The organism is Planomicrobium sp. CPCC 101110 (genome assembly GCF_007859395.1).
Lineage (GTDB): Bacteria > Bacillota > Bacilli > Bacillales_A > Planococcaceae > Planococcus.
The window spans coordinates 230687-285447 of sequence record NZ_VOHD01000006.1 but is presented as its reverse complement, the minus strand read 5'-3'; the positions used below and the strand labels follow the sequence as shown (position 1 = coordinate 285447).

At 46.6% G+C, this 54761-nt stretch carries 65 protein-coding genes, 1 pseudogene, 1 riboswitch and 1 other annotated feature (2 of these 68 running past the window's edge); of the genes and pseudogenes, 35 read left to right on the top strand and 31 right to left on the bottom strand.

The window, feature by feature from the left end:
* Positions 1-93, bottom strand: the beginning of a protein-coding gene (locus FQV30_RS09295; protein WP_146499881.1) for a WapI family immunity protein. It extends 336 nt beyond the left edge of the window; 93 of the gene's 429 nt are visible here — the first part of the coding sequence; its start codon is at positions 91-93; its stop codon lies off the left edge, out of view.
* A 231-nt stretch (positions 94-324) separates the two neighbouring features.
* Here FQV30_RS09295 and FQV30_RS09290 point away from each other — a divergent pair.
* The 7 genes and pseudogenes from FQV30_RS09290 to FQV30_RS09260 form a co-directional block, all read left to right on the top strand.
* Positions 325-483 (top strand): annotated as a pseudogene (locus tag FQV30_RS09290) (hypothetical protein); the annotation flags it as partial.
* Positions 484-537: 54 nt separating this feature from the next.
* Positions 538-1455: a 1,4-dihydroxy-2-naphthoate polyprenyltransferase gene (locus FQV30_RS09285; RefSeq protein WP_146499879.1), complete on the top strand. Its 918-nt coding sequence runs from the start codon at positions 538-540 to the stop codon at positions 1453-1455.
* Between the two features lie 198 nt (positions 1456-1653).
* Positions 1654-2115, top strand: coding sequence for a GNAT family N-acetyltransferase (locus tag FQV30_RS09280; protein ID WP_186725609.1), 462 nt, complete (start codon positions 1654-1656; stop codon positions 2113-2115).
* A 66-nt stretch (positions 2116-2181) separates the two neighbouring features.
* Positions 2182-2379 (top strand) — a binding site (T-box leader).
* Between the two features lie 44 nt (positions 2380-2423).
* A complete protein-coding gene (gene proS / locus FQV30_RS09275; RefSeq protein WP_146499877.1) occupies positions 2424-3854 on the top strand; it encodes a proline--tRNA ligase in 1431 nt (476 codons plus the stop codon).
* Positions 3855-3890: 36 nt separating this feature from the next.
* Positions 3891-4565 (top strand): hypothetical protein, encoded by a 675-nt coding sequence (locus FQV30_RS09270; protein ID WP_146499876.1) that lies wholly within the window; start codon positions 3891-3893, stop codon positions 4563-4565.
* Positions 4566-4867: 302 nt separating this feature from the next.
* A complete protein-coding gene (locus FQV30_RS09265; RefSeq protein ID WP_186725608.1) occupies positions 4868-5188 on the top strand; it encodes a hypothetical protein in 321 nt (106 codons plus the stop codon).
* A 19-nt stretch (positions 5189-5207) separates the two neighbouring features.
* Positions 5208-5768, top strand: coding sequence for a GNAT family N-acetyltransferase (locus tag FQV30_RS09260; RefSeq protein ID WP_146499874.1), 561 nt, complete (start codon positions 5208-5210; stop codon positions 5766-5768).
* 75 nt (positions 5769-5843) lie between these two features.
* Here FQV30_RS09260 and FQV30_RS09255 read toward each other — a convergent pair whose 3' ends face one another.
* The gene (locus tag FQV30_RS09255; RefSeq protein ID WP_146499873.1) at positions 5844-6284 is read right to left on the bottom strand and encodes an Rrf2 family transcriptional regulator; all 441 of its coding nucleotides are present in this window, start codon (positions 6282-6284) and stop codon (positions 5844-5846) included.
* Between the two features lie 204 nt (positions 6285-6488).
* On the opposite strand from FQV30_RS09255, the gene FQV30_RS09250 reads away from it, so the two are divergent.
* The 7 genes from FQV30_RS09250 to FQV30_RS09225 all read left to right on the top strand — a co-directional run bounded on the left by FQV30_RS09250 (position 6489) and on the right by FQV30_RS09225 (position 11322).
* Positions 6489-7364 (top strand): SDR family oxidoreductase, encoded by an 876-nt coding sequence (locus tag FQV30_RS09250; RefSeq protein ID WP_146499872.1) that lies wholly within the window; start codon positions 6489-6491, stop codon positions 7362-7364.
* A 722-nt stretch (positions 7365-8086) separates the two neighbouring features.
* The gene (locus FQV30_RS09245) at positions 8087-8497 is read left to right on the top strand and encodes a hypothetical protein (protein WP_146499871.1); all 411 of its coding nucleotides are present in this window, start codon (positions 8087-8089) and stop codon (positions 8495-8497) included.
* 154 nt (positions 8498-8651) lie between these two features.
* Entirely contained in the window at positions 8652-8921 is a 270-nt protein-coding gene (locus tag FQV30_RS09240; RefSeq protein ID WP_146499870.1) for a hypothetical protein, read from the top strand.
* Between the two features lie 52 nt (positions 8922-8973).
* Positions 8974-9144: a hypothetical protein gene (locus tag FQV30_RS17960; RefSeq protein ID WP_186725607.1), complete on the top strand. Its 171-nt coding sequence runs from the start codon at positions 8974-8976 to the stop codon at positions 9142-9144.
* Positions 9145-9317: 173 nt separating this feature from the next.
* Positions 9318-9815, top strand: a complete 498-nt coding sequence (locus FQV30_RS09235) for a cation:proton antiporter regulatory subunit (protein WP_146499869.1) — start codon at positions 9318-9320, stop codon at positions 9813-9815.
* A gap of 5 nt (positions 9816-9820) precedes the next feature.
* Positions 9821-11002, top strand: coding sequence for a cation:proton antiporter (locus FQV30_RS09230; protein WP_146499868.1), 1182 nt, complete (start codon positions 9821-9823; stop codon positions 11000-11002).
* A 104-nt stretch (positions 11003-11106) separates the two neighbouring features.
* Positions 11107-11322, top strand: coding sequence for a hypothetical protein (locus FQV30_RS09225; protein WP_146499867.1), 216 nt, complete (start codon positions 11107-11109; stop codon positions 11320-11322).
* Between the two features lie 79 nt (positions 11323-11401).
* Here FQV30_RS09225 and FQV30_RS09220 read toward each other — a convergent pair whose 3' ends face one another.
* The 3 genes from FQV30_RS09220 to nhaC form a co-directional block, all read right to left on the bottom strand.
* Positions 11402-11560: a hypothetical protein gene (locus FQV30_RS09220; RefSeq protein ID WP_186725605.1), complete on the bottom strand. Its 159-nt coding sequence runs from the start codon at positions 11558-11560 to the stop codon at positions 11402-11404.
* 72 nt (positions 11561-11632) lie between these two features.
* Positions 11633-13129, bottom strand: coding sequence for a UDP-N-acetylmuramoyl-L-alanyl-D-glutamate--2,6-diaminopimelate ligase (locus tag FQV30_RS09215; protein WP_146499865.1), 1497 nt, complete (start codon positions 13127-13129; stop codon positions 11633-11635).
* Between the two features lie 175 nt (positions 13130-13304).
* Complete coding sequence (nhaC, locus tag FQV30_RS09210) at positions 13305-14690, bottom strand: Na+/H+ antiporter NhaC (RefSeq protein ID WP_146499864.1); 1386 nt, start codon at positions 14688-14690, stop codon at positions 13305-13307.
* A 399-nt stretch (positions 14691-15089) separates the two neighbouring features.
* Between nhaC and FQV30_RS09205 the strand changes: the two genes are divergently transcribed.
* From FQV30_RS09205 to FQV30_RS09180, 6 genes are all read left to right on the top strand, one after another.
* Positions 15090-15599: a glycine/sarcosine/betaine reductase selenoprotein B family protein gene (locus FQV30_RS09205; RefSeq protein ID WP_186725603.1), complete on the top strand. Its 510-nt coding sequence runs from the start codon at positions 15090-15092 to the stop codon at positions 15597-15599.
* Positions 15600-15665: 66 nt separating this feature from the next.
* A complete protein-coding gene (locus FQV30_RS09200) occupies positions 15666-15845 on the top strand; it encodes a hypothetical protein (protein ID WP_146499862.1) in 180 nt (59 codons plus the stop codon).
* Positions 15846-16574: 729 nt separating this feature from the next.
* Entirely contained in the window at positions 16575-16778 is a 204-nt protein-coding gene (locus FQV30_RS09195; protein ID WP_222434323.1) for a nucleic acid-binding protein, read from the top strand.
* Between the two features lie 131 nt (positions 16779-16909).
* Entirely contained in the window at positions 16910-17893 is a 984-nt protein-coding gene (locus FQV30_RS09190; RefSeq protein WP_146499861.1) for a ring-cleaving dioxygenase, read from the top strand.
* 153 nt (positions 17894-18046) lie between these two features.
* Positions 18047-19255: a cation:proton antiporter gene (locus tag FQV30_RS09185; RefSeq protein ID WP_146499860.1), complete on the top strand. Its 1209-nt coding sequence runs from the start codon at positions 18047-18049 to the stop codon at positions 19253-19255.
* Between the two features lie 135 nt (positions 19256-19390).
* The gene (locus FQV30_RS09180) at positions 19391-19822 is read left to right on the top strand and encodes a phosphate-starvation-inducible protein PsiE (protein WP_146499859.1); all 432 of its coding nucleotides are present in this window, start codon (positions 19391-19393) and stop codon (positions 19820-19822) included.
* 77 nt (positions 19823-19899) lie between these two features.
* On the opposite strand, the gene FQV30_RS09175 is transcribed toward FQV30_RS09180, so the two are convergent.
* Complete coding sequence (locus tag FQV30_RS09175) at positions 19900-20781, bottom strand: aldo/keto reductase (protein WP_146499858.1); 882 nt, start codon at positions 20779-20781, stop codon at positions 19900-19902.
* Positions 20782-20907: 126 nt separating this feature from the next.
* Here FQV30_RS09175 and FQV30_RS09170 point away from each other — a divergent pair, with 126 nt between their 5' ends.
* Positions 20908-21789, top strand: a complete 882-nt coding sequence (locus tag FQV30_RS09170; protein WP_146499857.1) for a DMT family transporter — start codon at positions 20908-20910, stop codon at positions 21787-21789.
* A gap of 115 nt (positions 21790-21904) precedes the next feature.
* Positions 21905-22282 carry a VOC family protein gene (locus FQV30_RS09165; protein ID WP_146499856.1) on the top strand — a complete coding sequence of 126 codons (378 nt, stop codon included), beginning with the start codon at positions 21905-21907 and terminating at the stop codon, positions 22280-22282.
* 450 nt (positions 22283-22732) lie between these two features.
* Here FQV30_RS09165 and FQV30_RS09160 read toward each other — a convergent pair whose 3' ends face one another.
* Positions 22733-23143 (bottom strand): GNAT family N-acetyltransferase, encoded by a 411-nt coding sequence (locus FQV30_RS09160; protein WP_146499855.1) that lies wholly within the window; start codon positions 23141-23143, stop codon positions 22733-22735.
* Positions 23144-23213: 70 nt separating this feature from the next.
* On the opposite strand from FQV30_RS09160, the gene FQV30_RS09155 reads away from it, so the two are divergent.
* The 3 genes from FQV30_RS09155 to FQV30_RS09145 all read left to right on the top strand — a co-directional run bounded on the left by FQV30_RS09155 (position 23214) and on the right by FQV30_RS09145 (position 24970).
* The gene (locus FQV30_RS09155) at positions 23214-23753 is read left to right on the top strand and encodes a cupin domain-containing protein (protein ID WP_146499854.1); all 540 of its coding nucleotides are present in this window, start codon (positions 23214-23216) and stop codon (positions 23751-23753) included.
* Positions 23754-23852: 99 nt separating this feature from the next.
* Positions 23853-24731 carry a hypothetical protein gene (locus FQV30_RS09150; protein ID WP_146499853.1) on the top strand — a complete coding sequence of 293 codons (879 nt, stop codon included), beginning with the start codon at positions 23853-23855 and terminating at the stop codon, positions 24729-24731.
* A gap of 59 nt (positions 24732-24790) precedes the next feature.
* Entirely contained in the window at positions 24791-24970 is a 180-nt protein-coding gene (locus FQV30_RS09145; protein WP_146499852.1) for a hypothetical protein, read from the top strand.
* Positions 24971-25080: 110 nt separating this feature from the next.
* Here FQV30_RS09145 and FQV30_RS09140 read toward each other — a convergent pair whose 3' ends face one another.
* On the bottom strand, positions 25081-25482 hold the full coding sequence (locus FQV30_RS09140) for a DUF4304 domain-containing protein (RefSeq protein ID WP_146499851.1): 402 nt from the start codon (positions 25480-25482) through the stop codon (positions 25081-25083).
* Between the two features lie 329 nt (positions 25483-25811).
* On the opposite strand from FQV30_RS09140, the gene FQV30_RS09135 reads away from it, so the two are divergent.
* Positions 25812-26372 (top strand): GNAT family N-acetyltransferase, encoded by a 561-nt coding sequence (locus tag FQV30_RS09135; protein ID WP_146499850.1) that lies wholly within the window; start codon positions 25812-25814, stop codon positions 26370-26372.
* 102 nt (positions 26373-26474) lie between these two features.
* Here FQV30_RS09135 and FQV30_RS09130 read toward each other — a convergent pair whose 3' ends face one another.
* The 5 genes from FQV30_RS09130 to FQV30_RS09110 form a co-directional block, all read right to left on the bottom strand.
* A complete protein-coding gene (locus tag FQV30_RS09130; RefSeq protein WP_255473382.1) occupies positions 26475-27149 on the bottom strand; it encodes a 3'-5' exonuclease in 675 nt (224 codons plus the stop codon).
* A 3-nt stretch (positions 27150-27152) separates the two neighbouring features.
* On the bottom strand, positions 27153-29153 hold the full coding sequence (locus tag FQV30_RS09125; RefSeq protein ID WP_146500360.1) for an ABC1 kinase family protein: 2001 nt from the start codon (positions 29151-29153) through the stop codon (positions 27153-27155).
* A 190-nt stretch (positions 29154-29343) separates the two neighbouring features.
* A complete protein-coding gene (locus tag FQV30_RS09120; protein WP_146499849.1) occupies positions 29344-29796 on the bottom strand; it encodes an NUDIX hydrolase in 453 nt (150 codons plus the stop codon).
* 79 nt (positions 29797-29875) lie between these two features.
* Complete coding sequence (locus tag FQV30_RS09115; protein ID WP_146499848.1) at positions 29876-30181, bottom strand: hypothetical protein; 306 nt, start codon at positions 30179-30181, stop codon at positions 29876-29878.
* 275 nt (positions 30182-30456) lie between these two features.
* On the bottom strand, positions 30457-31107 hold the full coding sequence (locus tag FQV30_RS09110) for a Yip1 family protein (protein ID WP_146499847.1): 651 nt from the start codon (positions 31105-31107) through the stop codon (positions 30457-30459).
* 230 nt (positions 31108-31337) lie between these two features.
* On the opposite strand from FQV30_RS09110, the gene FQV30_RS09105 reads away from it, so the two are divergent.
* Positions 31338-31829, top strand: coding sequence for an SRPBCC family protein (locus FQV30_RS09105; RefSeq protein ID WP_146499846.1), 492 nt, complete (start codon positions 31338-31340; stop codon positions 31827-31829).
* A 367-nt stretch (positions 31830-32196) separates the two neighbouring features.
* Here the strand turns inward: FQV30_RS09105 and FQV30_RS09100 are convergent, their stop codons facing one another.
* The 4 genes from FQV30_RS09100 to FQV30_RS09080 all read right to left on the bottom strand — a co-directional run bounded on the left by FQV30_RS09100 (position 32197) and on the right by FQV30_RS09080 (position 34491).
* The gene (locus FQV30_RS09100; RefSeq protein WP_186725598.1) at positions 32197-32355 is read right to left on the bottom strand and encodes a hypothetical protein; all 159 of its coding nucleotides are present in this window, start codon (positions 32353-32355) and stop codon (positions 32197-32199) included.
* A 367-nt stretch (positions 32356-32722) separates the two neighbouring features.
* Positions 32723-32917, bottom strand: coding sequence for a hypothetical protein (locus tag FQV30_RS09090; RefSeq protein WP_146499843.1), 195 nt, complete (start codon positions 32915-32917; stop codon positions 32723-32725).
* Positions 32918-33032: 115 nt separating this feature from the next.
* Positions 33033-33755: a 3-ketoacyl-ACP reductase gene (locus FQV30_RS09085; protein ID WP_255473381.1), complete on the bottom strand. Its 723-nt coding sequence runs from the start codon at positions 33753-33755 to the stop codon at positions 33033-33035.
* 112 nt (positions 33756-33867) lie between these two features.
* The gene (locus tag FQV30_RS09080; protein ID WP_146499841.1) at positions 33868-34491 is read right to left on the bottom strand and encodes a histidine phosphatase family protein; all 624 of its coding nucleotides are present in this window, start codon (positions 34489-34491) and stop codon (positions 33868-33870) included.
* Between the two features lie 336 nt (positions 34492-34827).
* On the opposite strand from FQV30_RS09080, the gene FQV30_RS09075 reads away from it, so the two are divergent.
* Complete coding sequence (locus tag FQV30_RS09075; protein WP_146499840.1) at positions 34828-35010, top strand: hypothetical protein; 183 nt, start codon at positions 34828-34830, stop codon at positions 35008-35010.
* A 63-nt stretch (positions 35011-35073) separates the two neighbouring features.
* Here FQV30_RS09075 and FQV30_RS09070 read toward each other — a convergent pair whose 3' ends face one another.
* Genes FQV30_RS09070 through FQV30_RS09060 form a run of 3 tightly spaced genes read right to left on the bottom strand, consistent with a single transcriptional unit; the run spans position 35074 to position 38674 of the window.
* Positions 35074-36996: a PTS fructose transporter subunit IIABC gene (locus FQV30_RS09070; RefSeq protein ID WP_146499839.1), complete on the bottom strand. Its 1923-nt coding sequence runs from the start codon at positions 36994-36996 to the stop codon at positions 35074-35076.
* Entirely contained in the window at positions 36993-37925 is a 933-nt protein-coding gene (pfkB, locus tag FQV30_RS09065; RefSeq protein WP_146499838.1) for a 1-phosphofructokinase, read from the bottom strand. The genes FQV30_RS09070 and pfkB overlap by 4 nt, the downstream gene beginning before the upstream one ends.
* Entirely contained in the window at positions 37925-38674 is a 750-nt protein-coding gene (locus FQV30_RS09060; RefSeq protein ID WP_146499837.1) for a DeoR/GlpR family DNA-binding transcription regulator, read from the bottom strand. Before FQV30_RS09060 ends, pfkB begins: the two co-directional genes overlap by 1 nt.
* A 180-nt stretch (positions 38675-38854) precedes the next feature.
* Between FQV30_RS09060 and FQV30_RS09055 the strand changes: the two genes are divergently transcribed.
* Positions 38855-39121, top strand: coding sequence for a phosphocarrier protein HPr (locus tag FQV30_RS09055; RefSeq protein ID WP_146499836.1), 267 nt, complete (start codon positions 38855-38857; stop codon positions 39119-39121).
* Positions 39121-40842 (top strand): phosphoenolpyruvate--protein phosphotransferase, encoded by a 1722-nt coding sequence (gene ptsP, locus FQV30_RS09050; protein WP_146499835.1) that lies wholly within the window; start codon positions 39121-39123, stop codon positions 40840-40842. The genes FQV30_RS09055 and ptsP overlap by 1 nt, the downstream gene beginning before the upstream one ends.
* 37 nt (positions 40843-40879) lie before the next feature.
* Here ptsP and FQV30_RS09045 read toward each other — a convergent pair whose 3' ends face one another.
* Positions 40880-41791 (bottom strand): DMT family transporter, encoded by a 912-nt coding sequence (locus FQV30_RS09045; protein WP_146499834.1) that lies wholly within the window; start codon positions 41789-41791, stop codon positions 40880-40882.
* 210 nt (positions 41792-42001) lie between these two features.
* Here FQV30_RS09045 and FQV30_RS09040 point away from each other — a divergent pair, with 210 nt between their 5' ends.
* Complete coding sequence (locus FQV30_RS09040; RefSeq protein ID WP_146499833.1) at positions 42002-42472, top strand: Lrp/AsnC family transcriptional regulator; 471 nt, start codon at positions 42002-42004, stop codon at positions 42470-42472.
* A 51-nt stretch (positions 42473-42523) separates the two neighbouring features.
* Here FQV30_RS09040 and FQV30_RS09035 read toward each other — a convergent pair whose 3' ends face one another.
* The 3 genes from FQV30_RS09035 to FQV30_RS09025 all read right to left on the bottom strand — a co-directional run bounded on the left by FQV30_RS09035 (position 42524) and on the right by FQV30_RS09025 (position 43938).
* Positions 42524-42793, bottom strand: coding sequence for an OsmC family protein (locus FQV30_RS09035; protein ID WP_146499832.1), 270 nt, complete (start codon positions 42791-42793; stop codon positions 42524-42526).
* Complete coding sequence (locus FQV30_RS09030; protein ID WP_146499831.1) at positions 42794-42994, bottom strand: hypothetical protein; 201 nt, start codon at positions 42992-42994, stop codon at positions 42794-42796.
* Positions 42995-43113: 119 nt separating this feature from the next.
* Entirely contained in the window at positions 43114-43938 is an 825-nt protein-coding gene (locus tag FQV30_RS09025; protein ID WP_255473380.1) for an STAS domain-containing protein, read from the bottom strand.
* Positions 43939-44149: 211 nt separating this feature from the next.
* On the opposite strand from FQV30_RS09025, the gene FQV30_RS09020 reads away from it, so the two are divergent.
* Positions 44150-44797, top strand: a complete 648-nt coding sequence (locus FQV30_RS09020) for a metallophosphoesterase family protein (RefSeq protein ID WP_146499829.1) — start codon at positions 44150-44152, stop codon at positions 44795-44797.
* A 38-nt stretch (positions 44798-44835) separates the two neighbouring features.
* Here the strand turns inward: FQV30_RS09020 and FQV30_RS09015 are convergent, their stop codons facing one another.
* On the bottom strand, positions 44836-45453 hold the full coding sequence (locus tag FQV30_RS09015) for an HAD family hydrolase (protein ID WP_146499828.1): 618 nt from the start codon (positions 45451-45453) through the stop codon (positions 44836-44838).
* 66 nt (positions 45454-45519) lie between these two features.
* Positions 45520-46461 (bottom strand): MBL fold metallo-hydrolase, encoded by a 942-nt coding sequence (locus tag FQV30_RS09010; RefSeq protein ID WP_146499827.1) that lies wholly within the window; start codon positions 46459-46461, stop codon positions 45520-45522.
* A gap of 194 nt (positions 46462-46655) precedes the next feature.
* On the opposite strand from FQV30_RS09010, the gene FQV30_RS09005 reads away from it, so the two are divergent.
* Complete coding sequence (locus FQV30_RS09005; RefSeq protein ID WP_146499826.1) at positions 46656-47516, top strand: NAD(P)H-hydrate dehydratase; 861 nt, start codon at positions 46656-46658, stop codon at positions 47514-47516.
* 180 nt (positions 47517-47696) lie between these two features.
* Here the strand turns inward: FQV30_RS09005 and FQV30_RS09000 are convergent, their stop codons facing one another.
* Both FQV30_RS09000 and FQV30_RS08995 read right to left on the bottom strand, forming a co-directional pair.
* On the bottom strand, positions 47697-48179 hold the full coding sequence (locus tag FQV30_RS09000) for a DUF2306 domain-containing protein (RefSeq protein WP_146499825.1): 483 nt from the start codon (positions 48177-48179) through the stop codon (positions 47697-47699).
* A 233-nt stretch (positions 48180-48412) separates the two neighbouring features.
* Positions 48413-49330 (bottom strand): aldo/keto reductase, encoded by a 918-nt coding sequence (locus tag FQV30_RS08995; RefSeq protein ID WP_146499824.1) that lies wholly within the window; start codon positions 49328-49330, stop codon positions 48413-48415.
* Positions 49331-49516: 186 nt separating this feature from the next.
* Positions 49517-49623: riboswitch (SAM riboswitch) on the top strand.
* Positions 49624-49721: 98 nt separating this feature from the next.
* On the opposite strand from FQV30_RS08995, the gene FQV30_RS08990 reads away from it, so the two are divergent.
* On the top strand, positions 49722-50825 hold the full coding sequence (locus FQV30_RS08990; RefSeq protein WP_146499823.1) for a 5-methyltetrahydropteroyltriglutamate--homocysteine S-methyltransferase: 1104 nt from the start codon (positions 49722-49724) through the stop codon (positions 50823-50825).
* A gap of 86 nt (positions 50826-50911) precedes the next feature.
* Here FQV30_RS08990 and FQV30_RS08985 read toward each other — a convergent pair whose 3' ends face one another.
* Positions 50912-51901 carry a bile acid:sodium symporter family protein gene (locus FQV30_RS08985; RefSeq protein WP_146499822.1) on the bottom strand — a complete coding sequence of 330 codons (990 nt, stop codon included), beginning with the start codon at positions 51899-51901 and terminating at the stop codon, positions 50912-50914.
* Positions 51898-53301, bottom strand: a complete 1404-nt coding sequence (locus FQV30_RS08980; RefSeq protein WP_146499821.1) for an FAD-binding oxidoreductase — start codon at positions 53299-53301, stop codon at positions 51898-51900. The genes FQV30_RS08985 and FQV30_RS08980 overlap by 4 nt, the downstream gene beginning before the upstream one ends.
* Before the next feature lie 363 nt (positions 53302-53664).
* Between FQV30_RS08980 and FQV30_RS08975 the strand changes: the two genes are divergently transcribed.
* Positions 53665-53865 carry a hypothetical protein gene (locus FQV30_RS08975; protein WP_146499820.1) on the top strand — a complete coding sequence of 67 codons (201 nt, stop codon included), beginning with the start codon at positions 53665-53667 and terminating at the stop codon, positions 53863-53865.
* 43 nt (positions 53866-53908) lie between these two features.
* On the opposite strand, the gene FQV30_RS08970 is transcribed toward FQV30_RS08975, so the two are convergent.
* A protein-coding gene (locus tag FQV30_RS08970) for a M3 family oligoendopeptidase (protein WP_146499819.1) crosses the window boundary here: on the bottom strand, positions 53909-54761 show its final stretch. The gene runs 941 nt beyond the window's last position; the window shows 853 of its 1794 coding nt (coding positions 942-1794); the start codon falls outside the window, past its right edge; its stop codon occupies positions 53909-53911.

Genomic DNA, 54761 nt, shown 5'->3' with positions numbered 1-54761 from the left:
ATTGCCATCCCAGTAATCACTGCTATCGGGATAGCTTTGTGTAAAAACCGCTATTTCTATTTTTGCATCCTCGCCTATTATGTAAAAGTTCATTGGGCTGACCTCCAACCTTGCTTGCTTTTCATCAATCTTTATTATGCAGAAACAATTCAAGTATTGGAATATGTAATATGAATTATCCTGATTGTAATCGTTTTGCATTTTTGATAAGTTGCACAAATGAGGAAACTGGATCCAAAGGGATGATAATGGAACTTACTCTATGGGAGGGGAAGGATGGGGAAGTTGCCTGGAAATCCGAAAAGAGCTGCTGCAGCACATCCCGGCCGGACAGGGAGCCCGAGGAATGCGGCACGTTTGATCGGCTTTTTAGCAAGTGATAAAGCCCAATGGATTACAGGCCAAATCATCCATTCTGAAGGAAGGTTTTGCAGGTGGTTTTTTAAGCAAAATTCCGCTGTTTTGCCTCCAATACTGGTATGATAGACAATGGGCTCCACGAATATTACATATGAACAGCAGAAAGAAGTGGAAAAAATGATACAAGGAAATTTGGAAACCATGAGTCCGGGGAAATTGATGTGGAAAATGACCAGGCCGCATACTTTGACGGCGACATTCGCACCGGTCATCCTTGGAACGGTCATTGCTGCGTCGACAACCGAAATAGACTGGCTTCTGTTTGCAGCTATGATGATAGCTTGCCTTTGCCTGCAAATTGCGACCAATCTATTCAATGAATATTATGATTTCAAGCGCGGTCTGGATACAGCTGAATCGATCGGCATCGGAGGAGGCATTGTCCGGCACGGATTAAAACCGAAAAATGTCCTGTCTGTAGCATTGGTTTTATATCTAGCCGCAACAATCATCGGAATTTATATTTGCATGAACAGCTCCTGGGGGCTTCTTGCGATTGGCGCCATTGGCATGGCTGTCGGCTACTTTTATACAGGCGGTCCGCTTCCAATCGCGTACACGCCGTTTGGGGAACTGGCTTCCGGTTTGTTGATGGGGACCGGTTTCGTGCTGATTTCGTTCTTTATCCAGACAGATACGGTAACCATGATCAGCCTGTTTGTATCCATCCCGGTAGGCATTCTGGTGGGCGGCATCAACATGGCGAACAATATCCGGGACATCGAGGAAGACACAAGGGGAGGACGCAAGACCTTGCCGATCCTTCTCGGAAGAGACCGGGCGATCAATTGTTTGGCGGTTTTCTTTGTCATCGCTTATGCCTGGATCATTGCGCTGGTCATAACGGGAACAATCAGCCCTTGGGCACTATTGGTGTTGCTGAGCATCCCGAAACCGGTCCAAGCGATCAAAGGCTTCAAACAGGGGAAAAAAGAGCCGAAACAAATGGGCATCGCAATGAAATCGACCGGCATCACCAATACGCTGTTCAGCTTCTTATTGTCCATTGGATTGTTCATATCATATCTATTTTAAAACAAACCCGCGCCGAATTTTATCAGCGCGGGTTTTTCCTGTCGAAATTAATAAATGTATTATTTTACATAAGGATTAATGAAAAAAAAAACCAGCAAACAAGAAAAAAGACAAAAGCAAACTATAGAGGAAAAATACAAGAACCTATACAATCAAGAAAAGAAGAATAGGCCTTTCATACATAAAGGAGGAATGGAATTGATAGTTAGAAAAGCAAAATCGGAAGAATTCAGCAGCATATATAAGCAAGGGTATAAAGAATGGGCAAAAAACCGAACTTTTGACCAATATTTGAAGGACAATCAAAAGGAAGAAAAAGACGGCGTGCGTTATGTTCTTGTGGATGACGGAGAACAAATTACGGCTTCTCTTATCATGCTGGAATTCCGTCCGAATTTGTTTGGAATCGGCTCGATTGTGGTGGATTCAGCTTCTCGGGGCCAAGGGCTCGGCAAAATGCTGATCGAAGAATGCCTCCGGAAACAACCGGGCGCAGCATTCCTCTTATACAGCGAAATTGATCCAAACTATTACAAACAGTTTGGTTTTCGTGTATTGCCGGATGAGCTTCAGCAATCCCCTAAAGGGGTCTGCATGATTTTAGGGGAAGAAAAACTCCTAGGGCAAATTTTACGTGAACCGATTCCGGATTACTTTTGATCTGTGAAAATTAGGGTGTTGACTTCCATTTCCATTTGGATTAGTCTAAATAAAATAAATATACGAACAATGAGTTTTTTAAGGACTAGTAGATAAACCATGTTTTCCAGAGAGGATATTGCAAGCTGTGAGATATCCATTACATGTTTTTCGAACCTGCCTTTCATACCTGTATTGAAAAATACGGCGGTTTATCCCGTTATCCATTTCAAGTGTAAAGCTTTGCTTTAAAAAAGGGTGGTACCACCTCCAAGGGTCCCTTTATTTAAAGCGGGGCTTTTTTATTTTTCATAAAAAGGAGAATGAATATGACAAAAAAGATGGTCGAAAAAATCACCGGCATGGATGAAGATTTTGCGCAATGGTATACGGATGTGGTGACAAAAGCGGAACTGATTGATTACTCCAGTGTCCGTGGCTCGATGATCATCCGCCCGTATGGCTACGCCATTTGGGAAAACATCAAAGATGCATTGGATGCCGAAATCAAGGAAACGGGCCATGAAAACGTCTATATGCCATTGCTGATTCCGGAAAGTCTTCTGCAAAAAGAAAAAGACCATATTGACGGGTTCGCGCCGGAAGTGGCGTGGGTGACACACGGGGGAAATGAGGAACTGGCGGAGCGTTTGTGCATCCGCCCGACTTCCGAAGTGCTGTTTGCCGAACACTATAAAAACATCATCCATTCCTACCGGGATTTGCCGAAGCTGTACAACCAATGGGCGAACGTCATCCGCTGGGAAAAAACGACAAGGCCCTTCCTGCGGACGCTCGAGTTCTTATGGCAAGAAGGCCATACTTGCCATGAAACCGAAGAAGACGCCCATGAAGAGACTGTCAAAATGCTGAATGTCTACGCCGATATTTGCGAGCGTGTCCTGGCGATTCCAGTCGTTAAGGGGCGTAAAACAGAAAAAGAGAAATTTGCGGGAGCGAAATACACATATACGATCGAAAGCCTGATGCATGACGGAAAAGCGCTTCAGTCAGGGACATCCCATAATCTCGGCACCGGATTCGCGGAATCGTTCGGCATCGAGTTTTTGAACCGGGAAGGGAAGCTGCAGCCTGTGCACCAGACGTCCTGGGGCTTCACGACCCGGATTATCGGCGCAATGATCATGGTACACGGCGATGACAAAGGCTTGGTTTTGCCGCCGCAAGTGGCGCCGATCCAAGTGATGATCGTGCCGATTGCCCAGCATAAGGAGGGTGTATTGGAAGCCGCATATGAGCTTCATGGCAGCTTGAAAGCTTCGGTCCGTACTGCAATAGACGCAAGCGACAAAAAACCGGGCTGGAAATTCAACGAAACCGAAATGAAAGGAATTCCAATCCGGCTGGAGATCGGGCCAAAAGATATCCAAGAGAAAAAAGTGGTTCTTGTCAGAAGGGATACTGGCGAAAAAATCCAGGTGGACAATGAGAACATAGAAGCCGAAATCCAACGCCTGCTCACAGGCATACAGAACAATCTATACCAAAAAGCGCTCGATCACCAAGTTGCCAAAACAGCGGCCGCTTTTACCCTTGAGGAATTCCAGGACAAGCTGACGGAACAAGGCGGTTTTATCAAAGCCATGTGGTGCGGCAAGCAGGTATGTGAAGACAAAATCAAGGAACAGACACAAGCGACATCACGCTGCCTTCCTTTTGAACAGGAAAAGATTTCGGAGTCATGTGTATGTTGCGGAGAACAGGGTGAGGAATTGGTCATTTGGGCAAAAGCGTACTAAGGAATAGCTGTTAAATTTCAGATCAAGGGGGATTGTATGACAGAAATTTGGATCAATGAAGAAAAGATAACAGAAGAGTTTTTGAAAGAAAACGGCCGCCATATGAAAATTATCGGTAAAGTAAAAGCGCTCTATTATATCGGGGATTTTGCTGAAGGGAATCATATAGACCTCAATAGAAGCTATTTACTTGAGTTTTTGAGAAAACAAAACATCTTTCCACTTTATTTTACATTTGTTTATTTCTTAGACGACGCTGAAGAAACCATTTCTGGACTTGTTGATAACAACATTCCTTATTCTTTAAGCTATCTTGAGGAAACAAACACTTACTATGATTTAACAGGAAAACACAAATACCATCCGCCTTGCTTTTCCATTGAAGCAACAGATTGTCGCTCAGTGGAACTTGTCTTAAATCTTACTTATTGGCTTGCCGCTCAAAATGAATTTTATTCCATATCAACTGCCCCTAATTTGTCTTTTCAATTGGTTGAAGTCAAGGAATGGGGAAGAATAGGAAAGCACTCGGCTGCTGTTTATGCTGCCGATGCCTGCATAACGTTTATCACTATCGATCAGGATGGCCGTGGATTTTATTTGTATTCCAACGATGATAAGTATAGATCAGTGGAAAATCTGATGGAAAATTTGCCGTCAGGAACGACGATTACGCAAATAAACGATACATTATTGAATAGAATCATTTGATCATATCCCTATAATTTCCAACCAAAATGTCTTGTTTTAGAAAATTTGTTTTTCAGTAGAGTATTGGCTGCAATCTACAAAAAGAAAGCAGGTGGATTATGAAAAAACTTACTTTCTTGATGTATATGCTCTCTTTCTTAATTACCGCTCTATTCTTTGTATTTATGAATGCAACGACACAAGATGTAAGCGAAGCTTGACGCAGCGGAAACGGCAATCCATTCCTTTTCCCCTTGATATTCATTCATCCTTTTATCCTGTTCTTTCTATATGGAACAATCAACTATAGCGGCAAATGGATAATGAAAGGGCAAAAGAAAAGGATAAAGCTAAATGCGTTCCTTGCCATAGTGACAGCCGCTTTTATTTTCATTTCTATACTCGTGAAAATTGAAGAAAAAAGAGAAGAAATTGTCCGCATCAATGACACTTTTACTGATGCCTCTCAAGTCAGTGCGTTGAACATTTATACAAACGACCTTTTCTTCAATGGCTATACGTTCCTAGGAGTGGTGCTGCTGTGTTTTTTCATCAGCAGCATCCACGGACTGTTTCTGAAAAGAAGAATGGAAAAACAGCTATTGGGCGACAAAAGACATGCAAAAAAAGATGGGATGCTATAGAAGTTAGCAGAGGTGGAACATGGATAAAAATTTCGTGTTTGAATCAGAGCGCTTAAGATTCAGAAGATGGAAAGAATCCGACAAGGAGAACTTCGCATTGATGAATAGTGATTCCGAAGTCATGAAATTCTTTCCAAAAAAATTGTCAAAACAAGAATCCGATTCCATGATTGAACGGTTTGAAAAGCATTCGGATGAAAAGGGCTATGGCATCTGGGCGGTTGAACGAAAAGAAGATGATGCTTTCATCGGTTTTATCGGCTTGTTGGAGATCAATTTCGAGGTGGATTTTCAATTCAAAACTGAAATCGGCTGGCGCCTGGACAAAAAATATTGGAAAAAGGGCTACGCGGTTGAAGGAGCAAAAGCTTGTCTAGACTACGCTTTCGCCGAACTGAAACTGAATGAGGTTTATTCCTTTACCGCATCATCGAACTTTCCTTCTGAAACAGTGATGAAGCGAATTGGGATGGCGAAGGTCAAAGAGTTCGACCATCCTAAATTAGCTCCCAATAGTCCGCTTAGAAGGCATGTTTTGTATAAGATCGAAAAACCGCAAGAAGAGGCAGCAAGAATATGAATGATGGAGAAGCTATAGAACTCAAATAGAAGAAAAAAAAAAGACATTCTTGGTTGAATGTCTTTTTTTACGCAGTTATTTGCTGTTAACCTTCTCTTTCTCCAAAACGTCCTTCACGACATCTTCGATTGTTACACTGCCTAAAGCCTTTTCCAAAGCCAGTTGCGCTGCAGAGAACAACGGGATGATTGTATCCTGGATATTCCTGCCGACTGTACAAGCTGGATTGGGGTTTTCATGGATACTGAACAATTCCTGATCATGGACAACATCGACGGCTTTGTAGACATCAAGCAATGTAATATCGGATAAATCTTTCGCCAGTTCCGCTCCGGCAATACCCGGACGCACAGTGACCAAGCCCGCATTTTTCAACATGCCGATGATTCTTCTGATAACTACGGGGTTGGTGTTAACGCTTCCCGCAATATATTCCGATGAACTGCTATTTCCCTTATTGACTTCGATGAGAGTTAATATGTGAATTCCCACAGCAAAACGGCTGCTGATCGGCATCGCTAATCACCTACCTTACTTTTAGAGGCTATATTTGCTGGAACAACTACATGTAATGAACTTGATTACACGTTTAGTATACTTTAACAGATGGAATTGATTAAGAAAACTGCTTAGTAAAGAGTTGACAAACCCAGTACATGTAACTAAACTAATTACATGTAACGGATGAAGTTACAACTAAATGCGTGGGAGGCAAAAAAGATGAAATTATTAGTGACAGGCGCTACAGGGAAACTGGGAACGAAAATTGTGGAAACACTACTGGAAACCGTACCAGCAGAACAATTAGCCGTCAGCGTGCGTACTCCTGAAAAAGCAGAAAATCTTCAAGCTCGAGGAATTGATGTGCGGCATGGCGATTTTGACCAGCCGGAAACTTTGGATTCCGCTTTTGCCGGAATTGACCGATTACTGATCATATCCGCAGACGGGGACAATGAAACGAGAATACGCCAACACACAGCTGCAGTTGAAGCTGCACACCGCGCAGGTGTTGGATTTATCGCTTATACAAGCTTGGGAAATGCAAGTGAGAGCAAAGTTTTCTTGGCTCCGCCACACCGCGCTACAGAAGCGGCAATCTTAAAAACAGGAATCCCATACTCATTTTTGCGCAACAACTGGTATCTGGAAAACGAAATTCCTAGCATCCAAGGTGTTTTGGCGGGTGCACCGTGGGTCACTTCTGCCGGTTCCGGAAAAGTGGGCTGGGCATTGCAGCAAGATTATGCTGAAGCCGCTGCGGCAGTATTGACTGGGGAAGGCCATGAAAATACGGTTTATGAATTGTCAGGCAAACCAATGACCCAAGAAGAACTGGCGGCAGCTGTCGGCAAAGTGATAGAAAAGGAAGTGCCGGTGCTGCAGGTTGATGATTCAACCTATGCTGATATTATGAAGCAAGCCGGCATCCCTGATTTTGTCGTGCCTATACTGGTCGAAATCCAGCAAGGCATCCGAGCAAATGCTTTAGCTATCGAAAGCGATGATTTTGAAAAAGTACTGGGGCGTCCTGCAACGCCGATCGAACAAGGGATTAGTGATATAGTCAGCGGAATTACCCAAACCGAACAGTAATTGGTGGCTTGCTGCGTCATTTTAGCTGAACCTAATGGACGTCAAGTAGAGCTTGGAGAATCTCTCTGAGCTCTTTTTTTTGGCTTTTTTTCGGTAGAAAAGCATAAAAACATCAGTTTTACAGAGAAAAAATAAAATTTTTTTTCACTTTACAACAATAGCAATTTTCTTCTTTCTTCAAATTATTCATGCGAAGGATCGTTATACAAGTTTGTATTTCTAAAATTCATCAGAAGTAATGAGAAACTGGAAATTAAGTGTAAAAATCAGATTTCCCCTCATTTAAAGACCTTTTTATAAACGACAACTGTTACAGAAGGTATGCAAAAAGTTAGTCAAAAACGAAAGGAGGTATACTAAAAAATAAATAGTAAGAATTGTCAGTAAATTTATATTTGCTATTAAAAAATAGCAATTTTATCCACGAAAAATTAATAATAAAAAGATAATAAATTACTGCTATTTACAACATGTAAAAGATATTATAGTCTAAATGTATTAAATAAATTAATTCGCAAAGGGGATATGGAAAAAAACTAAGCAAATAGGCTATTCCGATTTCGACTGCTCAAATTTTTTTCTGGAAGTTGTCTTAGTTTCTAAATATTTATGAATATTTGTTTTAGTGAATATTTATAAATTAGTCTTTGCGGATACTGCATGTCCAAAGCAACCTGGCAAAAATGAATTTTTAAGAAATCGTTGTTTGAAAGAAATAACGGATGAAAGGACTGGATAAGGCGATGCATACGGCATCTTTAAAAACTGCAGCGGAAAAAATCAGTTTCCTCCTTGATGCAGAAATTGAACGGACAGATGGATTATGGCAGATCCGTAAACAAAGGCTCGTGAAAAACTCTGAAAATACCTTTTGCATGATGAACTTTAGCGTAGAAGTGGGGCCGTTTGATGAAAATGGAATCGCTGTAAACAAGGCAAGCGTTTTTCTTCTGCCGGAAGAGTTGCCGCATTTCACCAGTGCCCTATGGCGGCATCCGATTTCTTTTCCGACAAATTTTTCACAAAGCCAGACGGTAGAACAACATCTTTACTGCCTGCATTTGGAATCGAAAGAACCGCCAGAAGATTTTGTCGAACGGCTTGCAGGCGCGCTGCAAATAATTTTGGAATAGCACCAAACAATCGTGGTTTCGTCTTTCGTCTCTTGATAACCTGCAAAGCATCCAGGCACCCCCTCATTTTTGGCTGCCCGCTCGGCAGATGCGTGCGGTACAGCGGTTTTTGGCAAATGCGATTCGAGTATAACTGAACGAAAGAGGCGGTTGGATGCTGAGAAACTTCCTTTCCTTCATGTCTGTTTTCTTTTTTCTCGTAACCATCGTTCCTTTGGGTTTGGCTTCTATTCATTGGGTAAATGCCCCGATGAACTTATTAATGAGTTTTAATGTATATTTCCCTTGCTTGATCGGTGCAGCCGGCATCCTTTTTGCACTCACTGGCCCAAAAGGCGATTTGAAGCTATACCTGATTTTGGCCAACAGTTTAAGCCTCGGTTTGTATCTTATCAAAATATTCATCATTTCGGTCACGGCATAATCAGTCAAACATTTACTCAATAAGCGTCACCACTAAAAGGAGGAAATATCAAATGGCTATTATCACAAACGAAGTAAAAGGAATGGATAAGATTACTGTGAATTACTTGGAAATGTACAAAGACTATATCAAAGGATACAAGCAGTACAAAAAAGAAAAAGCAGCTGTCATGGCCGCAGCCGAGGAAAACAGCGATGCTGAAATGCCAGCTATTCAAGCCTAGTGACTTTCGGTGAACCTGCTGTACCTACATATGCATGCACCCTTCACCTTACAGAAAAACCTATCGGCTGAAAATTCTTTGCATCCAGATGGCAAATCAAAAAAGTCCACCGCTCCGGTGGACTTTTTTAGGCTCAACTTTTAACTGGCCTGTTGGCGAAAGGAGGAACGGAGATGCGCATTCGGGAACAGGATCTGCCCGGTATAGGAAAACGCATTTCTTTTACAAACCGGGACGGCATTTCAACAGTGATCATTCATCATTACAGCGGTAAACGGGAAATCTATTTTATGAACGACGAAGATGATGAGGAGGTTCTGTTTTCAACGGTCTTCACTTCGGACGAAGCAAAAGAATTCGGCGCAAGGCTCCTTGGGATCGGCAATGAAACAGTAGACGAAGAAAGTTTTGAGCGCTTCCGGATCATGCGGCAAAAAATGCTCGTCGATTGGATCAAAGTGAAAAAAGCTTCATCGCTTGCCGATCAAACGGTAAAGGCTGCCCAGCTGCGCGTTCCTGAAGATGTATCAATCGTAGGGGTAGTGCGGGAGAAAGACATTTTGCCGAAGCCGCAGGATGATTTTGTGATATTAGCAGGAGACACCTTGCTGGTCATCGGGAAAAAAGAAGCAGTCAGCCGCTTTGAAGCCGCCTGCAAAGGCAAAGGATAAGTGCCATGGCCGAATTTCCGGAACTGTTGTCTGCAGGCTTATTGCTGCTGCTCCTTTTTGCAGGAGGCTGGTTGGCTTTCAAATTCCGCTTCCCGGATGTGATTGTTTACCTGTTGCTTGGAATCGGGGTTGGCGGCGCGTTAGCGGGGTCTCATTTGCTTCATTTTGCAGGGGAAATGGGGATTGTTCTGTTGTTCTTTATGCTGGGAATCGAATTTCCCATCAAGCAATTGATCGGCCTGGCCAGAAAAGTCTACGTGGCGGGCCTGCTCGATATTCTTCTCAGCTTCGGCGTTACGGTTGGAATCGCTCTCGCTTTTCAGCTCGACTGGTTCACATCGCTCCTGCTGGGAGGCGTCGTTTATGCAACCAGTTCGTCTTTGACGGCCAAGCTGCTGGAAAGCTCCAAGCGGATGGTCCACCCAGAAGCGGAATTTATGCTGGGGCTATTGATTTTTGAAGATCTGTTTTCACCGGTGCTTGTAGCGGTCCTTGCCAGCCTTGCCGTCGGAAACGGCTTGACCTTCGGGATGATTGGCTGGACGCTGTTTCTCGTTTTGTTGCTGATTGCCGGAGCCATATTGATCGGGGTTTTCTTGTTCCGGAAAATCTGGTTTTTTGTGGACCGGTATGTGGGGGAAGATTTTTTCATGTTATTGGTATTGGGCATTTCTTTGACTTACGGCGGCTTGGCCCTTTTGTTGGGGTTGTCGGAAGTTCTTGGTGCATTTCTTGCCGGAATCATGGTCGCGGAGGTAAAGCGCGGGGAGGAACTGCACCGGATTGTCATCCGGTTCCGGAACGTTCTGCTGCCCTTGTTTTTCGTCTACTTTGGCACCACGATCGAATTTGGCGATGGGATCCCGATGATTCCGCTGATGGCCGTCCTTCTGCTTTGGTCCATCCTTGCAAAAGTCCTGACCGGTTTTTGGGGAGGGCAACTTTACGGTTTGTCTGACAAAGTGTCCCTGCGGGCTGGGCTGTCGCTGACGCAGCGCGGGGAATTTTCCATCATCATCGCCGCTCTCGCTGCAGATTCCCTAAAGACGTTCAGCAGTGTTTTTATCTTGCTGTCAGCCATAATTGGCGTGGGCCTGTTTCAATTTGCCCCGCGGATTTCAGCAAAACTTGCGGGAAAGAAAAAAGAAGCGGGCATGTACAGTTACACAAAAGGGGAAAAAGACTAAAAATTCCCCTTTTGTGCATGCGCCCTTAAAGTTCCGAATAATGAAACTTTTCTGCTTTATCCACGTATAACTAAGCAAGAAATATTTTCAAAGGAGGCCAGAAAATGGCTATTTTAACAATCGGCTTTGTTTTCTTATTGGTTTTAACGGTGATTCAAGCGGTATTTACGGACAGCGGCGGAACGAAAAAAGGCAAAAACCAACCGGATGGCGCCGACGGCTTTTTTTACTCGGGCGATCAAGGCAGCGCGAACGGATGGGGCGGGGGCTGTTCCGACAGCGGTTCAAGCGGAGGCGGAGATGGCGGCGGTTGCGGCTGAACTTCAAAAAGGGTGCAGGCTTACATTCGCCTGCATCCTTTTTTGAATGGAGCGAATCGGAAATGCCTCGCCCTAGCAGTCAGAAAAACGTTGCACTTATCCATTCCAAAACCTTTGCCAGAAGCCAAAGCGGCGCCCCGACAAGGATCAGTCCCGCGAGAAAATAACTGGCCGCTTTCACCAATCCATTCAACAAATCCTGTATGGCTCCTGCCAAACCGTCCACCAGTCTCAACATGCCGATTCCGCCTTTCAGTCCTAGCCGTTTCCCCCATCTTAGCATACTGAAAGAGCCATATTCCATATATTTTCAAAAAAGGGATTTTTCAACTTGCCGTCCGAACCCCGGTGAAACTGTCTCTAAATCTGATAATACATAATTCATGGCTTCCTGATCGGATTGCGCCGGAAGCTCGTAGGATTGCTGGTAGGTTTCATGCCCTTTCCCGGTGATGATGATGAAATCGCCCGGTTTGCTGTTCTCCATCGCAAATTTTATCGCCAATGTGCGGTCTGGCATGATTATGCCTTTTTCATTGCCATATTGTTCATTCATACGGACCAAATCGCTTAACATATCGCTGTAAGCGACCGAATTCAAGTCGTCCATCGTCAATATGTATTGGCCGCTCAACTCGGAACAAATGGAAAGCATGTCTTTTCTTTTGCTGATGTCCCGATTGCCTCTGAAACCGAAAATATGGACGATCCTCTTGGCATCGAGCTGTTTGGCTGTTGTCAAGACATGCAGCAAGGCATCCGGTGTATGCGCATAATCGATAATGACGGTCGCCCCAGTGGGCAGTTTGAAAGTTTCGAATCTGCCGGCCACTCCTGTGAATTGGTGGAGCGCGGCCAATATATCTTCCTGCGGCAAACCGGCGGCCCGGGCTGTGCAGTAAGCCATTAACGTATTCAACAGGTTGTGCATGCCGGCCAATGGAGAAGGCACATGGACCTTTTTCCCGTCCTCCACCAGCCGGATCCGTGAATTTTTCACATCGAATGCGAGCTCACCTTTGTTCTCTTCGGTTTCTCCTACCGCAAACGTTTTTAATCCCCTTGTTTGAAGCTGGCCAAGCAGCTTTGTGCCCCATATCGTATCGGTGCCAACAACGGCTGCTCCGCCAGGTTTCAAGAAGTCGAACAGGCGGGATTTTGCCTGGAAGTACTCGCTTAGCGTATCGTGATAATCCAGATGTTCATGATGCAGGTTGGTGAACAGGCAAAAATCGAATTCCAGGCCTTCAATGCGATGCTGTGACAACCCATGGGAAGATACTTCCATGATGACCACGTCGTCTGTGCTTTTTGCGAGAAGCTGGTGTGCCACCAAAGAATTTGGGGTGGTATTGGAGCTTTTCGCCACTTGTCCGTTTATGATGTTTTGAATGGTCCCCATTACCGTGCAGGATCTGCCGGCGCTTTCGAAAATCTGCTTCAACAGATAGCTTGTGGTTGTCTTGCCATTCGTGCCGGTAATCCCGATCATGAGTTTCGCCTTTGACGGATTATGATAGAACGCTTTTGCTAAAATTCCGAGCGCTTTTCGGCTGTCGGCCACCTGAAGATAAGGCACCGGCAGCTGGAGGCCCTCAGCTTCTCCTACGATAAAAGAGGCGCCGTTTTCAATGGCATTTCCGATGAAATGATGGCCATCTTTGCCAAAACCGCTTATCGCGACAAAAAGATAGCCTGGCTGGATTTGCCGGGAGTCTTCGGCTATGCCCCGGACGGTTTGTTCTAACACGTCCTCAGCAATCGTATGGATGGTTTGTAGTTCGCTTATCAGGTTTTTGAGTAACATCAGGTCGACCTCTCTGCGTAAGAAATAAGATTCACCCATTATAGGAAAGAAGTGTGGAGAAATTATGCAGATTCGAAAGAATGTTAGGCAAGAAAATGAAAAACAGAAAAGCCATCCGCAGCCAAATGGGCGGATGGCTTTTCTATTGAAGTTTCCTTCGTCTCATACAGTTTGCCTATTCCGCTTTCTTGTAGGTCAGCGTTTTTCCAGTAAAGCCAAACACCACGGTGAGCACCGGGCAAAGCAGACAGAAGAACGCGAACGGCAAATAAGACAAAGTCGAGACGCCCAGGACCGACGTGATAAAGATGCCGCAGACGCTCCAGGGCACGAGCGGGTTCACGACTGTTCCGGCGTCTTCCATCACGCGGCTCAAATTCTTGCCTGCCAGTCCGAGTTTATCGAACTGGCCGCGGAACGCTTGGCCGGTCAAAAGAATGGACAAATACTGTTCACCGATCAACAAGTTGATGCCAACTGCGGTCATCGCTGCAGCGGCAATCACAGAAGACACTTTGTTCAGCAGGCTCTCGACTTTCCCCAACAAGGCCTGGACGACGCCGAGTGTAAAGAGCAGTCCGCCCATGCTGAGCGACAGCAGGACCAGTCCTATGGTAAAGAACATGCTTTCCATGCCGCCTCGGGTCAAAAGCGCATCAACATCGGCAACTCCCGTTTCTGAAACGAAACCGCCGAACAGGATGCCGAACACTTCAGACATCTGGTAGCTTTGGTGCAGGTACGAAAGGGCAATCGCGAGAATCGAGCTGACGGCGAGATTCATCATCGCCGGCACTTTCTTCAAGGTGAGAACGACCAATGCCACAAGCGGCAAAACTGCATACCAGTGGATGGTTCCGGTAGCTAAAAGTCCGTCTTGGAACTCTTGGATTTTTTCGATGTCGTTCAAGACGACATCCGGCGAAAGAACAGCAAAGATGAGAAGCGATAAGACAAACGCCGGAATGGTGGTCCAGCCCATATTGCGGATATGCGCGAACAGATCGACATCGGCAATGGATGAAGCCAGGTTGGTCGTATCCGATACCGGTGACATTTTATCGCCGAAAAATGCACCGGAAACGATGGCACCCGCTGTAATGGCAAGAGATACATCAAGTACCGTGGCCATTCCGATGAATGCGACGCCAACGGTCGCCACAGTCGTCAGCGAGCTGCCGACCGCCAAACCGACAATCGACGAAACCACAAAGACAATCGCGAAGAAAAACAGCGGCGTGATGAGGTGGAATCCGGCATAGATAAGTGTCGGGATGGTCCCGCTCATCATCCAGGTGCTGATCAGGATGCCGATAAAGAAAAACAGGAAGACGGCGCTCATTCCCGCTCCGGCGCCTTGCACCAGTCCGCTCTCGAGCTGGCGGTACGGGACTTTTTTGAGCAAGCCGTAACAAATCAGCAAAAGGATGGAAAACAGAATGGGAAGGTGCGGAACGGCGCCAAATTTGATCAGGCTGACACTGATGGATGCGACGATCAGCGCCACCAACAACATTGATTCTTTGACCGATGGTGAAAATACTGCTTTGATGTGGAACATAATGATGAAACCCCCTTAATATATGAAAAACAAAAAGAAAACCTACCATCCCTAAGAAAGGGACGAAGGTTTTCTCCGCGTTACCACCCTATTTGACAGCTTGAAAGCCATCCGCTTCGTTAAAAAGTTGAAAACAGCAGATGGTGTACTTCATCCGGATTGCCGCCTGAACTTCCACCATCCATTCAGTCTCTGCCTGCTGCGCGCAATCGAATTACTAGAACATCTTTCAACGTATGTATAGTTGCTTATAGCTTAAAATCTTACCACGGCTTTTTATGAAGTCAAGGAGATTTTTAAAATCCGCATTTGCCGCAAGGATTTCTCCCAAACAAGTCGAATTCTTAGTATGAACAAGAATCAGGGCGGGACTATTTCCTATAGGAAGAAGGAATGCTGATGAAAGCCAAGACCAAACTCAAATCAAAACTGTCTCGAACATTTGCAGACAATTTTCCAGAAGCTTATCAGAAGTTCACGATGCAGCACACAAACAAAAACGAAGGCCTCCCCGGAACGACCGTACAAAAACCCATCAAAGCATGCACGGTGGCTTTGATTTCCACTGCCGGAGTCCATTTAAAAACGGATCCGCCGTTTGATATCGACAATCCAGCCGGAGACCCGACGTTCCGCCTGATTCCCGGGAATACAGAAGAAACGGATTTGACGGTGACCCATATCTATTATGACACCAAATACGCGAAAACCGATCCATCGATTGTCTTTCCGCTCACCCAGCTTAGGGAGCTCGCGGCATCCGGTGAGATCGGGGCTGTGGCCAAGGTCAATATCGGCCTGAACGGCGGCATACTGGATACAGAACTGGTGGAACGCGATGCCATACCGCAAGTTGTGGAGTTTTTCCAAAACGAAAATATTGATGTGGCGTTGCTGGTGCCTGGCTGAGGATCTTGCCATAACGTTCTCGGGCTGTATGCCCGGGCTATAGAGGAAGCCGGCATTGCAACCGCCATGGTCTCGATTTTTCCGGAAGTGACCGAGAAAGTCGGGGCGCCGCGGACGCTGCATGTGCCGTTTAAAATGGGCCGGCCGTGCGGAGAGCCGTTTGATTTTGAAGCGAGGACGAGGGTTTTGGAACAATTGCTTGAACTGGCACAACTGCCCTCTGGCACGCGGTTGACCTATCAATAACCGCCTTAAGCGAAAAAAGCCGCGTGTTTCCCAGAGAGCATGCGGCTTTTTTCGTTTGAGGTTTGATCCTGCGAAGCCTGCCATCCTTCAACGCACCAAAACCATTCATTAATTATTGAAGAGGAGCATAGGAAAAAAACAGGGACTTAATGCCTGAAATAACGATGATAAAAACGGATAGTTATTAAACGGCTCCGGGCGGTGTATCAATAATCTTGTATACGCGGGTTTTTCGCAGTTGTGCATATCAGAAACAAGAGGAGGAGCGGATTTGATAAAAGCTTTCGGGCTTTCCCATTGATTGTAGGTTAGCAAACCAAAGCCCCAGAAGGCAGGCGCATTTTGTTTTGGCGTACGTTTTCTTGGTCCGCTCAGTCATTGAATCGTTCGATCAAATTTACTTTTTTGCTATTGAAATCAACCGTAAAAAGTTTTTGCGTTTCCAATTTCCCATGGATCATTTCATAAGCTCTTATATAATACAGCGTTCCTTCTGTTTTTTGGAAATCGTAAGAATATCCTTTTTTGTTAATCCCGCACCAGAAATCGCACTTTATGGAAACGCACTGATACAATATGTGGCAGGGTCAATCGGGGGGCGTTTGAACGTATGCCGAAGAAGTTCTTGAATATATGTTTTGAACAGACGCAAAAACCTTTCGTTAAAGCAACTTTTCATGTTACTAGCAAGGACGGCCGTTTTAAAAAAAGGGAGAAGGTGAAAACACAATGAAAACCTTATGCCATCAATGCAAAACCGAAATGATCGCTGGCTGCAAAGTAACGGTTGAAGGCGGGATGTACGGCCTGAAAATCAGCCGAAAAGGAGGCGGGCTTTTTAGACGGGCATCCGCCAAACCAAAAGCCGCAGTCTGCCCGAAGTGCGGATACACCGCTTTATATATAGACAATCCCAGCGAGTTTACCCGGTAACGCGCCAGAAGGATTCGTTTTTTAGGGACCGAAACAACATGGTTGACAGCTCAGAATAGAAAAGGTAAAATTATCTCGAATTCAAGATATTTTTTCAGTTCCATTCCACTTTGAAAGGGAGTTTGTCCATTATGAACCACATTAAAGGAATGCACCACGTCACCGCCATCACCAGCAGCGCAGAAAAGAACTATGAATTTTTCACCTATGTATTAGGCATGCGCCTAGTCAAGAAAACAGTCAACCAGGACGACATCCAGACTTACCATCTGTTCTTTGCGGATGATAAAGGGTCTGCGGGAACTGATATGACGTTCTTCGATTTTCCTGGAATCCAAAAAGGCACGCACGGAACCAACGAGATTTATAAAACATCGTTCCGCGTGCCGACAGATGCAGCGCTTGACTATTGGGTAAAGCGTTTCGACAAGTATGAAGTCAAGCATTCAGGCATCAAAGAGCTGTTCGGCAAGCAAACGCTGTCGTTCACGGATTTTGATGATCAGCAGTATATGCTGGTGTCGGATGAGCATAACGAAGGCATCGCATCCGGGACGCCGTGGCAAAAAGGGCCTGTTCCGCTGGAATTCGCGATTACCGGCCTTGGACCGATCCATATCCGGATCGCCCAGTTCGACTATTTGAAAGAAGTGCTGGAAAAAGCCATGCTGTTCCGCGAAATCGCCAAAGAAGGTTCACTCCATCTGTTTGAAGTGGGCGAAGGCGGGAACGGCGCGCAAGTGATCGTCGAGTACAATACGGTCTTGCCGCAAGGGCGCCAAGGGTTCGGGACTGTCCACCATGCCGCGTTCCGAGTTGAAGACCGCTCCGTGCTGGACGAATGGACAGAACGGATGGAAAACTTCGGTTTCGGAACTTCCGGCCATGTTGACCGTTTCTTCTTCGAATCGCTGTACGCACGTGTGGCGCCTGGCATCTTGTTTGAATGGGCAACGGACGGCCCTGGGTTCCTTGGCGATGAGCCGTATGAAACCGTCGGCGAAAAATTGTCTTTGCCGCCGTTCCTTGAAGGCAAACGCGAACAGATTGAAAAAATGGTCCGCCCGATCAATACGGTCCGAAGCACGATCGAATTCGAAAAAGAATACCTGTAATGCGCAACTTTTCCACCAGCAAACGCCGATAGGCTTTGCTGGTGTTTTTTTGTTTCCAACTCTGCTTGCCAAGCGAACTGTGAAAAATTGAGGTTTAAACCAGATTCAGGAAGGAAAACAAAAGTAAAAACATTCGCATTTGAGGAGAATCTTATGACGATTACCCATCAAGTCCTTGTGCTGCTGCTGATCGGCTATGTCGTCTATACGATCGACTTGAAAAAGAACTATTTTCCCGTACCGGTAGTGCTCGTTCTGCTGGGCATCGCCCTTTCATTTCTCCCTTTTTTCTCTTCATTGAAGATATCGAAAGACGTCATTTTTAATGTCTTCCTCCCAGCGCTGCTGTTTACATCCGCCTATCAATTCCCGCAAAGCCAGCTGAAGAAAAACTTCGGCATCATCGCGACACTCAGCACCGCCGGTCTCTTTGCCACGACAGCTTTGCTTGGGATCGGCATATACTTCATCAGCGGCTCGCTTGTCCCGATTTCTTGGACAGCGGCATTCCTGTTGGCGGCCATACTGGTGCCGACAGATCCCGTATCGGTTACCGCTATCATAAAGAACAGTACCGGACAAGAACAAATCGCAGACATTGTGGAAGGAGAATCGATGGTAAACGACGGGACAAGCATTGTGCTGTTCACCATTTTCCTGTCCATGTTCGAGACGGGGAACGGATTTTCCATCGGCAGGCTTATCGGGGATTTTTTCCTGGTTTCCCTGGGAGGCGTCGCGATCGGTTTAATGTCGGGATGGCTTTTAAGCAAAGCCATCCGTTTTACGCACCATAAGCAGTATCAAGTGATGCTGACGATTGTTGTGGCTTATGGCGGCTTCTACATTGCCGAAGCCATCGGGGGTTCGGGGGTTTTGGCTACGGTTGTCGCCGGCATCATGCTTTCTTTTGAAATCGGCCGGTCGATCAAGGAAGACAAGCTGAAAGAGTCATTGGACGGATTTTGGGATATCATCAACCCTACAGTCTTGTCGGTCTTGTTTTTGCTCATCGGGATACAGATGACCGAATACTTGGCCTTTCCGCACTGGGGAGCGGCAATCATGATTTTCTTCCTTTCTGTCATTGCCCGATTCCTCGTGCTGGGGGGCTTCGTATACGGCGTTCCGGCCTGGCGCAATGAGTTTGACAGCGACTTTTCCACAACGGCCTTGATGTCCTGGGCCGGCATAAAAGGGAGCATGTCAGTAGCGTTGCTGCTCTGGCTGGAATCCACTGCTTCTGAAGGCAATCAGCTGCTCGTTTCATTGGCGTTTGCGGCAATTTTGCTGTCGCTTGTGATCCAGAGCATGGGCATCTTTCCGTTAGCGAAACTGCTGCCCCAAAAAAGCGGCGGGTAAATTCGGCATAGCTTAACAAAAACCGCACATGTCCTTGACAGCCGCTCAAAACCGTCCTGTTATTCTATAGCCTGTTCACAAGAGCGATTTCGGTATAGAAGGGCGGAACTTCCAATAAAAAAACGTTTTGGTAGCATGGCAGCAAGGATTCCGGGCATCCTTCAAGTGGTTTTGAACAGTTCGCTGATTGTTCTTGGGGCTTTTCTGGCATATCAGCTGGCAAAAGAACTGATTGTGTTTGGCCAGCTTGTTCTTAAGGGTGGAACAGAAGACTATCAAGCGTTTTTTGCCCGGATCCTCATCTTCTTTCTGTACTTTGAATTCATTTCGATGATTGTCAAGTATTTCAAGGAACACTATCATTTCCCGCTCCGGTATTTCATTTATATCGGAATTGCCGCCATGGTCCGTCTTATTATAGTGGAACATGATGATGCAAAAGCATCCCTATATAATTCTATGGTGATTTTGGTATTGATTGCCGGCTATTTCATCATGAACATCACGCCAGGGGAAAGGCTGGAAAGTCCCTTCTCCTTTAGACGCAGGGGAGCGGAAGATGCGTAAAGCAGGATTCCTAGAAAAAAAGCATTCGGTCTCGAATCCGAATGCTTTTCTGTATTTACGGTGCCGCTGAAAAGCGCTTAAATGATGTCTAGAGGCGTTTTATGGCCAGGGCCAGGGAAAGCTTGGTCCAATTGCTTCAAGTCTTCTGGTGCAAGCTCTATGGCCGCTGCCTGGGCATTTGCCTCCACATGGGCGGCTTGGCCCGCTTTCGGGATAGCCAGCACATTGCCGGAACGCAGCGTCCAGGCAAGTGCGATTTGCAGGGGAGCGGCATGATGTTTGTCGGCGATCTTTTTAAGGGCCGCGTTGGTCAACAATTCACGCCGGAGGGAACCGCCCTGCGCCAGTGGGCTATATGCCATGATCGGAACGCTGTGCGCTTTGTGCCAGTCCTTCAAGTCATATTCGATGCCGCGGGAACCCAGATGGTAAAGCACCTGGTTGGTGGCACAGTTGCTCCCGTTTGGCACGCTCCACAATTCTTCCATGTCTGCGGTATCGAAATTCGATACGCCCCAGCGTTTGATTTTGCCTTCCGCTTTCAGCTGTTCCATGCCTTCGACGGTTTCGGCGAGCGGGACCCTTCCGCGCCAATGCAGCAAGTACAAGTCGAGCGAATCGGTTCCCAGCCGCTTCAAGCTGTTTTCGCACGCTTTCTTGATGCGTTCCAAGCCCGCGTTTTGCGGATAGGCTTTGGATACCAGGAAAACCTGCTCACGCTTTCCTTGGATCGCTTCCCCGACAAGCTGTTCCGATTTGCCTTCGCCGTACATTTCCGCCGTGTCGATCACGGTCATGCCGAGCTCCAAACCTCGCCGAAGGGCTGCTATTTCTTGGTTTTTTCGCGACGGATCGTCTCCGATATTCCATGTGCCTTGCCCTATTGCAGGGAGGCGTGTGCCATCTGGCAAAGTGACGGTTTGCTGTTGAAGCGCTTTTGAAATTGCTTGTTGGTCCAAAAGATCAAATCCTTTCCGAATAGTGGGTCGTATCTTCTTTTCCCTGCAGGCGTGGATCAAAACAGAAAAGGCAGGACAATGCGCGAGGCATGCAGAATAGGTAGTCAAGGTGAAGGGAGGGAGACATTGGCTGGCAAACTGGCTTTTGTTTTTTTGGTTGTCATAACGACGAGTTTGATGGGTTCTTCTTTTGCCGTTGGAAAAATCGGGTTGGAATATGTGTCTCCGCTGCTGCTGGTGGGCATCCGCTTTACTTTGGCTGGTGTTTTAATGATGGCATTAGTCCAATTCCTGAAGCGGCCGCATCCGAAAACGCCGCAGGATTGGCTGCGCATTTTTTGCATCGGCTTATTCCAGACAGCCGGTGTCATGGGAGCGATATTCTTGAGTTTGCGGACCATTACAGCGGGAGAATCGGCCATCCTTACATTCATGAACCCGCTGTTGGTCGTCCTGTTCGGTTCACTGGCGCTCGGCCTCCGTTACCGGATGGTCCAGTGGTCAGGGGTCCTTGTGGGGTTTATCGGGGTGGTCGTGGCAATGGGCGGCCAGCTGCAAATGGAAATCGGCACGGTTTTCGGGCTGTTCAGCGCCGTTTCGTGGGCCATTGCGACCTTATTGATCAAAAGGTGGGGGAAGCGTTTCGACATTTGGGTCCTAACGGCATATCAGATGCTTTTTGGCGGCGGTCTTTTGCTGCTGGGCAGCGCATTCCTGGAAAATGCATACCTAAACTTCAACGCTGTGTCGGCTGCCGTTATTTTATGGCTTGCCATTCCGGCTTCGATAGTTCAATTTGCCATATGGTTTTACCTGCTGCAAAAAGGAAATCCCGGCAAAGTCAGCGCATTTCTTTTCCTAGCGCCATTTTTCGGCGTGATCAGCGGCTGGTGGCTGCTTGGTGAACATATCGGATACACGGTCCTGACAGGCGGCAGCATGATTTTCATCGGGATATTTCTGGTAAATTGGCCTGATAAACAAACTGCGGAGAGTATAGTAAAATGAATTAAGTTCGAATATTCAAACTATTTAGAGGCGATAGCAAATGTTTTATTCGGGATAGCATCTGTTTTGTTTGGAAGCGGCGCTATAAGATTCGCATGAAACGGAGGACTGCAAGATGGCAAAAGAATGCTGGATCAATCTACCGGTAAGGGATCTTCAGAAATCGATGGATTTTTTTCGTGCTTTGGAATTTACGGTGAATGAGCGTGAAGACATGGCAGGTGTAAAGGTCGGCAGCCAAGGAGCCATGGTTATGCTGATTCCGGAAGAGACGTTTCAATCGTTCACAGGCAGCAACATAGCCGATACCAATCAAGGAAACGAAGTTTTGCTGTCAATTTCCGTCAATTCTGAGGAAGAAGTGCATGAACTGGTCCGAAAAGCGGAATCTGCCGGCGGTGCCGTCTATTCAGAGCCGGGCGAACGGAACAGCTTTTTCGGGGCCGGATTCAGCGATGTGGATGGCCATAAATGGAATTTGCTGGTCATGTAATGATAAAGGCAGTCTGAAATCATCTGATAAGCTGGATTCTCATTTATAGAGAACTTGATTTGTGACAGCATGCGAACCGCAGAAAATAAAATCAAGAACTCAACTGTCAATCTATGCTTGAAAACTCGAACAGATTTCCAGACGCCATGAGACGAAATCGGTTTGGTCCGGAAGCATCGAAACTTTGAAGCTGAGGCCCGTGAGACGTTTCAAAAGCGATGGTTCAGAACCGAGCAAAAGCCACGTAAAAAACGAATGCAAAGAAATCAGTGAAAATAGCGTAAAAAGGCCGAAAATCCGGTTTCGTCTCACTATTAAAAGTATACTTACTAAATGAAACGCTACTTCCGATAATTTATATTATGTAAACTAAAATATTTGTTGAGCAAGAGAGGCCTTTTTGTCTCCGCCTCTCTTGTCCTTTCTCGTGATATGGTTCGGTGTTTGGGATCACTTGCCGCTTGGATCCCAAGCCATGCCGATTGCGAACTTCCTGAAGCCCAGCGATTCATAATACGGCTCCAAACTTTCGACGCACATCAATTGCGGATTGATCCCGCTGGTTAAACATTTCTCGATCAGCTGCTCCATCAATTGTTTGCCGATTCCGAGCTGCTGATGCGTCGGTGCGACGCCCAGTCCACATATGATTGCTGAAATCACACCGTCCGAAATGATCCGTCCCATGCCCACCAATCGGCTTTGATCATAGGCATATACAACAAACCAGCTTTGCGTGCACATTTTTCTGAAGTCGTCTTCTTTCATGTCGAACGAATTCCAGCCCAGCGTTTCATACAAATTCAAAACGCCCTTAAAACCGGATGGCTGTTCTGTGGTAATTCGAATTTGGATTTTCAAGGCCTTCACCCTCCGTTTCTTTTATGAAACCAGATATGACTGTAGCGCATATTAGTTAGGAGGTCAAAAAATGGTAAAAACAAACTTGATCATAACAAATCCTCACTCAGGCCAAACGATGATTTTTCGTAAAACCGCCATGGATACAAATGGTGCATTGCTCGAAATCGAATCTTTCAATCCTCCAGGTGCTCCGAAAGAACCGGAACATGTCCACCCCAAACAAGAAAGTTCTGCTGAAGTGATCTCTGGAAAAGTGCATTTCAGCATCAACGGCACCATTCAAATTGTCGGTCCTGGCGAGAAAGTCGTCATACCGCCTGGTGTGCCCCACTTTTTCTGGAATGAAGGCCCTGAAGAAGCGCATTCCATACAGCGCTTTTCTCCCGCCTTGACGATTGAAACATTCTTCAGAACCTATTTTGCGTTGGCAAGAGACGGCAAACTCAACAAAAAAGGAACGGCAAATCTCTTTTTAATGACTCGTTTGCTGTTATACCATCAAAGCGACATCCGGCTCACCAAGCCGCCATGGGCTGTGCAAAAACTGCTATTCACCCCACTCAAGCCCATAGCGATTTTGTTGGGGTATAAGAAGGAATATAGCTGAAACAAAAGCATGTTTAAGCGGTTGCCTGTTCAGATGCCGCCGTATGGTATAATGGATCCGAAAGCTACGGCTTAGTAAACCCGAATCGAGTGATCCCTATTGCCTCTGAAATCAAACGAAAACCGCTCCTTTTTCCAATGGATTAACTTCTTCATCCCATATGTATACACATTCGGTATTGTCGTCATCATCGGCTGGATGCTGACGGCTTCAGCTAGCATCGCCCTTGATACCGTACAGCACAACCCGAGAGCGTTGTTGCTGCAGACAGACACTGCTCCTGCAAACGATACGGCTCCTGAAACTTGGGTCAACTTGCTGGTCAAGCCGATTGTCCAGTCCGATTTTAACCAAGTGGTTTTCAGGGGTCTGTTTTTGCTCCTGGTCTGGATGCTATTATTTTTAGTTATTCCAGTCGCTTTCAGGCGGCTCAAGCGCTTGAAGCTGTTCAATCTGGAATTCGAAGTGAACGACATCGAACAAGCCGCTATTGAGACAATTGAAACAAGCGCCACAAAAGCGAAATACATGCTGTATTTGACAAGCGATGCCGCTGCCGAACGCTCACTTGAAATCTTAGATGAAATTGGTCTCAGTTACCAAGATGTCTTGGAGTTTTATTTAACAGAACTGCAAGCATGGTACAAAAACGAACCGCTCGATACCCGCTTTTCCTATGAGCTTTATACCGAGCCGTTCCCTTCAAAATTGGACGACCTGGTAGCGGCATCCAAAGAATCCGGAAGTTCCATCCTTTGGAACAAAGCGGATCCGAACAATATGCTGGAGAAGAATTATTTTGTTTATGCTTATACGTACCGGGAACAGGAATGGATCACCGTCATTAGCAGCTACACGCAGGAATTCGACTATTTTGACCAGTCGCTGTTCGAATCGCTGCACAACGCCGTAAGCAAATCCATCGAAAACTACGAATTTCTGCTGGCACTGACATCGCCTGCTGGACCGGACGCGTAGCCTGCTGCAATTGACGCTCCCCTACGCGTTAGCTATACTAAACAAAAGGAGTGGTTGGAATGACACTTGCTAAAACTCCATTCAGAACAGAAGACGTAAAAGAACGCGCTGTGCGAAAGCTGGCAAAAGCCCGTGCCCATCGCCGGTATAATGAAGATGCCCGGCCAACAAGCCCGCGGATCAAACCCGTGCATGTCACGAAAGAAGATCCTCTTGTGCGCCGCATCACCAATCAGTAGCCCTGACTACGCAAACGCCCCACTTCTCTTTCTGAAGCGAAGGCGTTTTTCTATTTGGCTCTGTTAAATTTCAGAGTGGTTTCTTATGGAAAATTGAGAAATGCTCAAATTCAAGGACTCTCCTGTTCCTGGTTGGAGGGATCTGCCTCATCAAGGTAGTTCTTAGCATCTACTATTGTAATCACAGGAAGACCGTTTTCACTATTAAGCGATTTAAGCTTTTGCGTGCTATCGTGTTTTTCGAACCATTCCAGTATTTCGTTGCATAATGATAAACACGGCTTATCTCTCTCATTAATCCTGCTTCTAACATGACAACTATACTCCGGGGGATTTTGCGCTTCACCAAGAGCCTTAATGTATACGCCCACGTTTATATAAAAAACCTCTTTACTCCACTGGAATCCTTGAATGTTCAGAACTAATATCAGGTCATCTGTTGTTTTTCTCCAGTTTGTTTTCATTTTCTTAAATCCGTATTGTTTGAAAACGGGTTTAAAACATTCAATCATTTGTTCTTTAGTTAAACTGTTTCCAAGAAAACACCTCTTTCCTTCTCGGGCAATGAGTTAAGCATGAGACTCTGAAAGGCGTAAACTATCGCATTTCTGATACAGATAAAGTTCAAAGAAATTCTGTAATATTGTCTTGCGTGCTCTCGTAACTGCAGCTATTTATAAATTAGAAATATTGTGATACAGTGCAGCTAACCTTTTGAAACGTATTCCTAAATCTCATTCGACAAGGAAGAAGATTCAACATACCATCAAATCTCTTGAAACACTCGCTATTATACTGTATGTGATATCGTAAACTATAAGATAAAACAGGAGAAGTTTATATGAAAATCATATCTGATGATACGTGGAATGACGAACTCTGGCAGGATGCGAGCCTCCTATATAGAGAGGCTTTTGGATTTAAAGGGGCTAAGCCGGTGGAAATCATCAGAAACATGTTCGCTCAAGAGATTGCCGAACTTCATGTGGCTTACAACGGAACAAAAGCGGTTGCTATGGCCTTAACAGGGAAACTCAAAAAAGAGCGAGTGATGATCATTGACTATTTGGCCGTATCTGAAAAAGAACGGAACAACGGGCTTGGCAAACAGTTTGTTGATTCCTTGAGACAAAAAGCAAGCGATGAAGGGTTGCAGCTATTGCTTATTGAAGTCGAGTCTGAGGAAACAGCTGAAAACAAAAGGCGCATCCGCTTTTGGCAATCTTGCGGTTTTCTTCTCACCGAATATGTCCATCACTATATCTGGGTGCCGGAACCCTATCAGGCGATGTACCTCCCTTTCCACGCGGAATCAAAGAAGGCATCGGGAGAAGAATTGTTCAAGCTGATCGACCTCTTCCACAGGCGGTCATTCTACACAGGGAAAAAGTTAGATGGATAACCAAGAACGCAATGGTTGGAGGGGTAAAATCCATCAAACGTTGCAAAAATGAATATCACTCCAACAAACCTAAAACCCCCTCCATCCTATGGAGGGGGTTTTCTACATGCGGCTGATGCAGTATTGGTAGATGGCGGCGGTCGCCAGGCAGTCGCCGAGCGCGTCGTGCGCGTTATGTTCCAGCTGCAAAAAAGCGCTGAGCGTCGTCAGCTTATGGTTTGGCGTTTCCCGAATGGCTCTTCTGGCCAAGTGCACCGTATCAATCACCGTGTATTCAGGAATTGGCGTAATCTCTTCTAAAGCGTATAAGAAACCCATATCAAACGGCGCATTGTGTGCGATAATCGGCAAGCCTTCTATGAACGCAACCAATTCATGGGCCACTTCTTCAATCACCGGGGCATCCTGCACATCCGCATTCGTAATGCCGGTAATCCGCGTGATTGTCGGTGAAATGGAGCATTCCGGATTGATCAGCATGTACATCGTATCGACCCGGTTGTGGCCGATGTATTTGACCGCGCCAATCTGGATGATCTTGTCGCTTCCGGCGCGAAGGCCCGTCGTCTCAAAATCGAGAATGACGTAATCCTCCACTTTCTTCAAACTAGTTTTGTATTTTTTCGGACGCACTGGCTGCCGTTTTTGCCAGCTCGGCCGCGTCTCCCGCAATTTCTGGTTCAGTATTTGTTCAGCATCCCGCTTGTCCATGCTGTCACCCTTTCTTACTTTCTGTCCTGTCCATTGTATTCCCGCTCCATGAATTTGTACAAACATCCGCTATGCGCTGCGCTTCATATCCCGTATCGCCTGGATCGACAGACGGACGAGCAGCACGACGCACAGGAACAGCCCGGTATAGGCGGCGATGTTCAAATACACGGCAAATGCCGCATCGATGAACTGCGCAATCGCCAGCAAAGCGGCAGACACCAGCCCGAACGTGATGCCGGTCATCAGCAAAACGAAGCGGGAAAACAATTGAAGGATAAAACTTGAATTTTTTTTGTCTGAAAAGACATCATGATGCAAAATGATCTTTCCGCTCTCCACGCGCTGCAGGAGCAGATCCACCCGCTTCGGGATGTTCAGCAATTCCGGAATCAGGAGTGTGAGTTCCTCTTCCAGTTTTTCTTTGATGATGCGCGGTTCCTTGAACGGTTTTTTGAAAGCGGTAGATTTGTATTTTTTGGCGAATGTTTTCGCTTCGGTGAACATGTCAAACGACGGATCGATCAGATGCAGCGTTCCGTCGAGTGTAATCAGCGACCGCAGCGCCGTTCCGACAGAAGGATAAAACGTCAGCCCGAAATGGCGCACCAAGTCGAATAGCGACTGGATCAGCTCAGTGGTCGGGATGGCATCCACATACGATATCTTGAGAAGCAGCTGGCCAAGCGCCTGTTCAAACTTTTGGCGGTCGATATGATCATGCTCTTCGACAAGCAGAGTGACGGCGTCGTAAATGACGCTGGCATCGTTCTGCTGGACGCCGATGATAAAGCGGATGACCCCGTCTTGTTGCGGAGCGGCCAAACGCCCCACAGCCCCGAAATCAAGCAAAATCGGCGTGCCGTCCTGAGCATTGACAAAAACGTTCCCGGGATGCGGATCGGCATGGAAAATGCCCGAAAACAGCATTTGTTCAAAAAAGGAAAATAAGACCGTCCGGGCAAAATCTTTCGGGTCGACCCCCGCCTGGCGAAAAACTTCTCCTCCCTTTGCCAAATTCTTTCCATCAACGAATTCCGAGATGATCAGGGTGTCATTGCTGTATTCTGTGTAGACTTTTGGAATCTTGACCGGATACGGGCTTTTAGCGAGTGCGTTTGATATCTGGACCATGTTGCGGATTTCGATATCAAAGTTGATTTCTTCCCGAAGCCCTGCCGCAAAGCCGATCGCCAATTGGCGGAACCCCAGATTTTCAGCCCACTTCGACCGGTTGGACACCCATTCGGCAAATTCCACCAAAATGTTCAAGTCGTCGCGCATGATGCGCTTAATTTCCGGGCGCAGCAGTTTCACGACCACTTGCTCGTTGTTTTTCCGGAGTACAGCCTTGTGCACTTGGCCGATCGAAGCGGCTGCGAGCGGCTCCATATCGAAAAAGGAAAAAACCTCATCCACCGGCGCTTTAAGGGAGTTTTGCAAAAGGGCCTGCACTTGCGGGCTCGGGAGCGGTTTGACATCTTGATGAAGTTTTCCCAGCTCTTCGATAAAAGGCGCCGGGAACAGATCTGTACGGGTCGACAGCACCTGTCCGAATTTGATGAAGATACCTCCGCTTTGTTCGAGCGTGTCCCGGAAAGCGATGGCGAGCTCGCGGTCATTCTCCCGGTGGCGGGCATATTTCAAGCCGCGCGTGATGCCGTTTCGAATGGCGATCTCCAGCACTTGGCTCAAGCGCTTCTGGCGGCGCCAGCGCAATTGCATGCGCCGCAGGAAAAACTTGCGGCCGGTGATCCGTTCTCCTTTTTCGCCAAGTTCAATGGGGTCGAACAATTCGAAAAAGAGGTAAAACAGCATGGAGATCAACACCATACTGCCGATCCAGATGACTGTACTGACGCTTGCGACCTCCGAGACCACGCTTTCCGTCAAATAATCGGTATAGCGCAAATAGGAATACCAATAAACAAAAGAGGTCAAAACCACGCCAAGTCCCACAGAAAACACGCGTTTCGTGAAATTGATCTGGGACCCCATCAGCCTGCCGCCGACAAAATATATGAAGAAGGCGACTAAGAGTATCTCAATGAACAACCGGATATAAAGCATATAGTCCTGCATAAATTCGCCTCCTCGCACTGCTAACGCCCATTCCGCTGCTTCTTCTATCAGTATAACAAAGAAAAGAGATTTTTATTTTTCAAAACCGTAAAGCTTTTCACCGTTAAAAAACACGGCATAGGAAGAACTGGCGCTCCTTTTGCCGTGTTTCCGCAATCTATTCGGTGAATACCGTTATTCAGCACACAATCCCTTTTTCAAGTTCGCCTTCGATCAACTCCAGCAAGCCGGACGGATACAGCACTGTTTCAGAATCGCGCAATCGCTCTATAGAAATCCATTTGGCGGTCGTTGTTCTTCCACCTTCCGTTACGGTGAACGACCCTTTCCTGTAGAGTTCCTCTTTTTCAAATCCTACTATGTAAAGCTGGGTGATTTCGTGAAAAACTGTTCCTTGAATGTTATAAATGTTCTCCAGGCAGCTGACGTACCGATGGATTTCTACGTCTGCCCCCAGCTCTTCTCGGTATTCCCGGACCAAAGTTTCCGCGGAAGGTTCGCCGAGTTCGATTGTTCCGCCAATGGGGCGATAGAAAATGCCGGCGCCTTGGGAATGGATGCCTTCTTGTTCTTCCAGCAACAGGCGTCCTTGATGAAAAAGCAGTCCGAGTGCATTGGCTCGCGGGCGCATAAGGAACCTCCTTTATTGGTTGTGGTTTATGAGTTCTTAATAACAGTGCCTTTCGGATGTTATATGGACAGTCAAGTGGTTATCCCCACCACATGGCGGTCACAAAAAATGCCCAAAAAGAAGCGATAGGAGCAGCGGCAAAAAATAAAATCAGGAACATTTCCAAATATTGATTCAAAGGTTCCCCATTCTTACGAAATCCATACAGCAAGAATGCTGTAAAAAGATATAGGGAAATGCCGAAAGCCGTCGATCCGGTCAAATAATAGACAGGGGGGACCGGTACAAAATGTTCGTTCAGAAAATAAGCAGTTCCTTGGCCGCAAACGCAGAAAAACGTCGCAAGCGATACCGTTCCGATTAATACCCATTGCATTTTAGCCATCCGAGACCCCTCGATTCTTAGTTTAGCAACCATTCTCCGAAATATTCGGTTTGATTATGTAATTGAGACGTTTCAATCTTCCAGGATGTTGCCAGATTTATGAAAAGACCCTAAATATTTGGAACCGGCTCTTTGCTTATGGCTCCACCATTCTATGGGAGATCCAGATAACAGCCTGGCCTGTGCGCTTTTCTGAATTTTGCGCTTCAGTATTCCATGGCGGTTTTTGCTGTTGCTTATATCTTTGCAAACAAAAAGAAGGCGGCTGCCTTCTTTCAAGAGAAATTCATAAACGTCACGATAAAGAACAAAGCCAGAGCTGCAAAGAGGATAAACAAGATCACACCTGGAATCAATAGCGTGAAAAACCCTTTCCAGCTGGAGATGCGGTGCGCTTCCCCGATTGCCTTGCTTTGGATGATCAAGCTCCAAATACCAAGGACAATACTTGCAATCGCCATTAAACCGCCAATGACAAAGCTTATCGGGGAAATGTCTGCATTCGTGTCAACAAGCATCATATCCGGAGCGGCCAAATAACCGATCAAGAAAACCGGGGCAAACCAGATAGATGGAATAGCGGTTGCGCCGATCGCTTTGAACATTTCCGTATAGGTACTGGTGCCTTTGAATAGCTTGCCTACAATCAGATAGATACCGGAAAGGATGGCGACGCCAATTATCCCCGCAATCGGCCCGAAAACGCAGCCTATCAAAAAGATGGACCATAAAGGCATTGTGCCGCTTACTTGAGGATCGAAAACCCCGATCAAGGCATTGACGATTCCAGCCAACACAATTAGCAGCAGCACATACCCTGTCGTTTTTTCTTCGATAACATAGCGGATTGTTTCACGGGTGCGGATCCAGATGCCTGTAAATGGATTGATTTTTTCGTAATGTGGTTTCTCTTTCATTTCATTCATGTTGCATTTCCCCTTCCTCTGCTTTTCTCTACGGTCTTTAACGGAGATGGTTTCAAAATAAATGAAAATCGCACTACAACCTTTAAATTTTTAAGCAATTATGTCTGCCAAAAGCCTAAAACAGAAAATATATCTATATTTAGTTCTTATGCCCCTTCAAAATTCAGAATATTACAGCATTAAATGTGCTATTATTTATTTAACAATAAAGGACGGAAGGAAGGTTGTGGATGGCTGGTTTAATCAATGACCCGATCGCAAAAACTGAAATGTTAATCCGGCGGCCCATCAATGAAGTGTTTCAAGCTTTTGTGGACCCTGCCATTACTGCGAAATTCTGGTTCTCTTCAAGCAGCGGCCCATTGGAAACGGGAAAGAATGTCACTTGGGAATGGAGCATGTACGGGATATCAACCAATGTCCATGTGATCGAAATTGAAGAAAATCAGCGAATTCTTATAGAATGGGAAGAATCTTATGGCTATGTACCAGTTGAATGGATTTTTATTCCGCGCGGAACCGACAGTACCTATGTGTCAATCACTAATACAGGTTTTCAAGGAACCCCGGATGATATTGTAAAACAAGCGATAGACTCCATGGGTGGATTTACGATTGTGCTCTGTGGATTGAAAGCTCTGTTGGAACACAACATCCAATTGAATCTGGTAGCGGATAAAGCACATGACGCACATCGGAAACGGGCGGATTCTACAAGTTAAATTCGATTAGCCCTTGTTTTGATAAAATTGGCTCCTCCTTTTTCAGGTTGAGCTTTTTTTATTTCCCATTTTTTCTTGATTGCAGTTTTTTGTTTTTATTTTATCCTTATGTAAATATCTACATCGATTCATTTTTATTTATAAATGCTGTTGAATACATATCACTGTCTAATTCCATCCGTTACGTTTTTCTTCCTCCTATCCAGTTTGCCGTTAAAGTCTTGTTGGATGGCTTCATTTTTGCAGAGTCGCTTCCCTCTTGATGCATACGCAGAATTTGTTTAGGTTGATCTGGACAAAACATATACCTATCCCGCTTAGTCCCGTTTGTAAAACTTTTTTTCTTTTATAAAGACCGACATTTCCTTCATGCTGTTTTCTGTCTGCTGATTGCTTTTCTTAATTGTGTTTTCCTTGTCTTATTTCTTGTTGGAGTTTTTATTTTTGTTAATTCCTTATGTAAAATAATACATTTATTAGTTAAAAACATTTTTTTGCTCCCGGCACCAGCATCAGACTTTTTCAATTCTTGATCACTCCAATCGATATGGACTCTCTCAATCACCCCGTTTGAAAAAGCCGAGGCTTTTTCCGAATCGGCGTTACAGACCGCTTCTGTTTTTTGGATATCCCCATTTGCGTGCCGCTCCCAGACGAACCCGTCAGTCTCAAAACGCTTCCTGCCGATCCGATCATGTATATCCGTATGCTCCCCGAGCCCCCGGATTTTCTAGTTTTAATGCAGGGAATTTTTTAAATGTGCCCCGCAGAGATCCGGGCAGCGGCTGTTCCAGAAGCAAATCCACGACTTTCCGGTCGGCTCCAGCGTTTTCCAGATAGGACAGCAGCAACCAGGTGTTCGCATTTCGGCCCATGAGCGTATAGGCAGCATATCAAACTTCCGGGCTTCCAAGAAGGATGCCTTGCCATATCCGGCTGACAACAGAAGTGGAGATCGCCAAATTTTCGGCGATCTCCACTTCTGTTTCTTCCTCCCAAAACAGTATTTTGTATTCTGTCGCAAAAGGATAGTCGCCACAAAGAGTTTCTTCGCCGGCAAAAGAACTCAACGCCTTTTTCAGCTCCAATCGCGGCGCTTCAGTAGTAAGGTCTCATAAGCCTTCCTTTTGATGGAATTAATCCGAACAGCAAAAAGCCGGCAGCACGTCGAACATGTCTGCCGGCCTCTTTGGCTATCTAACATCAAAAAGGATTGGTTGACCAGAGGCTTGATGAAGGAATGAAGATCCGGGGATCCAGTTTTAGCAGCGACACCATATATTCCGCCAGGTCTTCGGGCTGCATGAATTTTTCCAGATTCTCATCCTGAAGAAATCCCTGGATTGTCATATCGGTCACCACCCTGCTCGGCGCTAGGCCGAACACACGGATGTTATGTTTCCGCACTTCCTGCGCCAGCGACTCGGTGAGGCCGAGCACGCCGAATTTCGAAGCGCTATACGCAGTGGAGCCGGCGCTTCCCTTGAGTCCCGAAGTCGACGAGATATTGATGATGTCACCGGCATTCTTTGCGATAAGCTGGGGCAATACGGCGCGCGTCATATGGTAGACGCCCATGAGATTGACTTCGATCACCTGCCTCCACGCTTTAGGGTCAGCTTCCAGCAGACTGGCATGCTGGCCGATTCCCGCATTGTTGATCAAAATATCAGCAGGCCCGAGTGCTCCTGTCAAATGCATGACCGCCTGTTCCACTTCATCCATCATTGCAACATCCGCGATGGCATAATCAGCAATACCGCCGAAATTCCGGATCTGCTTTGCCACATCAGGCAGGTGTTTGTCGGTCCGCGCAATCAAGCCGACATGGACACCCTCCTTAGCCAAAGCAATAGCGGTCGAACAGCCTATCCCTCTTCCCGCTCCTGTTATAAATGCCACTTTTCCCGCTAATGACTGCCCCAAACTGCATTCCGCCTTCCCGAATTCTATAGATTCGCCTGCTTTAGAGATATGGATAACCGGTCGTTTGGCAAACGAAAAAGAAAATCTGCTTTGGGATGATACTGGCGAGTGGTTACGACGGCCATGTAACCGCCTCTTTTTCATAGCTTATTTTGTATTTCGCATGGACTTTCGAAAGATGGCCGACTTGGTTGATGCCTTTGACTTGCCAGCCTTGCTCGCCGAAATGGATATGGCTGATGCAGCCGTTTTCCAACGACGTGTACCCCGGTTTTGCTTCAAGTGAAAAGGCGGACAAGATCAGATCGATCACAGCGCCGTGTGCCACCAATAAAATGCGGCTGTCCGGAAATTGCTGTTCTATTTTTTTGATGCCAAACATCAATCGTTGTTTGAACAGCTCCAAAGGTTCCTGGTTCGGGTATTTCTTGTCCGGGAAAATAGCACGCCGGTCATGGAGCGTCATGCCTTCCGCATCCCCGAAATGGCGTTCCATGAATTCCTCCATCACGATCAACGGCACACCCAATTTTCCGTTGATGATTTCTGCTGTGTTCTTCGCACGCTGCAACGGGCTTGTAATAACGAAATCCCATGAAGTTTCCTTTAAATGCTCACTGCATGCCTCCGCCTGTAAAATGCCGTTGGCGTTCAATGGAATATCCATGCTTCCCTGAAGTCTTCCTTGTGCGTTCCAGTCCGTTTCACCGTGTCTTACTAAGCAGATTCTAGTAATGGCAATTCACTCCTTTTGACAGTTTGAGGCGGCAGGTCAGTCCGGCATAAACCTTCAAGCAGCGCCTGTAAAAAATTATTTCTACTATTCTACCACAGTTGAACGAATATTCTAAAAAGAAACGCTTGCTTTTTTGCTTTTTTTTATTCTTGCCGGCATTTGGTAGGCCGCTGCGAAAAGTTCTTCTACTGCCTGGTGGAAATCCTTGGGTTCATTAGCTTGAGCGGAAACCGGAAACCACCGAAACACTGCAGTGGATTCTGCATGGCTGTTTAGGTGTCTGCTTTATCCCCAGTGCGGTACAATGGAAATTGCCATATCTTTAAGGAGGCTTATATGAAAACCGCAACCATTCTGCTGCTTTTGCTCATCGTGATGCACGCCATTACCGTACTTAATATTCTGCTGTTCGGCGGCAAATTGAACGACCTGGTATTTTTCTTCAATTCCGCCCTCTGTTTCAGCGCGGTCGCTTTTTACCTCTGGAAACTTGACAGGAGCAGCAAGACAAAAGTTTAGATTTGCCCAACAAAAAAACCGCTTCTAGAACAAGTTGAGTTCTAGAAGCGGTTTTGGTTTGCATTAAGCAGGTACTGCTGTTCTCTTTTTCAGAAGTCCTGCCACGATGGCCGTTACGGCTGCTCCAGCGATAATCGCCAATGCGTACATCAAGACGCTCATGATTCCGCCGTCGACAAGCCCCATGACGAAAATTCCGCCGTGAGGAGCCCGAAGGCTGATGTCAAACAACATAACCAGTGCACCGGTTGTCGCTGCTCCTGCAACAGAAGCCGGAATGACACGCGCCGGGTCGGCTGCCGCAAACGGAATGACACCTTCTGTGATAAAGCATGCGCCAAGCACATAAGCCGTTTTGCCGGCTTCGCGTTCAGGACGCGTGAATTTGTTTTTAAAGAAAGTTGTCGCAAGCGCCATGCCAAGCGGGGGAACCATTCCTGCCGCCATGACCGTCGCCATGAAATTGAAATTCTGTGCATCGAGCATGGCAATTCCGAACGTGTACGCCGCTTTGTTGATTGGGCCGCCCATATCGATTGCCATCATGCCGCCGAGCAATAACCCGACCAATACCAGGTTAGTGCCGCCTAAGCTTTCAAGGAAAGTTGAAATGGCAGTATAAATTTTTGTCAGCTGCGGATTAACAAGCATCATGATGATGCCCGTGATTGCGATGCTGAATACGGGATAGAACAAGACCGGCTTCAGACCTTCCAAACTATTTGGAAGCCCTGCAAACACCTTTTTGACTAGTAGCGTAACATAACCGGCAAGGAAACCGGCGATCAAACCGCCAAGGAAGCCGGAACCGCCGCTTGCACCTTCAACGCCTGTGACCGTGATGGCGATCAAACCGCCGATCATACCAGGGGCAAAGCCGGGACGTTCCGCGATGCTCATTGCGATGAATGCAGCAAGTACAGGGACCATCAAGAAGAATGCGTTGCCGCCGCCAATCGTGCTAAGCATTGCCGCAAACTGGTTGTATTCCGGGCTGTCCGGATTGGACGCGTTAATGCCCCAGAAGAACGAAATGGCAATCAGGATCCCGCCGCCGACAACGAATGGCAGCATGTTCGATACCCCGTTCATCAAATGCTTGTAGAAGCCGCCTTTTGTTTCCGTTCCAGCCGCTTCATCATTCGAGCGGTCGTGGGAATAGACCGGTGCGTCTCCGCCGACCGCACGGTTCAGCAAATCATCCGTTTCATAGATCGCCTTGCCGACTTTCGTCTGGATGACCGGTTTGCCGTTAAAGCGCGCCATTTCCACTTTTGTATCAGCCGCAACAATAATGGCATCGGCATCGGCGATTTCCGCGTCAGTCAACCGGTTTTTCACGCCACTTGAACCGTTCGTTTCCACTTTCAACGCAATTCCGCGTTCTTTCGCCCGCTCATTGAGCTTTTCAGCCGCCATGTACGTATGGGCAATTCCTGTCGGACAAGCCGTCACGGCCAAGATTTTCTTGGCTGAAGGAGATTGGGCAGGAACGTCCATCGCTTCCGCCATTTCTTCTTCCCCATCTTCCGCCAGCTCTTTATCAGTGACTGCAAGCAAAACATCTTCTTTGGTTTTTGCCGCTAAAATTCTGGAACGGAATTTCTCATCCATCAAAAATGTCGCCAGTCTTGACAACGCCTCCAAATGAGCATTGTTTGCGCCTTCACTAGCCGCAATCATAAAGAACAAGTGGGATGGCTGGCCATCAAGAGCCGCGTAATCGATTCCCGCATGGGAGCGTCCGAAAGCGATGGCCGGTGATTTGACTGCCGCTGATTTGGCATGCGGAATGGCGATGCCGTCCCCGATGCCTGTCGTGCTTTGCTCTTCGCGCGCCAGGATATCTTGCGCGAACCGGTTCTTGTCCGTCAACTTTCCTGCTAGGTCAAGTTGATTGACCAGCTCGGCTAGAACGGCTTGTTTAGACGTTGCTTTCAAGTCCAAGACAATGGTTTCTTCTGTTAATAGTTGCGTGATTTTCATGTTGTCACATCCTGTTCATGGAATGGGGTTACTTTCACTTGGCCGAGCAGCGCTTCTACATCGGTTTTTTCGCATAAATCCGAACTGAAAGCCGTGGCACTGCCGCTCGCTACACCGTATTTGAATGCTTCGAGCGGATTTTCTTCTTTGGCATAAGATGCGATAAATCCGGAGACCAATGAATCGCCGGCGCCTACCGTATTGACCACTTTTTGCTTGGGGGCTTCAGCGGAAACCGCTAAATCTTTTGTAACAAGCAGCGCGCCTTCTCCGCCCATAGAGACAACGACGTTCTCGACGCCATTTTGGACAAGCTTCTTGGCATAGGAATAGGCATCACTCTTGTCCGAAACCACAACACCAAACATTTCGCCGAGTTCGTGCTCATTCGGCTTGATCAAAAATGGATTGAGCGCGATCAGCTCTTTCAAGGCGGGGCCGGACGTATCCAGCACCAATCGGATGCCTTTCGCTTGGCAGATCACCGCCACTTCCCTGTAGAAATCCATAGGGATGGAATCCGGCAATGTGCCGGCAAGGACAAACCAGTCTCCCTTCTCCATTTTCTTGATCTTTTCCATCAATCTTTCAAGCTGGCTGTCCGAAATGCCTGGCGCAGGGCCATTCAGTTCGGTTTCGTTGTCCGATTTTATTTTGACGTTGATGCGGGTAATTTCCTCTATTGCAATAAAATCTGTCGCTACGCCTTCATCTTCTAAAAATTTTGCGATATAATCTCCTGTGAACCCGCCGGCATAGCCCAATGCTATACTATCAGCACCCAACCGTTTCAGCACACGGGAGACATTAATTCCCTTTCCGCCGGGATAGTAATACACTTGTTGGGAGCGGTTCAGTTTTCCTGCCACAAATTCGGGTAAATATGTTGTGTAGTCGACTGAAGGGGCAAATGTACATGTATAGATCATTAGCTCTCCACCTTTACTGTTGTCTTTTTTTCCATTACAGCAAGAATATCATCGGGCATTTTATCAACGACCATGACCGCTGCAGCCAAATCCATAATCTTCGCGAAGCTGACTTTGTTGTATTTGGAATGGTCGGCTAACACATAGGCTTTCCGGGAAAGAGAACTGGCAAGCCGTTTGACGGCCGCCTCTTCAGGATCTGGTGTGGTATAGCCGTATTCTTCATGAATGCCATTGACGCCGAGGAAGCATCGGTCAAACCGGTAATTCTGCAGCGATTGGGCGGTTTGGGCGCCGACAAGTGCGCCTGTCTTTGATTTCATCAAGCCGCCTGTCAAGTAAGTGGTGATCCCGTGCTCGTTCAACAGTTCAACGTGGGTCAAGCCGTTTGTGACAACCGTGATTTTTTTATCTTTCAAAAAAGGAATCATTTGGAACGTTGTTGTCCCGGCATCCAAGAATACGCTTTCCCCTTCTTGCACAAACGTAGCGGCGAATCTGGCCAGCCGAATTTTTTCCTGGAGGTGTTGTGTCGATTTATCTGAGACGCTTTGTTCCATTAAATTGCGGCCAGGCAGCACAGCGCCGCCAAACACCCGTTCAAGTTTCTGCTGGTTTTCGAGTTCTGTCAAATCACGGCGAATCGTGGACTCAGAAGCAGCCGTCGCATCGACCACATCCTGGATTTTGATGGTCTGTTTTTCAGCCAACATGTTCAAGATGAATTCATGCCGTTCATTTGTTAACATCAAAACACCTTCTTTATCGATTCGATAAATCGATAATACTTGAAATCGCTTCCAAAATCAATCAAAAACGATTATATTCGTTCAAAAACAATCAAATGCTTTTAAAATCAATCAAAAACGTTCATACTGTATAGGTGGAAGTCAGTCAAAATCACTCACTTTCTTTAGGAGGAATCATTCATGGTAGAAAAACAATTTACAATCACAGACTCAGCAGGTATCCACGCACGTCCCGCTTCAGCACTTGTTGGAGCGCTTTCAAAATTCAATTCGGACATCACTCTTGAGTACAAAGAGAAAAAAGTGAACCTAAAATCCATCCTAGGCGTTATGTCTCTAGGAATTCCTTCAGGCGCTACCGTAACAGTGGCAGCTAACGGGGCGGATGAAGCAGAAGCGATGGCACGCGCAGAGGAAGTTATGGCAAGCGAAGGGCTTTCAAATTGATGGCGCAATCACTTTCCGGAATTGCGGCGTCGAATGGGATCGCCATCGCCAAAGCGTATCGCCTTGAAAATCCGGAGCTAAATGTAGAGAAAAAAGAAATTGCCGATTCCCAGGCGGAAGTGGCTCGTTTTGAAGCCGCTTTGGCGGAGTCTGTTTCCGAACTTGAAGTGATCAAGGAACGGACAGCCCAACAAATCAGCGAAAAAGAAGCGGACATTTTTGGTGCTCACCTTCTTGTCCTCAGCGATCCGGAATTGGTCGGCCCGATCAAAGACCGAATCGTTTCTGACAAAGTGAATGCGGAATTCGCTTTGCAGGAAACAGCGAACATGTTCATTACAATGTTCGAATCGATGGACAACGAATACATGAAGGAACGCGCTGCGGATATCCGCGACGTGACCAAACGCGTACTCGCCCACCTTTTGGGTGTAACCATCCAAAGCCCGAGCATGATTTCAGAAGAAGTGATCATTATCGCGGAAGACCTTACCCCTTCTGATACGGTGCAGCTGAACCCGGAATTTGTTAAAGGGTTCATCACCGATATCGGCGGACGGACTTCCCACTCCGCGATTTTGGCGCGCACACTGGAAATCCCTGCTGTGGTTGGTGCGAAAACGGCGATGGCTACCGTCCAAAACGGTACGATGGTCATTGTTGACGGCTTGGACGGCAACATCATTGTTGACCCGGATGCTGCAACCATTTCAAATTACGAACAAAAGCAAGCGGAATACGATCAGCAAAAAGCTGAATGGGCTACGCTGAAAAACGAAGCGACTGTTACAAAAGACGGCCATTCAGTGGAACTCGGCGCCAACATCGGTACGCCGAAAGACATTACGGGCGTATTGGAAAACGGCGGCGAAGCGGTCGGTCTTTATCGTACTGAATTCCTGTATATGGGACGCGACCAGTTCCCGACAGAAGACGAACAGACGGAAGCTTACGCTGCAGTCTTAAAAGGCATGAACGGCAAGCCGACAGTTGTCCGGACTCTTGACATCGGCGGCGACAAAGAGCTTTCTTACTTGGACTTGCCGAAAGAATTGAATCCATTCCTTGGGCTTCGTGCTATCCGCCTGTGCCTGGAGATGCCGGACTTGTTCCGCACGCAGCTGCGGGCATTGCTGCGCGCAAGCGTTCATGGCAACTTGAAAATCATGTTCCCGATGATTGCGACATTGGACGAATTCCGCAAAGCCAAAGCCCTTCTTCTAGAAGAGAAAGCGAAATTGCAGGAAGAGGGCGTTTCAGTCAGCGATTCGATCGAAGTCGGCATCATGGTTGAAATCCCTTCTACTGCTGTTATGGCTGATGTGTTCGCTAAAGAAGTCGATTTCTTCTCCATCGGAACGAACGATTTGATCCAATACACAATGGCCGCCGACCGTATGAACGAAAGCGTGTCGTATTTGTACCAGCCATTCAACCCAGCGATTTTGCGCATGGTGAAAATGGTTATTGACGCTTCCCATAAAGAAGGGAAATGGACGGGCATGTGCGGCGAAATGGCCGGCGATGAAGTTGCGATTCCGATCCTTCTTGGCCTTGGCCTAGATGAGTTTTCAATGAGCGCGTCTTCTATTCTTAAAGCGCGCGCGCAATTGAAAAAGCTGTCAAAAGCAGAAATGGAAAGCCACACCGACCATATCTTGTCCCTATCCACTTCCGATGAAGTCGAAGAATTCGTAAGAACCAACTTTATCAACGCATAACCGAAAAACCGCCGCAGACTTTTCTGCGGCGGTTTTGTTATTGATAACTGGGACTCTCCAGTTTTTTGATTTTTGTTCTTTTCATCCCAAAGACCGTGAAGAAATAACAGCCGCTAATGACGATTGCGCTGCCAATCACCTGTATTGGCGCCATTTGTTCCCCAAGCAGGATAAAAGCCAATAATGCGGTAAAGACAGGGTTGAAATTCAGGAAAATGCCTGAAGTGGTGGCACCGATTTTCTGGACGCCGATATTCCAAAGGACAAAACATAAAACCGTGGAGACGACACCGGTGTAAAGAATCGCATAAACAAACGATGCATTGACATTGGAAACTGCAAAGCTTGGCATGTTGACCGGCAAGAGAACGAGCAAACCGAAGATGCCGGAATAAAGTGTTGCAAACATCGCAGAGACATGCGCCATCGCCCATTTGCTGAAAACAGAATACATCCCCCAAACAGCTACTGCCCCAAGCATGAACGAGTCTCCCCTGTTCACTTCAAGCGACAGCAAAAGCGGCAAGTTTCCTTTTGTCAATACGAGAAGGACACCGAATAGCGAAAAAACCATCGACAGGAGCTGCAGCCCATTCAGCCTTTCCTTCAGAAGCATGCCAGAGAACACTGCAATCGACAGCATGTTAAGCGTTGAAATCAAACCGACATTGGTAGCCGTCGTGTGTTGCAGTGCGACAAACTGCAGGATGTTGAAAAGCACGACTCCTGTCACGCCCATCAAAGCAAGCGGCAAAAGCGCTTTTTTCGGGGGCAGAATCCGCTTCTCTTTCCACCAAACAATCGGCACCAAACAAGTGACCGCTATAATCCAGCGAAGTGAGGTCAATGTCATGGGCGAAGCATGTTCTGTCAGGCCTTTTCCAAGAACAAAATTCCCTGCCCACAACAAACTAGTCAACAGCAATATCGAATAATAAAAATAGCGCATGGCCCGCCTCTTTTCCGAATGGTCTCATTCTTGTCCAACTAGAACTTCCTTGATAATAATGATAACATTTGAGGTGGATTTTCGGTTGATAATTAAGTAGAATGGAAGAAATTCGGAAGAAACTAAAGGATTTTCCGCTTTCTCTTAATTTTATTTCGAAACCCTTCCGAAAAAATAAGGAACAAAAAAGATTTATAAAGGGGCTTTCATATGGAATCTATTACAAACAAAGTGCTTGACACCCTGGATGTGCAGATTTTAAATATTCTTCAGCACCAGGCAGCGCTGAGCAATACGGAAATAGCAAAGCGGGTCAACCTTTCTGCGCCCGCAGTCCATACACGGATCAAACGGCTTGAAAACGAAGGCTATATTCAGCGCAAAGTGGCCATTCTCGACCAGGAAAAACTCGGATTCGATTTGCTTTGTTTTATCTTCATCAGTACCCATATCCACCAAGCTGATGAACTCCATATTTTGGAATCAGCCTTGAAAGAGATGCCTGAAGTTTTGGAATGCCAATGCTTGACCGGCGAATATGATTACCTTTTGAAAGTCGCCAACAAAGACCGCAATGACCTTCAAACGTTTATCCGGAAATTGAACAAATTGGGTGTTACAAAAATCCAGACAAGCCTGGCATTAAGGGAAGTCAAATCTTCTACTGTTTTGCCGATCTAAAACACGAAAAAGGCCTGTCTCCTCAGCGAGACAGGCCTTTTTCGCAGTACCTCAATAAGCTTCCAATTCCCAAGTATGTTCCATTTCAACTGCGCCTTTCAATGTTTGAGCGACTGGGCAGCCCCTGTCAAACACAGCAAGTGCGCGTTCCGCCGCGTCTTGTTTGCCTTCCGGCACTTTCACAATGTAATGGCAGCTGATTTTCGTTATTTTCAGGACGCCTTCAGGTGCTTCTATCGTCCCTTGGACATTGGCACGGACTTTGTCAGGTGATGTCGGTATTTTGCGCGCTTCCAGCGCGCCAGAAAGAGTACCGACCAGTCAGCCGCCCGCTGCAGCTACGATATGGTCCAAAGTGGAAGGATGCTCCACTTCTGTATCCACCCCGTAGAATTCGCGTACTCCGGAATGGACGCCGTAAACGACCGGCTCTGGAAAATCGGCGATATACGCTTCCCTCACCTTATTCGCTGTATCTTTTTGAATGATGGTTATTTTAGTCAATTCAATCGGTTCACTCATGGGCTAAAATCCTCCTTCAAGGGCAAAACATTTGCCGCTGGTCTAGTTTTGTTATTCCCCATTATGAGGGAAATATTCCGCATACATCGAATTTGATGAAAGAACGGCAAATTTCCGCTTTATTTGATGCTTTTGAGTGCTTGTTTTACCGTGGCAAACGATTCAATCTTGGACATATCAATGCCGCTGTTCACAATTGTCTGGGCCAGATCCGGACGCAGCCCGGCGGAAACCACATGAATGCCCATCAATCGGAGCATCGCCCCGATCTGATAAAGGGATTCGGCAATCTTGTCGTTTATGAGAAGCACCCCGGAAAAATCAGTGATCACATGTTTGGTTCCTGATTCAGCCAGTTTCGGAACGACGTTTTCCATAATATGTTTTGTTCTGTTATCATCGATAAAGCCGATCAGCGGAATCACCACCACCCCTTCCAGTACGGGAACGATAGGAGCGGAAAGTTTCATGAGCTCTTTTTGTGATTCATCCCTGAATTGATCGGAAAGGCGTTCAAACGCAAAAAATGTTTCATTCAGACTGACATCCAGCATGGCATTGATGCGTTTGATGAGAAACGCATTCTCATTTATGGATAAACCCAGATCAACACTGATCCTTGTGAAAATTTCGATGAAAACATTCCTCGTAGGCGGGTAGCGGACAACGATCTGTGACAGGCTGGCCCCTGCCGCCACTTGCATCCGGGCGTTTTCCTTGCTCCATTGGATCAAGACTTCCGGAACCGCCACGTCATCGCCATTTTCCAGCGTTTCTGCAAAGACCTTCAATAATTCTATGTACATCTTGCTCGCCTGTTCCAATTCTTCTTTTGGAATGGGCTGCTTCGTCGCATCCCGCACCGCTTGGACAACTTCCTCGGCGATCGGTTCGAGGTGATTATTTATGTAAGATGAAAAACCAATGAATGAAGCCACTGGCATCACACCTCCTTTTGCAAAAGATACTTCATTATACCGCAAAACATGCCGGAAGGCTCACATAACCTTATACGCAGCGAGATCTACCTTTCTTTTATAAAATCTCTCAGCAAACGGCTAGTATGTTGACATTGCGTCTGATTTTACAGAAAATAGAAAGACTAACGGGCTAACTTGTTCAATCCGAATTCAAGTGGAATGGAGACTGAAGAAAATGAACCATTTTGTTGTCGGGGATATCCATGGGTGCTTTTATACTTTCAAAAAATTGCTTGACGAACATTGGGATCCGGAAAAAGAAGTGCTTGTCCAAGTCGGCGATCTGGTCGACCGCGGAAAGCATGCGCCACAAACCGTCCAATTGGCCAGACAGCTTGCAGCTGATTTTCCGGGGCGTGCCCATTTTCTGAAAGGCAATCATGAAGCGATGATGCTCGAACATTTTGCGAAGCCGCCAAATTACAATTGGCTGCGGCAGGGCGGCCAAGAAACACTGGACCAATATGAAGCAAGCGGCCGGGATATCAACAGCGACATCCAATGGATCGATGCCCTCCCATTGTTCTATGACCATACCAGCTTGTACGTCAGCCATGCAGGAATCGCTCAAAACACGCATGATCCGTTTGATGAAGAAAATCCATACGGCATCCTTTGGAACCGCAGCAAACTTAAGAATCTGAACAAATTGCAAATAGTCGGGCATACCCCGCTCAAGGCACCGAAATATGATCCCGAAAGCGAAGCCTACTATATCGATACAGGGGCAGCTTATGACGGCAAGCTGACAGGCATCAAAATCGGCGCAGACGGCATACCGACCGAACTCTTTCAAGTGAAGACAGATTCCCGAGATCTATAAAAAGGTGTTCCCGATATTCGGGAACACCTTTTTCTGTCCTAAAACAAGTCCGCCAGTTCTCTGAAATTACGGATTTTGTAATCGGCAGCCTGTACTTGACCGAATCCATATTCTGCGTAAACAAAAGGAATTCCAGCCAATTCCGCAGCTTCATAATCTTTTTGGGTATCACCGACGTATACTGGTGCCGTCAGATGATTGCGCTCCATCACCAATTTGATGTTTTCTCCTTTTAACAGGCCGGTCCTTCCTGGATTTTCGAAATCCAGAATGTATTTTTCGAAGCCGTAGTATTTTAAGAACGCTTCAATATAGCCTTCCTGGCAATTGCTGACGATAAACAGCTTGTATTTTCGCGCCAAACTTTCCAGCACTTTTCCCACTTCGGGATACAAAGTGCCGCCGTGTTCCACTAAATAATCATTTTCCACAATGCTGCATCGATCCAGCAGCTCTTTTCTTTTGTCAGGCGGCAAATGCGGCAGCAATTTTTCGCCGATTTCATCGATCTGCAACCCCATCATAGCCGTCAAATCGTCCTTTGTAATGGAAAAACTGCCTTCTTCCAACCCTTCGAACACTTGGTTCCAGGAGATGGCAATCGCTTCCCTGGAGTCCCACAGCGTTCCATCCAAATCAAAAATAATGCTGTCCACTTTATCCGCTCCTTCTGCATTTTCGGTTTTGTTTGTTTTCGGTTTTCTTCCACTCCAAAGCGGATTTCACTGTTTGCCCAAGTAATCCATCAAACCCATGGCGCTGACCTGCAAATCCAGTTCGATGATGGGATAAACTGCATGTTCATCGCTGATCCCTTGTCCACGAAGCTTTTGAGCGACAAGCTCATACAGGCGCTGGGCGAGCACATCCGGCCCTTTGCCTTCAGCTGCTGCCGTATTCGCTTGCTCCATAAAAATCGGAAGCCATTCACTAACCTGATTCAATGCTCCATTCGGCTTTGTGGTCATGCCGAAATGGCCATAGTAGATCGCTGCCAGTTCCATGGCGCGCAGCCGTTCGATCGCTTGCTTCATTGCTTTTGGATCGAATTGGTTGGGCGATGTGGAAGGCAAAAACAAATCGATGCCTTCATCTGCCAATTGTTCATAGCGGATTCCGACCGTATCGCCAGAGAATACACCATGAGAAATCGGGTCATAAATGCTGAAATGATGGTTGGCATGTCCCGGAGTGTCCAAAAATTCAAGTGTGCAAAGCGGACCGATTTTCAATTGGTCGGACTCACCCATAGTCAGGATCCTTTCTTCCGGAACCGGTACGACCGGTTCGAATAAGCTTGAAAAACGGTGCGCATAAACTGCTTTTGCTCCTGCGATCAGCCGTCTCGGATCCGACAAGTGCCGCGCCCCTTTCGGATGGACGACCACTTTGGCGTTCGGGCAGTCCTGGAGCAGCAATCCGGCGCCTCCGGCATGATCCAAGTGGATATGAGTGACGATAATGTATTTTATTTGCTCGAGCGCAATCCCTAATTTCTCCAATCCTCTTTTAACATGTTCAATCGACGGGCTAGGCCCTGTTTCGACAATGGTCACTTGCTCTTCTTTGATGACATATGTACCAGTCCGTTCGGAAATGCCCAAATCATAGCCATCAATCAAATGAATCCGGTCATTAAGGCGCAGCGGATATCGTTTAAACATAGGAACCTCCTTGAATGGCGCGATTATGCGCAAATTTTTCAAAACTCCATTTTGATAGATTTAAATGAAATTACAAGAATATTCTACCAGTTAGAGTGTGCTTTGAACAAGTCGGTATAGTCTCCCCGTTCATGCCGGTTTAAATATCAACAGATATAGGAAAACAGATACTAGACGAATGGGGGTGGCCAAAGATGGCCGTTTCAGAAAAAGATGCTGGAACATGGAGCAAAGAAAAAGTGGTGTCCACTCTTCCTGTCAGAACAGCCGATAGCCATAAAGGTACTTATGGCACTGGACTGTTAGTTGCGGGAAGCAGGAATATGCCTGGTGCTGCCATGCTTGCAGGCCTTGGAGCAATGCGGACTGGCGTCGGAAAACTGGTGATTGGCACAGACGAGCAAGTGATTCCAATTGTTGTCCAGCAGCTGCCGGAAGCCACTTATGAACCAAATGCTTTGGAACGAATTGCCAAGGGCGAAATGACGATTGACAACTTGCGGGTGACAGCTATAGGTCCTGGCATTGTTCCCGATGAAGTGGCTGAAAGAGCGATCCATAAGATCCTGGCTAGTGGGGCTCCTGTCATTCTTGATGCCGGAGCCTTATCAAAACGCGAATACACAAACCGAATTGCTCCGACAATATTGACTCCCCATCCTTTGGAATTTTCCAGGATCACCGGTGTGAAAGTCAGCGAACTGCAGCAGAACCGGGTGCATTATGCCCGCATTTGCTCAAAAAAACTCGGAGCCGCCATTGTATTAAAAGGGAAAGAAACGGTTATTGCGTTTCCTGACGGCGACACTTGGATCAACCCCACTGGCAATAGCGCTCTTTCAAAAGGCGGCACCGGCGACACGCTGACGGGCATGCTTCTTGGCATGCTGTGCATCCATGACGATTGGAAACACGCCGTCCTGAACGCTGTTTTCCTCCACGGAGCTTGTGCAGATGCTTGGACTGAAACACGCTCTGCCCACGCAATGCTCGCCCATGAATTGACGGAACTTCTGCCAGAAATTTGGAAAGGGTATGAACAGAGTCAAAGATAAAGGAGCAGGCCCATGATCTATAAAGATCATGAAGCCCAAGTTGCCTATGGACAAGCGATCGGCATTCTGATCTGGGCATGATTCGAAAACTTGTTCGAAGAACAAATAGACCGTCTGCCGCAAATCATTCATGCGGGCCGTAAACTGGAAAAAGCCGGAGTCAAAGCCGTGACCGCTTCTTTACGGTAACGCGTTTTTTTGCTTTTTCATCCGGCGAAACCGGTTAATGACATAGAAGATGATTGGAGTGCCGACGATGGTTGGCAAGATCCACAGCATCCACTCAGGCAATAGGCTCAATAGTGGAATATCCTGTCCATTTGTAATGAAGACCGCCGTGACCACGCCGATATATGAACCGAGCATTCCCCGAATATCGAGGCTGATCCAGTTTTTCCAGCGCCGCTTTTTCGCCATATAACCGGTAAAAGCTAAAGAATATGAGAAAATTGCTACGTAAAACAAAACGGCGCTTTCTTCCCAGTGAAAAAGCGCCATGACTAAAGCGGTAACAAAAAGCAGTATGAAACTCGCATGGTAGATTTCACCGAATTTCGTGTGGCTTCCACTTTCTTTCTTTGCAGAAAAAGCAATAATACCAACAAGCAGACAGACGCTTCCAGCTGCAACATGCAGCACAAGCATAGACGAAAAAAAATCCACTTTTTTTGGCCTCCTTCAAATTGAAAGGAATTGTCTCAGTTTGTTTGCATACTACAAGCTTCTGGTTTTGCCGGTTTTCTTCTATAGTCACCCATCTCCTTGGTTCCTAAAGAAAAGCATAAGTCATTTACTTCACCCTCTAGTCCGTCATGTCCCCTATTCTACCCGAACAAGCCAAGCCATAAGCAATCAAAAAACCGAAGCCCGGAACATCCGGATCAACGGTTGGAATTTCAAGGCACTGGGTTTCCGGCAGCGCGATAGAGCTCATACCATTCTTCGCGCGACAATGCTATATCGGAAGCATTGGCTATATGGGTTAAACGCTCCGGTGTCATGGTCCCGACGATGGCTTGGATTTTTGCAGGATGGCGCAAAATCCAGGCGATGGCGATGGCAGATTTGGCAACGCCATGCTTATCGGCGATGGCTTGGAGCTTCGCATTGATTTCAGGCATTTCTTCATTATCGACAAAAAATCCTTCGAAATTGCCGTAGCGGAGCGGCGACCAAGCTTGGACGGTCATATCATTCAAGCGGCTATAGTCAAGTATGCTGCCGTCCCGGTCCAAGCTGTTTTCTTCGCGTGTATTCACTAGGATGCCGGCGTCGATCATGCCGGTATGCATGATACTAAATTGCAGCTGATTGACGATCAAGTCCTGTTCCACGAATTTTTTCAGCAATTCGATTTGCATCGGATTGTGGTTGCTGACACCGAAATAACGGACCTTTCCGCTTTCCTGCAGCAGGCTGAAAGCTTCTGCCACTTCTTCCGGTTCAACAAGCGCATCGGGCCGGTGAAGCAGAAGGCTGTCCAAATAATCGGTTTTCAGCCGCTTCAGGCTTTCATCCACTGTCTTCAAAATATGCTCTTTTGAAAAATCGTAGAATCCGCCACGGATGCCAACTTTCGACTGGATTATGATCCCATCACGTACATCCGGGTTCATATTGATCGCTTCAGCAAAAATCTCTTCCGATTTCCCTTCAGCGTAAATATCCGCGTGATCGAAAAAGTCCACTCCCAGATCTCTTGCATTGCCTATAACAGAACTCGCTTCTTCAACAGTCAGCCTGCCTATGTTCCCGCAGCCAAGCGCGATATTGGAAACGTTCAAATCGCTGGTCCCGAGCTTCATCTTCTTCACTAAATCACCCCTGTCATTTGTTAAACTCAGTTTACCACTAAACAATTTTATAAAACATTGGAAGACAAACAGTAATCCACTGTTTTTTGAATTTTATGGTGAGGATCCTTAATATTCCAATTGCATGCTTGCTTATTCGTATAGGCAGTGATAAAGTAAGCCATATTGTTATTTCAATTTTATATTTTCTTATCAAGAGAGACGGAGGGATTGGCCCGATGATGTCTCAGCAACCAGCCTGCAGAAGGTAAGGTGCTAATTCCTAAAGGGGATCTCCTCCTTGAAGATAAGAAGAATGCACCGGCATTTCGGGGCCCTCTTCTTTTAGAGGGCCCTTTTTTATGCGTACATAAAAAAACGAAAGAAGGAATGAAAAGTGACTCATCATCTTATGGAAGAAAAAACATTGAAAGGCCCTTTTAAAGCGGATCATGTCGGGAGTTTTTTGCGGCCGGAACGATTGAAGCAGGCGCGGCTGCAGAAAGAAAAAGGAGAAATCACTGCCGGCCAATTGAAGAAAATCGAAGACGAAGAAATCATCCAATTGGTTGAAGCACAAAAGTGCGCCGGGCTCAAGTCGGTAACCGACGGAGAATTCCGGCGGAAATGGTGGCATTTCGATTTTCTTGCGGGTTTTGACGGAGTAGATTTTGTTGAAGCGGATAAAAGCCTTCAGTTTAACGGCATCCAGACAAAAGCGCACGGCATTAAAGTGACCGGAAAAATCCGCTTTACCAGCCATTACATGATAGAACACTTCCAATTTCTACATAGTGCAGCCGGCGATGCAGTGGCCAAATTTGCCATCCCAAGTCCGAACATGCTTTTTCACAGAGCAGATTTTGCAGAAGGAATCTATGAAACAGATGAAGAACTTGTAGCCGATCTGATAGCCGCGTATCAAGGGGTCATACAAGCGTTATATGATGCCGGTTGCCGCTATCTGCAGATTGACGACACTTCTTGGGCCAGTTTCTTTTCGGAAAAAGGACGGGAATCGATCCGTTCCAAAGGAAAAGATCCCGACAAAGTCGCCGTTCTATGCGCCCGCGCTGTGAATGAATCCATTGCGGACAAGCCCCAGGACCTGCTCGTGACGATGCATATCTGCCGAGGCAACTTTAAATCGACCCATATGTCGAGCGGCGGTTACGGCGCGCTGGCTGAAATTATTTTCGGCGGCCTGGATGTGGATGGGCTTTTCCTGGAATTTGATGATGAACGGTCCGGCGGTTTCGAACCGCTTCGTTATGTGAATCGGCCGGACCTTACCGTCGTTCTCGGTTTGATCACTTCCAAATCCGGGAAGCTTGAGGATTCAGATCTTGTAAAAGAGCGCATTGCAAAAGCGGCTGCTTATCTTCCACTCGAGCAGCTTTCGCTAAGCCCGCAATGCGGTTTCGCTTCCACTGAAGAAGGCAATCTTCTGACAGAAGAACAGCAATGGGAAAAAGTTCGGCATGTAGTGGATATTGCGAAAGAAGTATGGGAATGATCCATCAGCGTCTCGTTGGCTGACATAAAAACGGCCGCAACTGGCATTTCAGTTGCGGCCGTTTTTTCTGCATATTCTTTTTGTTCTTAAAGTTTTCCGGCAGTCGGAACTGCTTTTTGTTTTTTCGCACCAGTTTCGGCTCTTACTTCGTTAGCAGGCCTTTTCGACCAGATCGTTGCGAGGATCGGTCCGCTGATATTGTGCCAAATCGCTCCCCAAACGCTTGGAAGGGCCGCCAGCGGACTGAAATGCGCAGTAGCTAGAGCAACCCCTAGTCCAGAATTCTGCATTCCGACCTCTATCGAAATGGCTCTTCTGTCGTTTTCGTTCAAGCCAAGCATGACGGCTGTAAAATAGCCGAGCAGCAACCCAAAGCCATTATGAAGGAACACTGCCACAAAAACGATAAATCCGGCGCTGACCACGTTTTCTCCATTTGCCGCAGTTACGGCAGACACAATGATCAAAATAGCTAATACCGAAATCAAAGGGACAATTGAAATGCATTTTTCCACGGTTTTCGGGAAGAACTTGCCGATAAGAAACCCTATTGTTATTGGCAGGATGATCACTTGAATAATGGATGTGAACATCGCTACCGGATCAACCGGCATCCATTGACCCGCAAGCAAAAGCAATAACAGCGGCGTCACGAGCGGCGCCAGCAAAGTCGAGAGCGACGTCATCGCCACCGACAGCGCCACATTGCCTTTCGCCAAATACACCATGACGTTTGAAGCGGTCCCCCCTGGCACACACCCTAAAAGGATAAGACCTGCTGCAAGTTCGGCTGGAAGCTGCAGTATGTACGCCAGCGCAAAAGCGACGAGCGGCATGATCACAAACTGGGCGCAAACACCGACAAATACCGGCAATGGCTTGGAAGCGACAATCTTAAAGTCGACCGGTTTCAAGGTCAGCCCCATGCCGAACATAACCACTCCCAGCAAAATCGCTATATAGCTTCCGAACCCTAAAAATGGTTCTGGCACCAAAAATGCGATGACTGCTATGCCGACAACAAAAAACGCAAAATATTTCCCCGCAAACAAGCTTAATGATTCGATAAATTTCATAATAAGGCCCCTTTCTTATCCGGTGTTACGATTTTCCCTGGATTCAGCAAATTATCTGGATCAAGTGCTCGTTTGATTTTTTCCATGACGATGAGCGCATCCCCATGTTCCTGCCGCTGGTATTTTTGTTTGCCGAAGCCGACTCCGTGTTCACCGGTGCAGGTGCCGCCCCGTTCCAAGGCATACAACACAATCTGTTCATTTAAAGTGTTGGCTTTCTCCACTTCTTCCGCGTTCGCCATGTCCAGCATCAACAACACATGGAAATTGCCATCGCCGACGTGGCCGACAATGCCGCCGATCAACCCTAAGTTCTCAACTTGCTCCCTTGCATGGGCAACAGCACCGGCGAGTTCCGAAATCGGAAGGCAAACATCTGTCACCATCATTTTCCTGCCAGGATTTCCATGGATGTAGGCATATGCCAGATTATGCCGCGCTTCCCACAATGCATTTCGGCTAGCAGTATCAGTTTCAAACTGGATCGCTTCGCAATTGTGTCCATCGACCAATTCCTGCGTAAATTCCACATCTTGTTTTAGCCCGGCTTCGTTTCCATGAAATTCAAGGAACAAAGTCGGCTTTTCCAAGAAATTGGTTTCACTAAACCGATTTACCTGACGAATGGACGGCTCGTCTACAAGTTCTACCCGGGCAATTGGAATACCGGCCTGCAGAATGGAAACGACCGCCTCGACGGCGTCCTGGATTGTCGGGAACGAAGCGCGTGCCGCAGCCACGTGCTCGGGGATTCCATAAACCCGAAGCGTCAATTCCGTAAAACATCCGAGAGTTCCTTCCGATCCTGTAAAAAGACCATTCAAATGAAAGCCGGACGACGATTTTGCGGCCAGGTTTCCGGTATGGATGACCATGCCGTCCGCAAGCACCACTTCCAGGTCGCGTACCTGATCCCGCATAACCCCGTATTTGACCGAAGTCGTGCCGCTGGCATTCGTGGCGACCATGCCGCCAAGCGTAGCATCAGCCCCCGGATCAACCGAGAAAAACAAACCATGCTTTTTCAGTTCCTTATTGAGCTGGCTCCTTGTCACGCCAGGCTGAACTTTCACAAGAAAGTCGTTCGCCATCACTTCCAGCACTTTGTTCATTAAAGAAAAATCAATGGTAATGCCGCCTTCTGTCGGAATAACGTGGCCTTCCAGGCTTGAACCGAGGCCAAATGGAATGACAGGAATGCGGTGTTTTGAAGATGCTTTCAAAATTCTGCTGACATCTTCTGTCGTTTTCGGAAACACGACAATATCGGGCAATTGGGGGGCATGGTAGGATTCATCCTTGCTGTGCAGCTCCCGTACGGTGTCATTGACCGTCACCTGATCTTCTGGCAAGTCCTTTTTCAAAATTTCGGCGATCTCGTAAGTTGTGTGGTGTGGCATGTGTGTCTCCCCTTAGCAAGTAATCAAAATAAATCTAATATGGTGAATCTTTTAAAAGTATAATAGGTTTCATTATACAGAATTGTTTGAACTATTCAACGTTATTCCAAGAAAATTTTTTTATTTTGAATGCCTATAAAGCAATACCAACTCGAAAAAATGCATAAAAAATTATGTTTCATTATAAAAAACCTGTTGATTATATTCAAAAATTCAGATAAAGTAAAAACATTAGATTTTATGATACTTATTTCATACCGAAATTACCGATTGTTTCCGATTTTATTCCCTCCGCTTTAACGGATCTTATCGCCTAAAATACGAATCGTAGGTTTTGACCTATTCAAAGAAAAGGAGCATCTTATGAACATCGAGAGCAGAAGAAAAATTCAGACGGATTATCGGGAAAAAAGGCAGGAACTCGAAGAAAACCGGAACAACACGCTTGAAGCAGTGATCATCATGGGTCTTCTGGTTCTCGTGCTGTTATTGTGCAACCTTAATTTCCTATCGCTCCCTTTCGACCCGGTAGCTTCTATTGAAAAAGCGAAACTCAATCTATAAAACAAAAAGCAGAAAGGAAGGTGCAGCCTTCCTTTCTGCTTTTTCATTGTATTCTCTCTTGCCCTGTGAGCCTCATAAACTCTTCGATTGCAGCCTTTAGCGGTTCTAATGCGGTCCGCCAAAAATCAGGCTCTGTCAAATCACGGTTCAAATAGGTTCTCCCTAATTGTTCGACTGTCATCCGTCCGGAATTCCGCAGCAAGTTGTCATAGCTCTCCATAAACCCGTCTCCTAACTCTTTCTTCATCGCGTATATGCCGCTGCTGAACAAATATCCGATGGTATATGGGATGTTGTAAAAAGCTTTTTCGGTGACGTAAATATGGGGGATATACAGCCACCGGTAAACTTCATGTTCTTCTACCAATCCTTCATAAAGTTTTTTTTCCGACTGTATCAACAATTCCTTGATTTCTTTTGCGCTAAGCAGCCTGTTTTTCCTGAGTTCATAAAAAGCCTTCTCGAAATGAAACATGTTGGGTATTGTGGAAACGCATAGCAGGCCGCTTGATATTTTCATTTCCAGCAGCGCCAATTTCTCGTCTTGCGATCCAGCTTTTTCGATTGCAGCATCCAGCACCAAGTTTTCCATGAAGATGGAGGCCGTTTCCTCGATGCTTGTCCCCTTCTCCTGGATAAAAGCCGGCTCATCGTGAAGGATTTCGTTATGGTATGCGTGTCCAAGTTCATGGGCCAGTGTGATGACATCAAAATAATTTTCCCGGTAAGTCAGAAAAATCCTGCTTTCTTTTGCAAGAGGCAAAGCGGCGCAAAAAGCCCCCTCTGCTTTTCCAGGACGGTTTTCAGATTCAATCCAATTCGACTGAAACGCCTTTTCAGCAAACTCGCCCAATTTCACGCTCAAGTTCCGAAATTGCGACACGATGATTGATACT

What these genes read in the sequence shown, in the direction of transcription:
- FQV30_RS09135 (WP_146499850.1), top strand. Translation starts at nt 25,812, where the DNA reads ATGAAAATCATATCTGATGATACGTGGAATGACGAACTCTGGCAGGAT.
- FQV30_RS09145 (WP_146499852.1), top strand. Translation starts at nt 24,791, where the DNA reads ATGACACTTGCTAAAACTCCATTCAGAACAGAAGACGTAAAAGAACGC.
- FQV30_RS09125 (WP_146500360.1), bottom strand. Translation starts at nt 29,153, where the DNA reads ATGCTTTATATCCGGTTGTTCATTGAGATACTCTTAGTCGCCTTCTTC.
- FQV30_RS09055 (WP_146499836.1), top strand. Translation starts at nt 38,855, where the DNA reads ATGGTAGAAAAACAATTTACAATCACAGACTCAGCAGGTATCCACGCA.
- FQV30_RS09180 (WP_146499859.1), top strand. Translation starts at nt 19,391, where the DNA reads ATGGCAGCAAGGATTCCGGGCATCCTTCAAGTGGTTTTGAACAGTTCG.
- FQV30_RS09005 (WP_146499826.1), top strand. Translation starts at nt 46,656, where the DNA reads ATGGCCGTTTCAGAAAAAGATGCTGGAACATGGAGCAAAGAAAAAGTG.
- FQV30_RS09040 (WP_146499833.1), top strand. Translation starts at nt 42,002, where the DNA reads ATGGAATCTATTACAAACAAAGTGCTTGACACCCTGGATGTGCAGATT.
- FQV30_RS09195 (WP_222434323.1), top strand. Translation starts at nt 16,575, where the DNA reads ATGAAAACCTTATGCCATCAATGCAAAACCGAAATGATCGCTGGCTGC.
- FQV30_RS09070 (WP_146499839.1), bottom strand. Translation starts at nt 36,996, where the DNA reads ATGAAAATCACGCAACTATTAACAGAAGAAACCATTGTCTTGGACTTG.
- FQV30_RS09030 (WP_146499831.1), bottom strand. Translation starts at nt 42,994, where the DNA reads ATGAGTGAACCGATTGAATTGACTAAAATAACCATCATTCAAAAAGAT.
- FQV30_RS09230 (WP_146499868.1), top strand. Translation starts at nt 9,821, where the DNA reads ATGGCCGAATTTCCGGAACTGTTGTCTGCAGGCTTATTGCTGCTGCTC.
- FQV30_RS09250 (WP_146499872.1), top strand. Translation starts at nt 6,489, where the DNA reads ATGAAATTATTAGTGACAGGCGCTACAGGGAAACTGGGAACGAAAATT.
- FQV30_RS09010 (WP_146499827.1), bottom strand. Translation starts at nt 46,461, where the DNA reads ATGTTTAAACGATATCCGCTGCGCCTTAATGACCGGATTCATTTGATT.
- FQV30_RS09190 (WP_146499861.1), top strand. Translation starts at nt 16,910, where the DNA reads ATGAACCACATTAAAGGAATGCACCACGTCACCGCCATCACCAGCAGC.
- FQV30_RS09060 (WP_146499837.1), bottom strand. Translation starts at nt 38,674, where the DNA reads ATGTTAACAAATGAACGGCATGAATTCATCTTGAACATGTTGGCTGAA.
- FQV30_RS09130 (WP_255473382.1), bottom strand. Translation starts at nt 27,149, where the DNA reads ATGTTTGTACAAATTCATGGAGCGGGAATACAATGGACAGGACAGAAA.
- FQV30_RS09265 (WP_186725608.1), top strand. Translation starts at nt 4,868, where the DNA reads ATGAAAGGGCAAAAGAAAAGGATAAAGCTAAATGCGTTCCTTGCCATA.
- ptsP (WP_146499835.1), top strand. Translation starts at nt 39,121, where the DNA reads ATGGCGCAATCACTTTCCGGAATTGCGGCGTCGAATGGGATCGCCATC.
- FQV30_RS08975 (WP_146499820.1), top strand. Translation starts at nt 53,665, where the DNA reads ATGAACATCGAGAGCAGAAGAAAAATTCAGACGGATTATCGGGAAAAA.
- FQV30_RS08990 (WP_146499823.1), top strand. Translation starts at nt 49,722, where the DNA reads ATGGAAGAAAAAACATTGAAAGGCCCTTTTAAAGCGGATCATGTCGGG.
- FQV30_RS08985 (WP_146499822.1), bottom strand. Translation starts at nt 51,901, where the DNA reads ATGAAATTTATCGAATCATTAAGCTTGTTTGCGGGGAAATATTTTGCG.
- FQV30_RS09255 (WP_146499873.1), bottom strand. Translation starts at nt 6,284, where the DNA reads ATGCCGATCAGCAGCCGTTTTGCTGTGGGAATTCACATATTAACTCTC.
- FQV30_RS09075 (WP_146499840.1), top strand. Translation starts at nt 34,828, where the DNA reads ATGAAAACCGCAACCATTCTGCTGCTTTTGCTCATCGTGATGCACGCC.
- FQV30_RS09120 (WP_146499849.1), bottom strand. Translation starts at nt 29,796, where the DNA reads ATGCGCCCGCGAGCCAATGCACTCGGACTGCTTTTTCATCAAGGACGC.
- FQV30_RS09105 (WP_146499846.1), top strand. Translation starts at nt 31,338, where the DNA reads ATGGCTGGTTTAATCAATGACCCGATCGCAAAAACTGAAATGTTAATC.
- pfkB (WP_146499838.1), bottom strand. Translation starts at nt 37,925, where the DNA reads ATGATCTATACATGTACATTTGCCCCTTCAGTCGACTACACAACATAT.
- FQV30_RS09205 (WP_186725603.1), top strand. Translation starts at nt 15,090, where the DNA reads ATGAAAGCCAAGACCAAACTCAAATCAAAACTGTCTCGAACATTTGCA.
- FQV30_RS09140 (WP_146499851.1), bottom strand. Translation starts at nt 25,482, where the DNA reads ATGATTGAATGTTTTAAACCCGTTTTCAAACAATACGGATTTAAGAAA.
- FQV30_RS09115 (WP_146499848.1), bottom strand. Translation starts at nt 30,181, where the DNA reads ATGGCTAAAATGCAATGGGTATTAATCGGAACGGTATCGCTTGCGACG.
- FQV30_RS09260 (WP_146499874.1), top strand. Translation starts at nt 5,208, where the DNA reads ATGGATAAAAATTTCGTGTTTGAATCAGAGCGCTTAAGATTCAGAAGA.
- FQV30_RS09200 (WP_146499862.1), top strand. Translation starts at nt 15,666, where the DNA reads ATGGTCTCGATTTTTCCGGAAGTGACCGAGAAAGTCGGGGCGCCGCGG.
- FQV30_RS09235 (WP_146499869.1), top strand. Translation starts at nt 9,318, where the DNA reads ATGCGCATTCGGGAACAGGATCTGCCCGGTATAGGAAAACGCATTTCT.
- FQV30_RS17960 (WP_186725607.1), top strand. Translation starts at nt 8,974, where the DNA reads ATGGCTATTATCACAAACGAAGTAAAAGGAATGGATAAGATTACTGTG.
- FQV30_RS09165 (WP_146499856.1), top strand. Translation starts at nt 21,905, where the DNA reads ATGGCAAAAGAATGCTGGATCAATCTACCGGTAAGGGATCTTCAGAAA.
- FQV30_RS09185 (WP_146499860.1), top strand. Translation starts at nt 18,047, where the DNA reads ATGACGATTACCCATCAAGTCCTTGTGCTGCTGCTGATCGGCTATGTC.
- FQV30_RS09155 (WP_146499854.1), top strand. Translation starts at nt 23,214, where the DNA reads ATGGTAAAAACAAACTTGATCATAACAAATCCTCACTCAGGCCAAACG.
- FQV30_RS09220 (WP_186725605.1), bottom strand. Translation starts at nt 11,560, where the DNA reads ATGTTGAGACTGGTGGACGGTTTGGCAGGAGCCATACAGGATTTGTTG.
- FQV30_RS09285 (WP_146499879.1), top strand. Translation starts at nt 538, where the DNA reads ATGATACAAGGAAATTTGGAAACCATGAGTCCGGGGAAATTGATGTGG.
- FQV30_RS09020 (WP_146499829.1), top strand. Translation starts at nt 44,150, where the DNA reads ATGAACCATTTTGTTGTCGGGGATATCCATGGGTGCTTTTATACTTTC.
- FQV30_RS09240 (WP_146499870.1), top strand. Translation starts at nt 8,652, where the DNA reads ATGCTGAGAAACTTCCTTTCCTTCATGTCTGTTTTCTTTTTTCTCGTA.
- FQV30_RS08980 (WP_146499821.1), bottom strand. Translation starts at nt 53,301, where the DNA reads ATGCCACACCACACAACTTACGAGATCGCCGAAATTTTGAAAAAGGAC.
- proS (WP_146499877.1), top strand. Translation starts at nt 2,424, where the DNA reads ATGACAAAAAAGATGGTCGAAAAAATCACCGGCATGGATGAAGATTTT.
- FQV30_RS09270 (WP_146499876.1), top strand. Translation starts at nt 3,891, where the DNA reads ATGACAGAAATTTGGATCAATGAAGAAAAGATAACAGAAGAGTTTTTG.
- FQV30_RS09225 (WP_146499867.1), top strand. Translation starts at nt 11,107, where the DNA reads ATGGCTATTTTAACAATCGGCTTTGTTTTCTTATTGGTTTTAACGGTG.
- nhaC (WP_146499864.1), bottom strand. Translation starts at nt 14,690, where the DNA reads ATGTTCCACATCAAAGCAGTATTTTCACCATCGGTCAAAGAATCAATG.
- FQV30_RS09215 (WP_146499865.1), bottom strand. Translation starts at nt 13,129, where the DNA reads ATGTTACTCAAAAACCTGATAAGCGAACTACAAACCATCCATACGATT.
- FQV30_RS09110 (WP_146499847.1), bottom strand. Translation starts at nt 31,107, where the DNA reads ATGAATGAAATGAAAGAGAAACCACATTACGAAAAAATCAATCCATTT.
- FQV30_RS09045 (WP_146499834.1), bottom strand. Translation starts at nt 41,791, where the DNA reads ATGCGCTATTTTTATTATTCGATATTGCTGTTGACTAGTTTGTTGTGG.
- FQV30_RS09245 (WP_146499871.1), top strand. Translation starts at nt 8,087, where the DNA reads ATGAAAGGACTGGATAAGGCGATGCATACGGCATCTTTAAAAACTGCA.
- FQV30_RS09025 (WP_255473380.1), bottom strand. Translation starts at nt 43,938, where the DNA reads ATGCCAGTGGCTTCATTCATTGGTTTTTCATCTTACATAAATAATCAC.